General features: G+C 70.9%; 45 protein-coding genes, 1 tRNA gene and 1 pseudogene (1 of these 47 running past the window's edge). 26 read left to right on the plus strand and 21 right to left on the minus strand.

The genetic code is table 11. The features are described from left to right. Window positions 1–385 precede the first annotated feature (385 nt). Window positions 386–1,519, minus strand: a complete 1,134-nt coding sequence (locus BN1197_RS01760; RefSeq protein WP_040155691.1) for an Mrp/NBP35 family ATP-binding protein — start codon at window positions 1,517–1,519, stop codon at window positions 386–388. Here BN1197_RS01760 and BN1197_RS16980 point away from each other — a divergent pair. After that, window positions 1,518–2,951, plus strand: a complete 1,434-nt coding sequence (locus BN1197_RS16980; protein ID WP_245851787.1) for a purple acid phosphatase family protein — start codon at window positions 1,518–1,520, stop codon at window positions 2,949–2,951. The genes BN1197_RS01760 and BN1197_RS16980 overlap by 2 nt on opposite strands. A gap of 16 nt (window positions 2,952–2,967) precedes the next feature. Here the strand turns inward: BN1197_RS16980 and BN1197_RS01770 are convergent, their stop codons facing one another. The 3 genes from BN1197_RS01770 to BN1197_RS01780 form a co-directional block, all read right to left on the minus strand. Then, window positions 2,968–3,636: a DUF1003 domain-containing protein gene (locus BN1197_RS01770; RefSeq protein ID WP_082043535.1), complete on the minus strand. Its 669-nt coding sequence runs from the start codon at window positions 3,634–3,636 to the stop codon at window positions 2,968–2,970. Then, a complete protein-coding gene (locus tag BN1197_RS01775) occupies window positions 3,629–4,912 on the minus strand; it encodes a magnesium transporter MgtE N-terminal domain-containing protein (protein WP_040155695.1) in 1,284 nt (427 codons plus the stop codon). Before BN1197_RS01775 ends, BN1197_RS01770 begins: the two co-directional genes overlap by 8 nt. A gap of 78 nt (window positions 4,913–4,990) precedes the next feature. Then, window positions 4,991–5,662, minus strand: coding sequence for a DedA family protein (locus BN1197_RS01780; protein WP_040155697.1), 672 nt, complete (start codon window positions 5,660–5,662; stop codon window positions 4,991–4,993). 185 nt (window positions 5,663–5,847) lie between these two features. Between BN1197_RS01780 and BN1197_RS01785 the strand changes: the two genes are divergently transcribed. The 8 genes and pseudogenes from BN1197_RS01785 to BN1197_RS01820 all read left to right on the plus strand — a co-directional run bounded on the left by BN1197_RS01785 (window position 5,848) and on the right by BN1197_RS01820 (window position 15,420). Continuing rightward, a complete protein-coding gene (locus BN1197_RS01785; protein WP_040155698.1) occupies window positions 5,848–6,885 on the plus strand; it encodes a zinc-dependent alcohol dehydrogenase family protein in 1,038 nt (345 codons plus the stop codon). 175 nt (window positions 6,886–7,060) lie between these two features. After that, the gene (locus BN1197_RS01790) at window positions 7,061–8,170 is read left to right on the plus strand and encodes an HpcH/HpaI aldolase/citrate lyase family protein (RefSeq protein WP_040155885.1); all 1,110 of its coding nucleotides are present in this window, start codon (window positions 7,061–7,063) and stop codon (window positions 8,168–8,170) included. Further along, window positions 8,167–9,051: an HpcH/HpaI aldolase/citrate lyase family protein gene (locus BN1197_RS01795; RefSeq protein WP_040155700.1), complete on the plus strand. Its 885-nt coding sequence runs from the start codon at window positions 8,167–8,169 to the stop codon at window positions 9,049–9,051. Before BN1197_RS01790 ends, BN1197_RS01795 begins: the two co-directional genes overlap by 4 nt. Window positions 9,052–9,280: 229 nt before the next feature. Then, window positions 9,281–11,365 (plus strand): annotated as a pseudogene (locus BN1197_RS01800) (phosphocholine-specific phospholipase C); the annotation flags it as partial. Between the two features lie 239 nt (window positions 11,366–11,604). Beyond that, entirely contained in the window at window positions 11,605–12,396 is a 792-nt protein-coding gene (locus BN1197_RS01805; RefSeq protein ID WP_082043536.1) for a L,D-transpeptidase family protein, read from the plus strand. 88 nt (window positions 12,397–12,484) lie between these two features. Beyond that, a complete protein-coding gene (locus BN1197_RS01810; RefSeq protein WP_082043537.1) occupies window positions 12,485–13,411 on the plus strand; it encodes a ketopantoate reductase family protein in 927 nt (308 codons plus the stop codon). A 127-nt stretch (window positions 13,412–13,538) separates the two neighbouring features. Beyond that, window positions 13,539–14,732, plus strand: a complete 1,194-nt coding sequence (locus BN1197_RS01815) for an acyl-CoA dehydrogenase family protein (protein ID WP_040155704.1) — start codon at window positions 13,539–13,541, stop codon at window positions 14,730–14,732. Between the two features lie 70 nt (window positions 14,733–14,802). Beyond that, on the plus strand, window positions 14,803–15,420 hold the full coding sequence (locus BN1197_RS01820) for a YflT domain-containing protein (RefSeq protein WP_245851788.1): 618 nt from the start codon (window positions 14,803–14,805) through the stop codon (window positions 15,418–15,420). Between the two features lie 115 nt (window positions 15,421–15,535). On the opposite strand, the gene BN1197_RS01825 is transcribed toward BN1197_RS01820, so the two are convergent. Next, entirely contained in the window at window positions 15,536–17,050 is a 1,515-nt protein-coding gene (locus BN1197_RS01825; protein ID WP_040155705.1) for an aminopeptidase P family protein, read from the minus strand. 157 nt (window positions 17,051–17,207) lie between these two features. Here BN1197_RS01825 and BN1197_RS01830 point away from each other — a divergent pair, with 157 nt between their 5' ends. Further along, window positions 17,208–18,812: a threonine/serine exporter family protein gene (locus BN1197_RS01830; protein WP_176489691.1), complete on the plus strand. Its 1,605-nt coding sequence runs from the start codon at window positions 17,208–17,210 to the stop codon at window positions 18,810–18,812. Window positions 18,813–18,888: 76 nt separating this feature from the next. On the opposite strand, the gene lpdA is transcribed toward BN1197_RS01830, so the two are convergent. Next, entirely contained in the window at window positions 18,889–20,283 is a 1,395-nt protein-coding gene (lpdA, locus tag BN1197_RS01835) for a dihydrolipoyl dehydrogenase (protein WP_040155707.1), read from the minus strand. 250 nt (window positions 20,284–20,533) lie between these two features. Here lpdA and BN1197_RS01840 point away from each other — a divergent pair, with 250 nt between their 5' ends. Both BN1197_RS01840 and BN1197_RS01845 read left to right on the plus strand, forming a co-directional pair. Further along, window positions 20,534–21,610 carry a MaoC family dehydratase gene (locus BN1197_RS01840; RefSeq protein ID WP_245851789.1) on the plus strand — a complete coding sequence of 359 codons (1,077 nt, stop codon included), beginning with the start codon at window positions 20,534–20,536 and terminating at the stop codon, window positions 21,608–21,610. Between the two features lie 96 nt (window positions 21,611–21,706). After that, window positions 21,707–22,552 (plus strand): PHP domain-containing protein, encoded by an 846-nt coding sequence (locus BN1197_RS01845; RefSeq protein ID WP_040155708.1) that lies wholly within the window; start codon window positions 21,707–21,709, stop codon window positions 22,550–22,552. Window positions 22,553–22,997: 445 nt separating this feature from the next. Here BN1197_RS01845 and BN1197_RS01850 read toward each other — a convergent pair whose 3' ends face one another. From BN1197_RS01850 to BN1197_RS01875, 6 genes are all read right to left on the minus strand, one after another. After that, window positions 22,998–24,599 carry a DEAD/DEAH box helicase gene (locus tag BN1197_RS01850; RefSeq protein WP_082043541.1) on the minus strand — a complete coding sequence of 534 codons (1,602 nt, stop codon included), beginning with the start codon at window positions 24,597–24,599 and terminating at the stop codon, window positions 22,998–23,000. A 296-nt stretch (window positions 24,600–24,895) separates the two neighbouring features. Further along, window positions 24,896–25,120, minus strand: coding sequence for a DUF3107 domain-containing protein (locus BN1197_RS01855; RefSeq protein ID WP_040155710.1), 225 nt, complete (start codon window positions 25,118–25,120; stop codon window positions 24,896–24,898). A 152-nt stretch (window positions 25,121–25,272) separates the two neighbouring features. Further along, window positions 25,273–25,920, minus strand: a complete 648-nt coding sequence (locus BN1197_RS01860) for a TetR/AcrR family transcriptional regulator (RefSeq protein ID WP_217991133.1) — start codon at window positions 25,918–25,920, stop codon at window positions 25,273–25,275. Window positions 25,921–26,020: 100 nt separating this feature from the next. After that, the gene (locus BN1197_RS01865) at window positions 26,021–26,893 is read right to left on the minus strand and encodes a carbohydrate ABC transporter permease (RefSeq protein ID WP_052465860.1); all 873 of its coding nucleotides are present in this window, start codon (window positions 26,891–26,893) and stop codon (window positions 26,021–26,023) included. Beyond that, complete coding sequence (locus tag BN1197_RS01870) at window positions 26,890–27,795, minus strand: carbohydrate ABC transporter permease (RefSeq protein ID WP_040155711.1); 906 nt, start codon at window positions 27,793–27,795, stop codon at window positions 26,890–26,892. Before BN1197_RS01870 ends, BN1197_RS01865 begins: the two co-directional genes overlap by 4 nt. Window positions 27,796–27,876: 81 nt before the next feature. Continuing rightward, window positions 27,877–29,190, minus strand: a complete 1,314-nt coding sequence (locus tag BN1197_RS01875; protein ID WP_040155900.1) for an ABC transporter substrate-binding protein — start codon at window positions 29,188–29,190, stop codon at window positions 27,877–27,879. Window positions 29,191–29,469: 279 nt separating this feature from the next. Here BN1197_RS01875 and BN1197_RS01880 point away from each other — a divergent pair, with 279 nt between their 5' ends. Both BN1197_RS01880 and BN1197_RS01885 read left to right on the plus strand, forming a co-directional pair. Beyond that, entirely contained in the window at window positions 29,470–33,213 is a 3,744-nt protein-coding gene (locus BN1197_RS01880; protein WP_052465861.1) for an ATP-dependent helicase, read from the plus strand. Next, complete coding sequence (locus BN1197_RS01885; protein WP_082043542.1) at window positions 33,210–36,872, plus strand: ATP-dependent helicase; 3,663 nt, start codon at window positions 33,210–33,212, stop codon at window positions 36,870–36,872. Before BN1197_RS01880 ends, BN1197_RS01885 begins: the two co-directional genes overlap by 4 nt. Here BN1197_RS01885 and BN1197_RS01890 read toward each other — a convergent pair. Next, a complete protein-coding gene (locus BN1197_RS01890) occupies window positions 36,794–38,116 on the minus strand; it encodes a phosphotransferase (protein ID WP_052465862.1) in 1,323 nt (440 codons plus the stop codon). The genes BN1197_RS01885 and BN1197_RS01890 overlap by 79 nt on opposite strands. Window positions 38,117–38,208: 92 nt before the next feature. On the opposite strand from BN1197_RS01890, the gene nudC reads away from it, so the two are divergent. Then, entirely contained in the window at window positions 38,209–39,240 is a 1,032-nt protein-coding gene (nudC, locus tag BN1197_RS01895; protein WP_052465863.1) for an NAD(+) diphosphatase, read from the plus strand. Here the strand turns inward: nudC and BN1197_RS17625 are convergent. Then, the gene (locus BN1197_RS17625; protein WP_052465864.1) at window positions 39,237–39,512 is read right to left on the minus strand and encodes a glutaredoxin domain-containing protein; all 276 of its coding nucleotides are present in this window, start codon (window positions 39,510–39,512) and stop codon (window positions 39,237–39,239) included. The genes nudC and BN1197_RS17625 overlap by 4 nt on opposite strands. 112 nt (window positions 39,513–39,624) lie before the next feature. On the opposite strand from BN1197_RS17625, the gene BN1197_RS01905 reads away from it, so the two are divergent. The 3 genes from BN1197_RS01905 to BN1197_RS01910 all read left to right on the plus strand — a co-directional run bounded on the left by BN1197_RS01905 (window position 39,625) and on the right by BN1197_RS01910 (window position 42,459). Continuing rightward, on the plus strand, window positions 39,625–41,775 hold the full coding sequence (locus BN1197_RS01905; protein ID WP_052465865.1) for an ATP-dependent DNA helicase UvrD2: 2,151 nt from the start codon (window positions 39,625–39,627) through the stop codon (window positions 41,773–41,775). Window positions 41,776–41,943: 168 nt separating this feature from the next. Beyond that, window positions 41,944–42,102, plus strand: a complete 159-nt coding sequence (locus BN1197_RS17220; protein WP_176489692.1) for a hypothetical protein — start codon at window positions 41,944–41,946, stop codon at window positions 42,100–42,102. Window positions 42,103–42,210: 108 nt separating this feature from the next. Continuing rightward, on the plus strand, window positions 42,211–42,459 hold the full coding sequence (locus BN1197_RS01910) for a WhiB family transcriptional regulator (RefSeq protein ID WP_040155716.1): 249 nt from the start codon (window positions 42,211–42,213) through the stop codon (window positions 42,457–42,459). A 68-nt stretch (window positions 42,460–42,527) separates the two neighbouring features. Here BN1197_RS01910 and BN1197_RS01915 read toward each other — a convergent pair whose 3' ends face one another. The 3 genes from BN1197_RS01915 to BN1197_RS01925 form a co-directional block, all read right to left on the minus strand. Next, window positions 42,528–43,850 carry an ABC1 kinase family protein gene (locus BN1197_RS01915; RefSeq protein WP_040155718.1) on the minus strand — a complete coding sequence of 441 codons (1,323 nt, stop codon included), beginning with the start codon at window positions 43,848–43,850 and terminating at the stop codon, window positions 42,528–42,530. Continuing rightward, window positions 43,847–44,737, minus strand: coding sequence for a hypothetical protein (locus tag BN1197_RS01920; protein WP_040155720.1), 891 nt, complete (start codon window positions 44,735–44,737; stop codon window positions 43,847–43,849). The genes BN1197_RS01915 and BN1197_RS01920 overlap by 4 nt, the downstream gene beginning before the upstream one ends. 183 nt (window positions 44,738–44,920) lie before the next feature. Further along, entirely contained in the window at window positions 44,921–45,085 is a 165-nt protein-coding gene (locus tag BN1197_RS01925; RefSeq protein ID WP_095999829.1) for a DUF5679 domain-containing protein, read from the minus strand. A gap of 159 nt (window positions 45,086–45,244) precedes the next feature. Here BN1197_RS01925 and BN1197_RS01930 point away from each other — a divergent pair, with 159 nt between their 5' ends. Continuing rightward, complete coding sequence (locus tag BN1197_RS01930; protein WP_040155721.1) at window positions 45,245–45,805, plus strand: M48 family metallopeptidase; 561 nt, start codon at window positions 45,245–45,247, stop codon at window positions 45,803–45,805. On the opposite strand, the gene BN1197_RS01935 is transcribed toward BN1197_RS01930, so the two are convergent. Both BN1197_RS01935 and BN1197_RS01940 read right to left on the minus strand, forming a co-directional pair. After that, window positions 45,786–46,736, minus strand: coding sequence for a YwiC-like family protein (locus tag BN1197_RS01935; protein WP_052465866.1), 951 nt, complete (start codon window positions 46,734–46,736; stop codon window positions 45,786–45,788). The genes BN1197_RS01930 and BN1197_RS01935 overlap by 20 nt on opposite strands. Next, a complete protein-coding gene (locus BN1197_RS01940; RefSeq protein ID WP_052465867.1) occupies window positions 46,675–48,216 on the minus strand; it encodes a zinc-dependent metalloprotease in 1,542 nt (513 codons plus the stop codon). The genes BN1197_RS01935 and BN1197_RS01940 overlap by 62 nt, the downstream gene beginning before the upstream one ends. 152 nt (window positions 48,217–48,368) lie before the next feature. On the opposite strand from BN1197_RS01940, the gene BN1197_RS01945 reads away from it, so the two are divergent. Both BN1197_RS01945 and BN1197_RS01950 read left to right on the plus strand, forming a co-directional pair. Then, complete coding sequence (locus BN1197_RS01945; protein WP_040155723.1) at window positions 48,369–48,791, plus strand: molybdenum cofactor biosynthesis protein MoaE; 423 nt, start codon at window positions 48,369–48,371, stop codon at window positions 48,789–48,791. Next, window positions 48,788–49,906, plus strand: a complete 1,119-nt coding sequence (locus BN1197_RS01950) for a YlbL family protein (RefSeq protein ID WP_141397182.1) — start codon at window positions 48,788–48,790, stop codon at window positions 49,904–49,906. The genes BN1197_RS01945 and BN1197_RS01950 overlap by 4 nt, the downstream gene beginning before the upstream one ends. Before the next feature lie 40 nt (window positions 49,907–49,946). Here BN1197_RS01950 and BN1197_RS01955 read toward each other — a convergent pair whose 3' ends face one another. Then, on the minus strand, window positions 49,947–50,507 hold the full coding sequence (locus tag BN1197_RS01955; RefSeq protein ID WP_040155725.1) for a PPA1309 family protein: 561 nt from the start codon (window positions 50,505–50,507) through the stop codon (window positions 49,947–49,949). Between the two features lie 190 nt (window positions 50,508–50,697). Between BN1197_RS01955 and BN1197_RS01960 the strand changes: the two genes are divergently transcribed. Beyond that, window positions 50,698–53,880, plus strand: coding sequence for a UPF0182 family membrane protein (locus BN1197_RS01960; protein ID WP_082043544.1), 3,183 nt, complete (start codon window positions 50,698–50,700; stop codon window positions 53,878–53,880). Window positions 53,881–54,001: 121 nt separating this feature from the next. Continuing rightward, window positions 54,002–54,078, plus strand: a tRNA-Met gene (locus tag BN1197_RS01965). A 130-nt stretch (window positions 54,079–54,208) separates the two neighbouring features. Here the strand turns inward: BN1197_RS01965 and BN1197_RS01970 are convergent. After that, window positions 54,209–55,573: an FAD-binding oxidoreductase gene (locus BN1197_RS01970; protein WP_040155727.1), complete on the minus strand. Its 1,365-nt coding sequence runs from the start codon at window positions 55,571–55,573 to the stop codon at window positions 54,209–54,211. Window positions 55,574–55,802: 229 nt separating this feature from the next. Between BN1197_RS01970 and BN1197_RS01975 the strand changes: the two genes are divergently transcribed. From BN1197_RS01975 to BN1197_RS01985, 3 genes are all read left to right on the plus strand, one after another. Further along, window positions 55,803–56,885, plus strand: a complete 1,083-nt coding sequence (locus BN1197_RS01975) for an S-(hydroxymethyl)mycothiol dehydrogenase (RefSeq protein WP_040155728.1) — start codon at window positions 55,803–55,805, stop codon at window positions 56,883–56,885. After that, window positions 56,882–57,553 (plus strand): MBL fold metallo-hydrolase, encoded by a 672-nt coding sequence (locus BN1197_RS01980; protein ID WP_082043545.1) that lies wholly within the window; start codon window positions 56,882–56,884, stop codon window positions 57,551–57,553. Before BN1197_RS01975 ends, BN1197_RS01980 begins: the two co-directional genes overlap by 4 nt. Window positions 57,554–57,663: 110 nt before the next feature. Further along, on the plus strand, window positions 57,664–57,671 hold the 5' portion of the coding sequence (locus BN1197_RS01985; protein WP_052465869.1) for a M16 family metallopeptidase. It continues 1,321 nt past the right edge of the window; 8 of the gene's 1,329 nt are visible here — the first part of the coding sequence; the start codon lies at window positions 57,664–57,666; its stop codon lies beyond the right edge, outside the window.

Here is a 57,671-nt window from a genome sequence, read left to right on the forward strand (position 1 = left end):
CTGTTCGAGCGGCTGGTGGGGCCTGGGGCCGGGTGAAACCGCCTGTTCGAGCGGTGTCGCCGGCGTGCGCGTGGGGTCGCGCACGGTCGCGGTGCCCTCGCCGTGTCGTCGGGATTCCCAACCCCCGCTCGAACAGGCCGTTTCACCGGGCCTTCACGCTCGAACAGGCGTTTTCACCTGGTTTTGACGCTCGAACAGGCGTTTTCATCCCGGCGAGTCCGGTGGAAGTGCCTGTCCGAGCGGGGATGAACCCGCGGGGTGGGGTGAAAACGCCTGTTCGAGCGGGGATGAGGCCGTGGGGTGGGGTGAAAGAGCCTGTTCGAGCGGCTGGCGCGCTTGGGGTCGGGTGAAAACGCCTGTTCGAGGGGCCTCTTCGTGGGTGCGGTCAGCGGCTCTGGGGCGTGAGGCCGAGTTTGCGACCGGCCAGCCCGCGGGCGCGGGTGGCGAGGCCCTTGGCGATGCCGCGTAGGGCGACGCCGGCGGGGCCGTCGGGGTTGGAGTTGACCACGGGCGATCCGGTGTCCGAGCCCTCGCGCAGCGAGACGTCGAGCGGAATCTGGCCGAGCAGCGGGATGTCGGTGCCCACGATGCGGCTGAGGGAGTCCGCCACCTGCTGGCCACCGCCGGAGCCGAAGATCTCCTGGCGGGTGCCGTCGGGCAACTCGAGCCACGACATGTTCTCGATGACGCCGACGATGCGCTGGTGGGTCTGAGTGGCGATCGAGCCGGCGCGCTCGGCGACCTCTGCCGCCGCCTGTTGCGGGGTGGTCACGACGATGATCTCGGCGCCCGGGATGAGCTGGGCGACCGAGATCGCGACGTCACCGGTGCCGGGCGGCAGGTCGAGGAGCAGGACGTCGAGGTCGCCCCAGAAGACGTCGGCGAGGAACTGCTGCAGCGCGCGGTGCAGCATCGGGCCACGCCACACGACGGGCTGGTTGCCGGGGACGAACATGCCGACCGAGATGACCTTCACGCCGTTGGACTCCGGCGGCATGATCATGTCGTCGACCTGCGTCGGCGGGTAGTCGACACCGATCATGCGGGGGATCGAGAAGCCGTAGATGTCGGCGTCGACGACGCCGACCCGCAGCCCGGCGTCGGCCAGCGCGACGGCGAGGTTGGCGGTGACCGACGACTTGCCGACGCCGCCCTTGCCGGAGGCGACGGCGTAGACGCGGGTGAGCGAGCCGGGCTTGGCGAACGGGATCTCGCGTTCGGCCTGGCCACCGCGCAACTGCTGCTTGAGCGCCGCGCGCTGCTCGTCGTTCATCACGCCGAGCGTGACGTCGACGTCGGTGACGCCGTCGACGGCGCGCAGCGCCTTGTCGGTGTCTCGGCTGAGGGTGTCCTTGAGCGGGCAGGCGGCGACCGTGAGCAGAATGGTCACCGCGACACGGCCGGCGTCGTCGATCGAGACGTTGTCGACCATGCCGAGCTCGGTGATGGGGCGGTGGATCTCGGGGTCCTCGACGCCGGCGAGAGCCTGGAGAAGAGTCTCCGTCGTGGGTACTGACATGCGTCCCACTCTAGGGCCGGGGTGCAGGGCCCCGATCCGTGGGGCGCGGTGGGGCACGGGAGGAGGCGGTACCTCCTGGCGCGGTCGGGAGCAACCGTTCACGTTCCCGTCACGCAGGCGCGTCATCGTGGAGGGCGGATCACGATTCTGGGAGGGACACGTGTCGCTTCGTCATCGCTCGTCCGGCGTTCTGTGCGCCGTCGTTCTCGTGCTCGGCATCGCTGCGGCCGGGCCGGGCCCCTGGTCGGCCCGGCCTGCGGCGGCCGCTCAGACCGTCAAGGCCGTGAGCCTTCAGGTGGGGGCCACCCCCGCCCGGGCGACCGTGACGTGGTTCGCCCGTTCCACGTCCGGCCAGAGAGTGGAATACGGCGTCGCAACGCCCGCCGGCCGGCTGCCCGCCGCACCCGTGCGCCGGAAGGCCGCAGCGCGTCCTGCGTCGGAACGCGGATGGTCGAGTGTGCATGCCGCGATGACGGGACTCCGCCCGGGCACGACCTACGCCTACCGCGTCGGATCACACCGTTCGGGATGGTCGTCGGTCTCGCGGTTCACCACCCCGGCGGGGGAGTACGGCACCTTTCTCGCGTTCGGCGATCCCCAGCTCACGAGATCCGGGCGCACGGTGAACGGCGCGGCCGGGTGGGCTCGCACCCTCGACACGGCGCTGCGCCGCCACCCCCGGCCGCGGTTCGTCTTCTCCCTCGGTGACCAGGTGAACGACCCGGCCGCGTCGGCCGAGTGGGACGCGTTCTTCGCGCCGCCGGCTCTGCGCGGTCAGCGGCTCGCGACGCTCATCGGCAACCACGACCAGGCCCGCCGCGCGCCGCAGTACGGGCAGCACGTCGTGGCCCCCAACCTCGTGTCCACCGGGCGTGCTCCGGGCACGGGCAACGCGTACTTCGTCGAGGGGAAGACGCTCGTCATCGCGCTCGACAGCAACGAGAAGCGCCTCGCCGTGCACCGCGACTACCTCCGCAAGGTCATCGCGGCCAACCCGCGGGTGACCTGGCGCATCGTCGGCTTCCACCACTCGCCGTTCTCCGGCTCGAGCCACGCCGACGACGCCGACGTGCGCGCCTTCCGCGCCGGCCTCACCCCGGAGTTCGGTCGCCAGGGCATCGACCTCGTTCTCGGCGGCCACGATCACAGCTATGTGCGAACGCACCTCATGAACGGCCCGCGCATCTCGCGGCGTGGGAGCGCGAACCCAACCGTTCACCGCCCGCGACGCGGGGAGACCCTCTACCTCACGTTGAACTCGAGCTCGGGCAGCAAGATGTACCCGCTGGTGAGCGGCACGCCGTGGGCCGCCAAACGCGATCAGGGTCGGCGCCCCACGTATACCGCGGTGACCACGTCGGCGACCCGGCTCACGGCCTCGACCTACCACGACCGGGGGCGGCGCGTCGACGAGGTGACGCTGACCCGCTGAGACCGGCGTCCCGTCGTCAGCCCGCAGGGCCCTCGTCGGGCGCGCGAGTGGCCTCGATCGCCCCGAGTCCCTCGCTGACCGCGTCCTCACCTGCCACCGGCAACGGGTCCTCGATCGGGGGCTGCTGGCGTTTGCCCTTCTTCTTCTTGCGGGGGCGCCGCTCGCGCTCCTCGGCGTCGTCCTCCTCGTCGGCGACGCGGCTCTCGGCCATCTCCTCGAGCAGGTCCCGCAGCTCGGAGCGCACGAAGTCACGGGTCGCCACGTCGCGCAAGGCGATGCGCAGCGCGGCCACCTCACGCGTGAGGTACTCGGTGTCGGCGAGGTTGCGTTCGTCGCGCGCCCGATCCTGTTCGAGACCGACACGGTCGCGGTCGTCCTGTCGGTTCTGCGCGAGGAGGATGAGCGGCGCCGCGTAGCTCGCCTGCAGCGACAGGATGAGCGTGAGCAGGGTGAAGTTGAGCGAGCGCGGGTCGAACTGCACGGTCTCGGGCGCCAGGGTGTTCCAGGAGAGCCACACCGCGCAGAACACGGTCATGTAGATGAGGAACTGCGGGGTGCCCATGAAGCGGGCGAACGCCTCGCTGCCGCGTCCGAACGCCTCGGGGTCCATGCGCGGGATGCGCATGCGGCGGCCGTGGGTCTCACGCGGCTGGTCGAGCCGACCTCGGGTGGGGGATTCAGCCATCGGTCACCTCGTCGAGTCGGTCTTCGCGCCAGTCCTCCGGCAGCAGGTGGTCGAGTACGTCGTCGACGGTGACGGCACCCACGAGGTGGCCGTCCTCGTCGGCCACGGGCAGGCTCACGAGGTTGTACGTCGCGAGCTCACGCGTGATCGCGGCGACGGAGTCGTCGGGGGCGAGCGGCTCGACGTCCTTGTCGATGACGGAGCCGATCGACTCGTGCGGTGGCTCGCGCAACAGACGCTGGATGTGGACGATGCCGAGGAACTTGCCGGTGGGCGTCTCGGTGGGGGCGCGGCACACGTAGACCATGGCAGCGAGTGCGGGGGAGAGCTCGGAGCGGCGCACGGTCGCGAGGGCCTCGGCGATCGTCGCCTCGGGCGGGAGGATGACCGGCTCGGTCGTCATGAGACCACCGGCGGTGTCCTCGTCGTAGGTGAGCAGTCGCCGGATGTCCTCGGCCTCCTCGGGCTCCATGAGGCGCAGGTAGCGCTCCTGGGCCTCCGGGGTGAGCTCGGAGAGAAGGTCGGCGGCGTCGTCGGGCTGCATCTCCTCGAGGACGTCGGCGGCGCGTTCGCCTTCGAGGGCGGCGAGGATCTGCACCTGGTCGTCCTCGGGCAGCTCCTCGAGGACGTCGGCGAGTTTCTCGTCGCGCAGACCGCCCGCGACTTGGAGGCGCCGAGCCGGAGGCAGGTCGCGGATCATCTCGGCGAGGTCGGCCGCCTTGAGGTCGTCGAAATTGTCGAGCCACAGGTCGGCGCGTTGGTCGGCCTCGTGCTCGCGTAGGCCGCTGACGCGATCGACGTCGACGAGCGCCGTCTCCCCGCGGCGGCGGGTGATGCGGAAGAGAGACTTCTCGCGCGGGTCGGGTTTGCGCACGAAGATCTTCTCCACCGACCACTCCCGCGCCCGCACGCGCTCGATCGCGACGTCCTCGACCGTCGCCTCGTACGGCTCCTCGTCGATCTCCCGCACGGTGACCGTGCGGTCGAGCAGCTCGGCGATGACCCGCACCTCGGTCGGGCGTTGCTCGAAGCGACGCATGTTGACCAGCCCCGTCGTGATGACCTGACCGGCCTCCATACTCGTCACCCGCGTCAGCGGGACGAAGACCCGTCGCCGCCCGGCGACCTCGACGACGAGGCCGACCGCCAGCGGCTTGCGACGGGTGGAGGAGAACGTGACGACGACGTCGCGAACGACACCGACCTGGTCGCCGAGGGGGTCGAAGACCGCGAGACCGGCGAGGCGCGCGACGAAGACCCGGGTGCTCTGGCTCACGCTCGCAGGGTACAACCCGGCACGTCAGAGGCCCTGTTCGTGACGACATGTGGGCCCGGCAGCGCCGCGGGGCGTCGGTCAGCGGCTCCCGGAGCGTGCGTCGTCGCCGCCGCGCTCGCGGTGGCGGCGCACCCGTTTGACGACGTACCACCCGAGCAGCGCCGCGACGAGCGCGAAGACCGCGTACTGGATGTAGCTCGTGTACTGCTGCACCACCGCGTACTCCTCGCCGAGGTAGTAGCCGGCGAGGATGAGGGCGGCGTTCCACACGAGGCTGCCGCCTCCGGTGAGCAGGGAGAAGCGCAGGATCGGCATGCGCTCGAGACCGGCCGGGATCGAGACGAGGCTGCGCACGCCGGGGATGACCCGGCCGACGAGCACGGCGCTCGTGCCGTGCCGCACGAAGAAGTCCTCGGCCTTGAGCATGTCCTCGACGTCGACGAGCGGCACCTTGTCGAGGAGGCGCTCGACGCGATCCCGACCGAGCACGGCACCCAGCCCGTACAGCACCCACGCCCCCACGACGGAGCCGACGGTCGCCCACACGATCGCCGCGACGAGGGAGAGCGATCCCAGGCTCGCGGTGAAGCCGGCCATCGGCAGCACGAGCTCGCTCGGCAGCGGCGGGAAGACACTTTCGAGGCCGACGAGCACTCCGACACCCGGCGCTCCGAGTGTGTCCATCACCTGCACCACCCAACCGCCGATGCCGTCCGTGGGCGGGGCGGCGGCGAGGACGAACGCGGGCATGGGCGGCTCCTGACGACGAGGGCGTGACGGGTGGCGACCGGGGCTGCGGACTGCGGTGTCACCGCGGACGACGCGCAGACGGACCGCGAAGTTCCGTGCCCGCGAGCGCGACCGTCGACGTATGGGTGCCCTCGCCTAGTGTCGGTGAGGAATCCGGCGAGCGCAGCCGGAGAGGGAGGTGCGTCGTGCGAGCCGTGTACGTCGAGGAGTTCGGAGCGCCGGCGCGGGTGGCCGACGTGGCCGTCCCGGAGCCGTCGCCGCGTGGGGTCGTCGTCGAGGTCGAGGCGACGGGCCTGTGCCGCAGCGACTGGCACGCGTGGGCCGGTCACGACGGCGGGGTGTCGCTGCCGCACGTTCCGGGACACGAGTTCGTGGGCCGCATCGCCGCGGTCGGGGACGAAGTGCGCGAGTTCGTCGTCGGCGACCGGGTGACGACACCGTTCGTCTGCGGCTGCGGTGAGTGCCGATACTGCCGGGCGGGCGACGCGCAGGTCTGCCCCGCCCAGACCCAGCCGGGCTTCACCCACGCGGGCTCGTTCGCGGAGTTCGTTCCGGTCGAGAACGCGCAGGTCAACCTCGTGCGGGTGCCCGATGACGTCGACGCCGCGGCCGTCGCGAGCCTCGGTTGCCGGTTCGCGACGAGCTTTCGCGCCCTCCGGCATCGGGCGCGCGTCGAGGCGGGGGAGTCGGTCGCCGTGTTCGGGTGTGGCGGGGTGGGGCTCTCGGCCGTGATGATCGCGGCGGCTCTCGGTGCCCGACCGATCGCCGTCGACGTCTCCGACGGAGCGCTCGCCCTCGCGCGGCGTCACGGGGCGGCGGCCGTGGTCGATGCCTCCGGGCTCACCCCGGCGCAGGTCGCGGCCCGTGTCACGGAAGCGGCCGGAGGCGACGGGGCCGACGTCGCGCTCGAGGCCCTCGGGCGACCCGCGACGGCGGAGGCGGCCGTGCGTTCCCTGCGCCCGCGCGGGCGCTACGTGCAGGTCGGGCTCTTCGCCACCGAGCCGGTGTTCCCGATCGGCGTCGTCACGGCTCGCGAACTCGACGTGCTCGGCAGCCACGGCATGGCCGCGTCGGACTACCCCGAGATGATGGCGATGGTCGCAGGCGGCCGGCTGCGCCCCCAGGATCTCGTCACCCGCACGATCGGCCTCGACGAGGTTCCGGCCGCCCTGCTCGCGATGAACGACGGCACGACTCCCGGCATGACCGTCATCCGCCCCTGATGTCTCTCGAGAGCCTGGTCGAGCCGTGCCGCACGCGGCGTGATGAGCGTCTCAGCGCCGGAAATCGCTGATCGCAGGGCCGCTGTTAGGCTCGAGATCGAGCCGATCCGCCCCTGGTCGTGCGGTCATCGGCATGGACGATCACCAACACGACGACGTGGGAGGACATCGCCACATGCGCAGCCCCAAGGACTTCTTCGCCCCCCTCGCGGTCGGGGCGCCGACCCCGCTTCGTGAGATCCCGGCCCGCCCCTCGCGGGCGATCCACTTCTTCGACCCGAGCAACGCCAAGATGGCGGCCAAGATCCCCAACATGGTCGGTCAGGTCGACGTGCTGCTCGGCAACCTCGAGGACGCGGTCAAGGCCGAGAACAAGGAGGCCGCACGCAACGGCCTCGTCGAGATCGCCAAGAGCACCGACTTCGGTGAGACCCAGTTGTGGTCGCGCCTCAACGCCCTCGACTCCCCGTGGTTCCTCGACGACGTCACGACGCTCGTGACGAACATCGGCGACAAGCTCGACGTCGTCATGATCCCCAAGGTGCAGGGCGCCGAGGACATCCACTACGTCGACCGCATCCTCGCCCAGCTCGAGGCCAAGGCCGGACTGGAGCGTCCGATCCTCGTCCACGCCATCCTCGAGACCGCGCGCGGCATGGCCAACGTCGAGGAGATCGCCGGTGCCTCGCCGCGCATGCAGGGCATCTCGCTCGGCCCAGCCGACCTCGCGGCCGACCGCCGCATGAAGACGACCCGCGTCGGCGGCGGACACCCCGGCTACCTCGTGCGCGCCGACGCGGCCAAGACCGACGACGGCTACGACATCCACGGCGAGCAGACCCCGCGGGCCACTCACCAGCAGGATCTGTGGCACTACACGATCGCGCGCATGGTCGACGCCTGCGCGATGCACGGGATCTTCCCGTACTACGGCCCGTACGGCGACATCACCGACGTCGTCGGCTGCGAGGACCAGTTCCGCAACGCGTTCCTGCTCGGTTGCGTGGGAACGTGGACCCTGCACCCCAAGCAGATCGAGATCGCGCGCCGCGTGTTCAGCCCCGACCCGGCCGAGGTCGAGCACGCCTACGAGGTCGTCACCGCGATGGGCGACGGCACCGGGGCCGTCATGGTCGACGGCAAGATGGAGGACGACGCCTCGTGCAAGCAGTGCCAGGTCGTCGTCGACCTCGCCGAGGCGCTCTCGAAGATCGATCCCGAGCTCGGTGAGCAGTACGCCACGGCCAAGCAGGCCGGCATCGCCAAGGCGGGGGGCACGTCATGACCGACACGACGACGTTCCGGCCGCGTCGCTCGGTGCTGTACATGCCGAGCTCCAACGCGCGGGCGCTCGAGAAGGCCAAGTCCATCTCGTGCGACGCGCTCATCCTCGACCTCGAGGACGCCGTCGCCCCCGACGCCAAGCCCGAGGCCCGCGAGGCGGCGTGCGCCGCGGCCGCGAGTGGAGAGTACGGGCGCCGCGAGGTGACGATCCGCATCAACGGCATCGGCACGCAGTGGCACGACGCCGACATCGAGGCCGCGTCCAAGGCGGGCCCCGACGCGATCGTCGTGCCCAAGGTGAACTCCGCGCAGGAGGTCGAGGAGCTCGTCGAGAAGATGAACCGGATGGGCGCGCCCGAGACCACGATGCTCTGGGCCATGATCGAGACGCCCATCGCCATGCTGAAGGCGCACGAGATCGCCGCGGCCTCCGAGCGACTGTCGGTCCTCGTCATGGGCACGAACGACCTCGTCAAGGAGCTCTACGCCGAGCACGTACCCGGTCGTCAGCCCCTGGTCGCGAGCCTGGAACTCGCGCTGCTCGCGGCGCGCGCGGCGGGCAAGGCGATCGTCGACGGTGTCTACAACGACGTGAAGGACCCCGACGGCTTCCTCGCCGAGTGCGAACAGGGCCGCCGGATGGGCTTCGACGGCAAGACCCTCATCCATCCCGGACAGGTCGACGGAGCCAACCAGGCGTTCCGCCCGTCGCCGTCGGCCGTCGACGACGCACGCGGCATCCTCAAGGCCTGGGAGGACGGCAAGGGCTCGGGCGTCGTCACCTACAACGGCAAGATGATCGAGAACCTGCACGTCGAATCCGCCGAACGCACCCTCACGATGCACGAGGCCATCGAGCAGCTGGAGGCCGACGCCTCCTGAGGACCGACGCCCTCGCCGGACGACGGACGCCGCGCACCTTCGGGTACGCGGCGTCCGTCGTCCCACGGCTCGCGGCTGGAACCGCGATGCCGTCGTCGGATCGTCGCCGACCGTTGGTCGGGTGGTCATGCGATGGTGACGTGGTCCTCCGCGGGGATGTCGAGGATCGACCCACGAATCCTCCCTTCCTCGAACGGAGCCCGCATGTCCACCTGTCTCTCGCCGCGCCGTCCTGCAAGGTGGCTCGGCCGCCGCCGCCCTCGCCGCCGTCGGATCCCTCCTGCCCCCGTCGGTGCACACGGCCATGGCACGCCCCGCCCCGCGAGGCGGCATCAAGGCCGTCGAGCACGTCGTCATCCTCATGCAGGAGAACCGTTCGTTCGACCACTACTTCGGCACGATCCCCGGTGTCCTCGGCTTCGGGGACCGCCGCCCGTTGCGGCTGCGCACCGGCGACGACGTGTTCCACCAGCCGCGCAAGGGTGAACCGCCGGTGCTTCCGTTCTCGCTCGAGAGGCGCGCGAGCGAGCTGCGTCGCCCCCAGAGCGACGTGCAGAACCTCGGCTCGACGCCGCACACCTACCCCGACGCCGTCAAGGCGGCCAACCGCGGCTGGTGGGACGGCTGGATCGAGCACAAGACCGAGACCTGCATGGCCCACCTCGAACGCAAGGACGTGGCCTTCCAGGTCGCTCTCGGCAACGCGTTCACCCTGTGCGACGCGGCCTACTGCTCGATGCACGGCGGCACCAACCCCAACCGCAACTACATGTGGTCGGGCACGACCGGGTTCGAGCCCGGCAAGCCCGGCGTGCGGGCCGTCCTCAACAGTGGCAACGACTACGACCACCCCGGATATGAGTGGACGACCTACCCCGAGCGTCTCGAGGCCGCGAACATCTCCTGGCAGATCTACCAGGAGTGGGACAACTACGGCGACAACGCCGTCGAGTACTTCCTGCCGTTCAAGAAGGTGGGTCACAAGATCCTCGCCCACGTGACCCCGCCCAAGGGTGTCGAGGAGTTCTTCACCACCGAGCACGTGTACGACACCATCAACAAGCTCACCGACAAGGGCGAGCAGGACCGCCTGCTGCGCGAGCTGGCCGCGGGGCGCGCGTCGCTCACGGCCGACGAACGGTCCCTGTTCGACCGGGCGATGTACCGCAGCGAGCCCGGCACGATCGTGACCCGGTTCGCCGAGGATGTGAAGCGGGGCCGCCTGCCCAAGGTCTCCTGGCTCGTGCCCCGGGCGTCGCTGTCGGAGCACCCCAGCGTCTCCAGCCCCGAGCTCGGCGCCCGCATCACCTACGAGTTCCTCGACGCCCTCGCCAGCCATCCGCGGACGTGGGACCACACGGTCTTCATCCTGCTCTTCGACGAGAACGACGGGCTCTTCGACCACGTGCCCTCGCCGGCGCCGCCGCGGAGCTACTCCGACGACTGGTACGACGCCTACCCGATGGGTCCCGGCCCGCGGACGCCGATGACGATCGTCTCGCCCTGGTCGGTGGGCGGGCGCGTCAGTTCGGAGGTCTTCGACATCACGAGCACGTTGATGTTCCTCGAGAAGGTCACGGGCGTGAAGGAGCCGAACATCAGCCGGTTCCGACGCGACGTCGTCGGAGACCTGACGAGCACCTTCGACTTCGACCGCGGCGCCTCCCGCCCCGGGGTGCCGGAGGCCAAGGTCGCGGCCGAGCCCGGCAAGCGGTGGAACCCCGACGCCCCGGACGGCCAGGCGATGCCCGCCCAGGGGCAGAAGCGCCGGCCGAGCATCCCCACGCCGTACGGTCTCGGCGCGACCGGCGCGATCCGTGGCGACTCGTTCACCGTCACGGTGTCGAACACCGGCAGCCTCGGTGCCGCCGTCACGCTCTACGACTACACGAACCTGCCGGAGGAGCCGTCGCACCACGTCGTCAAGGGCGACGTCGAGACGAAGGTGCCGCTCAAGAAGGGGGCCTACGACCTCGCACTGAGGGGGCCCGACCGGTTCGTCGTCGACATGGCCGGTACCTCCTCGGGCGCTGCGGCCGACCTCGGGATGACGCTGGTCGGACGCCGGGACGGCAGGCACGTCGACGTCGTCGTGACGAACCGCTCGAAGCGGGCCCTCGACGTCACCCTCACCGACAAGGCGTACGACAACCGGCGCAGAACCGTCCGCGTTCGCGCCCGGGGAACCGTGACGGCGCCGTGGACGCTGTCCGCGGGCTGGTACGACGTCGCCGCCGCCTGCACGCAGGACCCGAGCTGGTCGCGTCGCTTCACCGGCCGCATCTCCTCGAAGTGGTCCACGCTCACCGCCTGATCCCGCACCCGCGCACCCCGACACCCACGCGGTCCCATCCCGAATCCGGGATGGGACCGCTCGTCTCTCCGCGACTGTGCAACGACGGCGCCGCGTCGTCTCCCAGGTGTGACCGTGATCGAGCCGTCTCGTGACCTCGACCCGTTAAGTTGAACGTCAGACCTGAACGGTCGCCCGGGCCGATGGCCCGCGGGGGGAACGGCTGCCACTGCCGGGCAGCCTCGGTCACTGGGGGAAGCATGTCTCGTCGTCTCGTCGTCCCATTCGTCGCCGCGCTCGCCATCGGCGTGCCGGGTGTCGTCGTCGCGTCCCCGACCGCCTCCGCGGCGGTCGTCTCGTCGTCGACGACCGGATCGGTGACGGCAGTCGCTGCCGCCAAGCCGGGCCCGAACAAGCCGGCGCCGAAACCGACGCCCGTCAAGCCGGACCCGGCGAAGCCGGCGCCCGCGCCCATCCGGACGACCCTGCGCCAGGGGTCCCGCGGCCCGGCCGTCCTCGCCCTGCAGAAGCGGCTCGGCTCCCTCGGTTACTGGGCGGGCAAGCCGAGCGGCACGTTCGACCACACGACCGCTCAGGCCGTGATGGCGTTGCAGAAGGTCGCCGGTCTCGGGCCGGACGGGGTCGCCGGTCCGGCGACGTGGAGGGCACTCGACCGCGGCGTGCGTCCGAAGGCGCGGAGCACGAAGGGTCGAGTCGTGGAGATCGACCTGAGGCGTCAGGTGCTCATGCTCGTCGTCGGCGGCCGGGTGCAGTACGTCGTCAACACGAGCACGGGCACCGCGGCGACCCCGACCCCGCGCGGCTCGTTCCGCATCTACCGCGGGTACGCCTCGGGCTGGCGCACGGCACCGTTGGGAAAGCTCTACCGTCCCAAGTACTTCCACCGTGGATATGCCGTGCACGGTGTCCGGGACGGGTTCATTCCCGCGCGGCCGGCCTCCCACGGGTGCGCCCGCGTGAGCACGAAGGCCATGGACATGATGTGGACGAGCGCCGGACTCCGGAACGGGGACAAGGTCTGGGTGTACTGAAGGCCCTGCTCCCGGCGGAGCCTCGCGCCGGTCACGGCGCCGGGACGCGCCCGGACGATCACCGTGCGGACCCACCTACGATGCCCGTGTGACTGCAGCGATCGAGAGCGTGGCCGTCGTCGGAGCCGGTGCCATGGGGGCGATGTACGCGGCTCACCTGGCGAAGGCGGGAGTGCCCGTCGTGATGCTCGCCGGTGGTGAGCGCGCGGCTCGGTTGAACGACCTCACGGTCAACGGCGAACCGCTGCGGGCCCAGATCGTCGACCCGCGCTCGGAGCAGGCCCGGCCGGTCGACCTCGTGCTCGTCGCCGTGAAGTCGGACGCGTTGGAGACGGCCGTCGAGGACATGCGGCCCGTCGTCGGGCCGCGCACGACGATCCTGTCGGTCCTCAACGGCCTCGCCAGCGAGGAACACCTCGGTGAGGCATTCGACGCCGAGCAGGTGCTGCTGTGCATCGCGCTCGCGATGGACGCGATGCGAGACGGGAGCCGGGTGAGCTACCGCCAGGCAGGCCGGCTCGTCGTCGGCCCGGCGGTCGTGGGCACGCAGACGGATCGGCTAGGTGCGGTCCAGGCCGTGCTCGACCGCGCCGGCCTGGCCTGGGAGACCCCGGCGGACATGCGACGCGCGATGTGGTGGAAGTTCATGGTGAACGTCGGCATCAACCAGGCCTCCGCCCTCACCCGAGCTCCCTACGGCGCGTTCGTCCCCGACGGCCCGCGCCGCGACCTCATGCTCGCGCTCATGGACGAGGTCGTCGCGGTCGGTCGCGCCGAAGGGGTGGACCTCGGTGCCGCGGACCTGGCGCGCTGGGACGCCGTGCTCTCGGCCCAGCCGGTCGACGGGTGGACGTCGATGCTCCAGGACGTCGCCGCCGGGCGCCCCACCGAGGTCGACATCTTCGCCGGTCACGTCGTGGAGCTCGGACGTCGCCACGGCATCCCCACGCCGCACAACCTCACCGCGCTGTGGACTCTGCGTGGGCTCGCCGAGACGCAGACGTCTGCTCGGTGACCTCTCGAACCTCCCGCGGTGACACCCTCACCGCGTGGGCGGCGTCACAGGGGCGGCTGGGTGCCGCCGGGCTGGTCAGGGGCATACTTTGCGGGAGAACCGGCCGATGATGACCGAAAGGCAGCCCATGTCCCGCCTGCAGAAGACCGAGGGCCTCACCGAGGAGCAGACCGAGCTCGTCTCGCTCGTGCGTCAGTTCGTCGACGAGCAGATCATCCCCGTCGCGACCGAGCTCGAGCACAAGGACGAGTACCCCACCGAGATCGTCGAGGCGATGAAGGAGATGGGGATCTTCGGGCTGATGATTCCCGAGGAGTACGGAGGCCTCGGTGAATCGCTGCTCACCTACGCGTTGTGCGTGGAGGAGATCGCCCGCGGGTGGATGAGTGTCTCGGGAATCATCAACACGCATTTCATCGTGGCGTACATGCTGCTGCAGCACGGCACCGAGGAGCAGAAGCAGAAGTACCTTCCGCGCATGGCCACCGGCGAGGTGCGCGGTGCGTTCTCGATGTCGGAGCCGGGGTGTGGCTCGGACGTGTCGGGAATCCGATCCAAGGCCGTCAAGAACGGTGACGAGTGGACGATCGACGCCCAGAAGATGTGGCTGACCAACGGCGGAAGCTCCACGCTCGTCGCGGTCCTCGTCAAGACCGACACCGGTGCGGATTCGGTGTACAAGAACATGTCGACGTTCCTCGTGGAGAAGGAGCCCGGATTCGGCAACGTCGGCGAGGGCATCACGATCCCCGGCAAGATCGAGAAGATGGGTTACAAGGGCGTCGACACCACCGAGCTCGTGCTCGACGGGTATCGCACCACCGACGCCGAGCTGCTCGGCGGCGAGCCCGGCAAGGGTTTCTACCAGATGATGGACGGCGTCGAGGTCGGCCGCGTCAACGTGGCCGCCCGGGCGTGCGGCGTCTCACGTCGCGCCTTCGAGCTCGCCATCGACTACGCCCAGCAGCGCGAGACGTTCGGCAAGAAGATCGCCGACCACCAGGCCATCATGTTCCGCCTCGCCGACATGGCCACCAAGGCCGAGGCCTGCCACCAGATGATGGTGCGCGCCGCCCGCCTCAAGGATTCCGGAAAGCGCAACGATGTCGAGGCCGGAATGGCCAAGTACCTCGCCGCCGAATACTGCGCCGACATCGTCGAGCAGTCATTCCGTATCCACGGCGGATACGGCTACTCGAAGGAATACGAGATCGAGCGTCTCTACCGTGAGGCGCCCATGCTGCTCATCGGTGAGGGCACCGCGGAGATCCAGAAGATGATCATCGGCCGAGCTCTGCTCAAGGACTACGCCGCACGTTGATCCACGCCGTTCTTCGATGCGCCGGATTCGCCCTCGGGCGGATCCGGCGCATTTGTGATGGGATGGTGTCATGACGACGCAGCCTGGAATGCCCGGACGGATGTCGGCGAGCGCCCTGCAGCTGAACAACCCGCGCAGCCTCGCCGTGTACGACACCTACGACGACGCGCAGCGCGCCGTCGACTACCTCTCCGACCACGGGTTCGCCGTCCAGAACGTCATGATCGTCGGCACCGATCTCAAGCAGGTCGAGCGGGTGACGGGCCGCATGACGTGGGGCAAGGCGATCGGCACCGGCGCGCTGAGCGGCATGTGGATGGGTCTCATGGTCGGGCTCATCATGTCGTTCTTCGTCCAGGGCAGCACGTGGCCGACGATCCTGTCGGCGGTCGTCGCGGGCGCGGTCTTCTTCGCGATCTGGGCCGCGATCGGATACGCGTTCACGCAGGGCAAGCGCGACTTCACCTCGATCAGCCAGGTGATCGCCACCCGCTACGAGATCCTCGTGGAGAGCTCCACCTTCGGTCAGGCCAACGGCATCCTCCGGGGTCCCGCCACCCGCGACGAGGGAACTCCAGCGCCGGACGAGCGGGCGCACGAGCCCCGCGAGCCGTACCGTCCCGACGCCCCGCAGCACCCCGGTGCCTCCGACCCGGTCGTCGACCGCGAGCCTCGCCACGACGGCTGAGCGCTCCCCACGCACCACTCGAGAAGGAAGACGGGATGGTCGCGATTCGGGGGTGATCACCCCGTCCTCGCTGCCATCCCATCTGCCACGACGCGCCGGCGCGCGCCGGAACCGGTCAGCCGGCGTCGCCGAGGATCCGCGCCATCCACGCCTCGACGTCGTCGGCGGTGCTCGGCACCATCGCCGAGAGGTTCTCGCAGCCGTCGTCGGTGATGAGGATGTCGTCCTCGATGCGCACGCCGATGCCGCGGAACTCCGCCGGGGCGAGCTCGTCGTCGGCCTTGAAGTACAGGCCGGGTTCGACGGTGAGCACCATGCCGGGACGCAGCTCGGCGTCCATGTAATCCTCGCGCAGCGCCATCGCGCAGTCGTGGACGTCCATGCCCAGGTGGTGGCTCGTGCCGTGGACCATCCAGCGGCGGTGGTACTGGCCCGTGTCGGCATCGAGCGTGGTGTCGACGTCGACGCCCTCGGGCAGCAGGCCCCAGTCGAACAGGTGCTGGGCGATGACCCGGATGGCGGCCGCGTGCACGTCCTTGAACCGGTTGCCGGGCCTGCACGCCGCGATCCCGGCCTGCTGAGCTTCGTGGACGGCGTCGTAGATGCGGCGCTGGGCGTCCGAGAACCGGCCGGAGATCGGCAGGGTGCGGGTGACGTCGGCGGTGAACAGAGAGTCGACCTCGACCCCGGCGTCGAGCAGCAACAGGTCACCGTCGCGCAGGTCACCGGTGTTGCGGATCCAGTGCAGGGTGTTGGCGTGGTTGCCCGCCGCGCAGATCGAGTCGTAGCCGACCCCGTTGCCGTGGTGGCGCGCGTGCAGGCCGAAGATGCCCTCGACCCAGCGCTCGCCGCGACCGCGCCGCTTCGCCTCGGGGAGGTCGGCGATCACGGCGTCGAAGGCGCGCGCCGTGCCCTCGCAGGCCAGGCGCATCTGGTCGGCCTCCCACTCGTCCTTGACGAGGCGCATCGTCGAGCAGTGCCGGGCGAGTTCGGCGTCGGCCTCGGCGACGGCGGTCTGTTGCTCCTCGGTGGCGACGAGACCGGCCTCGCTGCGCACCTGGTCGACGGTGGCGGCGACCTCGGCGTCGGCATCGCGGACGACCCGCAGCGACACGGCGCCGGCGTCCTTGGCCAGGGCGTCGGCGAGCTGCTCGACGTGCCGGGTCTCGATCCCCAACTCGGCGGCCATCGACTCCAGCGTCGGCCGCGATCCGACCCAGAACTCGCCGTAGCGGGAGTCGGCGAAGAACTCCTCGGAGTCACGCGGGGCGAGGGGGCGGAAGTAGAGGATCGGCTCGTGACCCCCCTCCGGCCGCGGCTCGAGAACGAGCACGGCGTCGGGCTCCCGGTCGGCACCGAGCCCGGTGAAGTAGGAGAACGCCGTGTGCGGGCGGAACACGTAGTCGGTGTCGTTGCTGCGCACCTTCAGCCCGCCGGCGGGCAGCACGAGCCGCTCACCGGGAAACGCCTCCGACAGTGCCTCGCGCCGCGCCGGCGTCCATTCGGCGACCTCGGCGAGGTCGGGCAGCCTCTCGTCACGGGGCGCCCAACCGCGGGCGATGAACTCCCGGAACTCCTTGTTCTTGGGCCGGTTGCGGTGGTCGGAGGACATCGGCTGCTTCTCACTCACCCGGCCATCGTGTCACGAGGAACGCCCCCGGCCCGGCGGACCCCGCGAACCCGCCCGCCGAGCCGGCACCGGGTGCGACGAGACCGGTCGAAGGCCAGGTCGGCAGCGGATGCGGACGGGTTTGCCCGCCCCTGCCGCCATGGCTCACAGTGAGGGTGTGACCGAGCAGTTCCCCACCGCCTCCTCGCTTGGCAACCTCGACAAGGCCCAGGTGAACCCGGAGCTTGCGGGGATCTCGAGCGACCCCGCCTCGGGCGTCTTCAACACCGTCGACGTCGGCCTCATGGAGTCGGCCGTGAGCGAGGCCGCCACGGGGGGCAACAAGCCACCGCAACGGGCTCGGCTCTCCATTCTGCGCAAGGCCAAGAACGCCGTTCGCGCGGCCGAGGCCCCGACGTGGGGTCTCGACCTGCGTGAGATCAACGACGGGGTGGAGAAGGCGCGCTCGCGTGCCGTCATCGACCTCGCGATGCGCATCGCGGAGTCGACCCTCTCCACCGGTGCCTCCGCCGCAGACGTCACCGCGAACGTCCTGGCGGTCACCCACGCCTACGGGCTGAGGTCGGTCCACGTCGACGTCACCTTCACCTCGATCGCCGTGACCCACCACCGCGGCGCGTTCGAGGACCCGGTGACGATGATCCGCATCGTCAAGGTGCGTGTTCCCGACTACGAACGGCTCGCCGCCACCCACGCCCTCATCTCCGAGATCACCGACGAGGGGCTCGCCCTCGAGGACGCACAGCAGCGCTTCGTGGAGATCATGAAGCGCCCGCACCTCTACCGGCGCGGCGTCATCACCGCCTCGTTCGTCCTCCTCGGCGGGGGAGTCGCGACGCTCATCGGCGGTCAGCCCCTCGAGATCCTCATGGCGATGCTGCTCTCCGGCATCGTGGACCGGGCCCTGCTGTGGACGGGACGTCGCCGGCTCGCCGCGTTCTTCGGCCAGATGGTCGGCGGCGCGATCCCGACGGTGGCCGCCATGTCGATCGTCGCCGCCCGCGGCCACGTGCCGTTCCTCATGGACTCGGTCAGGCCCTCGGTCCTCGTCGCGACCGGCATCGTCGTGCTGCTCGCCGGGCTGTCGGTCGTCGGCGCCGCCCAGGACGCCATCGACGGCTACTACGTCACCGCCGCCGCCCGATCGTTCGAGGTCTTCGTGCTCACCCTCGGCATCCTCGTCGGCGTGCTCACCGTCATCACCGTGGCGTCGTGGCTCGACGTGCCCTCCTACCTCATCCCGAAATCCGACCTCGCGTTGTCGCCGGTCGTGCAGCTCATCGCGGTGACGCTCATCGCGATCTCCTTCGCCGTCGGGTGCTACGCCGGGCCACGCACGATCATCGTCTCGACCATCATGGGCGTCATCGGCTGGCTCGTATACGGAACCCTGATCCGCGTCGGGATCGGCAACGTCCCCGCCACCGCGCTCGCCTGCGTCGTCGTCGGCTTCGTCTCCCAGCCCAGCTCGTGGGCGTTCAAGGTGCCGGCCCTCGCCATCAGCACGGCGGGCATCGTCGCGTTCCTGCCCGGCGGCATGGTCTACCGCGGCCTGTACTACGTGGTCGAACCCGCCCCGATCATCACTCCGCAGACCGACGGGGTCTCGCTGCTGTGGACCGCCGGCGCGACCGGGCTCGCGATCGCCGGCGGGGTGAGCCTCGGCTCCTACTTCGGCCGGCAGGTGCGTCGCGACCGCCGCGGCGGCCAGTCCCGCGCCAAGGACCGCGCCCTGAGACGCAGCAGCGCGCCGGCGGAATAGTCCGCCCACGCAGCCGCAGCACGCGAACGGCCCGGCCCCCGAAGGGAGTCGGGCCGTTCGCGTCGGAGTGTCGAACTCAGAAGTTGATCATGTGGCCGGAGATGCCGTGGACGGCCTCCTTGACGGCCTCGCCGAGGGTGGGGTGCGCGAACACGACGCGCGAGACCTCGTCGGCGGTGAGATCCCACTGCTTGGCCACGTTGAGGGCCGGCAGCAGTTCGGTGGTGTCGGGGCCGATCATGTGGGCGCCGAGGATCTCGTTGTACTCGGCGTCGGCGACGACCTTGACGAACCCGACGGCGTCGCCGAGGCCCTGCGCCTTGCCGTTGGCGGTGAACGGGAACGTCGCCGTCTTGACGTCGTAACCCTTGTCCTTGGCCTGCGCCTCGCTATAACCCATCGAGCCGATCTGCGGGTGGCAGTAGGTGGCGCGCGGGATGAAGTCGTAGTCGATCGGCATCGTCTCGGCGCCCGCGATGGTCTCGGCGGCGACGATGCCCATGGCCTCGGCCACGTGCGCGAGCATGAGCTTGGCCGTGACGTCGCCGATGGCGTAGACGTGCTCGACGTTGGTGCGCATGAACTCGTCGACGGCGATCGCGCCGCGCTCGGTGAGCTCGACACCGAGGTTCTCCAGGCCGTAGCCCTCGGTGCGGGGCTGGAAGCCGAACGCGCACAGCATGCGGTCGGCCTCGAGCACCTGCGAGTCGCCGCCGCCCGCGGGGGAGACCGTGACCTTGACCCCGGAGCCTGTGTCCTCCACCGACTCCACCTTGGTGCCGGTCATGACCTTGACGCCGAGCTTCTTGTACTGCTTGAGCAGCTCCTTGGAGACGTCGACGTCCTCGGTGGGCACCATGCGGTCGACGAACTCGACGATCGTGACGTCGACGCCGAAGTTGGCCATGACGTAGGCGAACTCGACACCGATGGCGCCGGAGCCGCCGATGATGATCGAGCCGGGCAGGTTCTCGTCGAGGATCTGCTCTTCATAGCTGACGACGTTCTCGCTGAGCTCGATGCCCATCGTCTTGACCACGGCGCCGGTGGCGATGATGAGGTCGTCGTAGGTGACCTCGGTGGTGCCCTTGTCGCCCTCGACGGTGATGGTGTTGCCCTTCTGCAGGGTGCCCCAGCCGTCGATCTCGGTGATCTTGTTCTTCTTCATGAGGAAGTGCACGCCCTTGACGATGCCGGCGCTGACCTGACGGCTGCGCTTGTGCGTCGGGCCGTACGACATCGTGGCGTCGCCCTCGATGCCGTACTTCTTCTTGTCGTGGTTCAGGGTGTGCGCGATCTCGGCGTTCTTGAGGAGCGCCTTGCTCGGGATGCACCCGACGTTGAGGCAGACACCGCCCCAGTACTGCTTCTCGATGACGGCAACGGACTTGCCGAGTTGCGCGGCGCGGATGGCGGCGACATACCCACCGGGACCAGCACCGAGGACGACGACGTCGTAGTGATCAGCCATGGGTGTCAGCCTAGCGGGCGCGGGGGCCGTGCGCCCGGGTGGCGAAGGGGACGGTAGAGGTGAAGGAATGCCGGTCCCAAGGCGCCGGCCACCGGTCGTTTCCGTCGCCTGCCGCCGCTGTTCGTCGCCGCGGGTTCGCACCGGTGAGGCGAGGGACACAACGCGCCGGGCGGCGACGGCGGGGGCGTGAATGGCACGATCGAGCTGCATCCCAGCAGTTCCGACGAGCAGACCCGAGCGAGGAGCCACCGTGACCCGGACGACGGCCAAGAACATGAGCGGCAACTTCTACGAGGACTTCGAGATCGGGCAGGAGATCGTGCACGCCACCCCGCGCACGGTCACCGACGGCGACGTCGCGCTGTACACGGCCCTCTACGGAACCCGGTTCGCGGCCACGAGCGCCGAGACCTTCGCCCGCGACCTCGGCTACCCGCGGATGCCGGTCGACTCCCTGCTCGCGTTCCACCTCGTGTTCGGCAAGTCCGTGCCCGACATCTCGCTCAACGCCGTGGCCAACCTCGGCTACGCGGGCGGGCGCTTCGGCGTTCCGCTCTACCCCGGTGACACCGTGACCACCACCTCGGAGGTCATCGGCCTCAAGCCCAACTCCTCGGGCAGGAACGGCAACGTCTACGTGCGCTCGGTCGGCACCAACCAGCACGGCGAGATGGTGTGCGAGTACGTGCGGTGGGTCATGGTCAACCGCCGCACTCGCACCGACGACATCGGCGAGGCGCAGATCCCCGACCTGCCCGGCGCAGTCGCGGCGTCCGACCTCCTCGTGCCGGTCGAGGACGTGCGCTACGACGAGCGGATGCGGCAGCTCGCCGGCAGCGAGTTCGTCTGGGGCGACCACGAGGTCGGGGAGAAGATCGACCACGTCGACGGCATGACCATCGAGGAGGCCGAGCACATGCTCGCCACCCGCCTCTACCAGAACACCGCGAAGGTCCACTTCAACCAGTACGCGCAGAACGACTCCAAGATCGGGCGGCGACTGATCTACGGCGGCCACGTCATCAGCCTCGCGCGATCGCTCTCGTTCAACGGGCTCGCCAACGCGTGGACGATCGCCGCCATCAACGCCGGCGCCCACGCCAACCCGACCTTCGCGGGCGACACGATCCACGCGTGGTCGGAGGTGCTCGAACGCATGGAGATCCCCGGTCGCACCGACGTCGGGGCGCTGCGGCTGCGCACGGTGGCGACGAAGAACCTGCCGTGCGCGGAGTTCCCGTACCGGCAGACTGAGGGCGACAAGGCCGGTGCCTACCTGCCCGACGTCGTCCTCGACCTCGACTACACCGTGCTCATCCCGCGCTGAGTCACGCGGCTCACGCCCGCTGCCCCTCGGGTCGCGCTGGGGTCGCGTCGGGGTCGCGCTCGTCGGTGCCCACCCGGCGATCCGTAGGCTGGGGGGATGATCGTCGACCTCCACGCCCACACGCTCGCCTCCGACGGCACCGACACCCCGGCGCAGCTCGTCGAGGAGGCCGACGCCGCCGGGATCGACGTCGTCGCGATCACCGATCACGACACGACGGCCGGCTGGGACGAGGCCATCGACGCCGCGACCCGTCTCGGTGTCGGACTGCTGCCGGGGATCGAGATCTCGTGCTCGTGGCGGGGCATCAGCGTGCACCTGCTCGGCTACCTGCACGATCCGCGTCATCCCGAGCTGCTCGCCGAACTCGACGCGGCCCGCGAGAGTCGCGACCCCCGGGCCCGCCGCATCGTCGACCGGCTCGCGGTGGACATGCCGATCACGTGGGAGGACGTCAGCGCACAGGTGGTCGAGGGCGCGACGATCGGGCGTCCGCACATCGCCGACGCTCTCGTCGAGAACGGCGTCGTGCCCGACCGCACCGCGGCGTTCGACCGTTACCTCTACACCGGGTCGCCTTACTACGCGACGCACTACGCGCCCGACCCCGTCGAGGCGACCCGGCTCGTGCGCGCCGCCGGGGGAGTGCCGGTCATGGCTCACCCCTTCGCCGAGCGCCGCGGCCGGATCGTGCCCGACGAGGTCATCGCCGACATGGCCGACGCCGGACTCTTCGCCCTCGAGGGCGACCACCCCGATCACGACGACGCCCAGCGCGACAAGGCGCACGGACTCGCCCGTGACCTGGGGCTGCACGTCACCGGCTCCAGCGACTACCACGGCGACGGCAAACCCCAACGCCTCGGCGCCCGCGCCACCGACCCCGCCGTGCTCGACGCGATGCTCGCCGAGCCGACACATCGGGGGATCGTCCGTCCCTGAGCGCCGCTGCGACGGCCACCGAGGACCGATGACGACCGGTGACGATCGGCGGTAGATGAGTGGTTGCCACGAAACGCGGCGAGCCCCGCGCCGGGAGGAGGCGCAGGGCTCGCGGGGTGCGTCACCCGAGGGAGGAGTCGGCGCACCGGAGGGCGAACTACCGCCCGAAGGGGTGGGCTGCAGGTCACCAGGTCATGTGTCGGAGGACGGGATCGCAGCGGTTCCCAAGTGCACCGTGCGGTGCCCGCTACAGCGAATCCGATTCCCCCGACGTGTCGGCAGACACCCCCAAGTGGTCTGCGACGACGTCAATCTAGGACGCCACATGAACGGCTGTCCAAGTCATCCAGCATGCGGGACCGGACGCCGAAAGGCGCCGGTACGCACGAGGGCCGGGGCGGCAGCGCGTGCCGAGCCCCGGCCCTGTTCATAGGGAGTGCGGACCTCAGTCTCCCGACGGGGTGGCCTTGCCGCCGCGGGTGCGACGACGACGGCGACTGCGCGCCGGGCGCTCGTCGGTCTTCTGGTGAGCGTCCTTGCGTGGGGCATCGTCCCGGCCGCGCCCGCGTCCCCGGCGCGAACCGCGGCCGGCGGCGGCCCCGGTCTCCCCGAGGTCCTCGAGACGCTCGGCCGCCAGGCCCGCGCGTGTGCGCTCCGAGCGGGGCAGCCGGCCCGTCGCCTTGGGGTCGATGTCGAGGTCGGTGAAGAGGTGCTCCGAAGAGGAGTACGTCTCGACGGGCTCGGGAACACCGAGGCCGAGGGCCTTGTCGATGAGGCCCCAGCGCGGCATGTCATCCCAGTCGACGAGGGTGACGGCGACACCCTTGTTGCCCGCGCGACCGGTGCGGCCGGTGCGGTGCAGGTAGGTCTTCTCGTCCTCGGGGCACTGGTAGTTGATGACGTGCGTGACGTTCTCGACGTCGATGCCGCGGGCCGCGACGTCGGTGGCGACGAGCACGTCGACCTTGCCGTTGCGGAACGCCCGCAGCGCCTGCTCGCGAGCGCCCTGGCCCAGGTCGCCGTGGATGCTCGCGGCCGCGAAGCCGCGGTCGGTGAGCTCGTCGGCGACCTTCGCGGCGGTGCGCTTGGTGCGGCTGAAGATGATCGTCAGCCCGCGGCCCTTGGCCTGGAGGATGCGGGCGAGCATCTCGACCTTGTCCATCGCGTGTGCGCGGTAGATGAACTGGTCGATCGCGGCCACGGTCTGGCCCTCGTCGTCGTTGCTGATCGCCCGGATGTGGGTGGGGCGGCTCATGTAGCGGCGGGCGAGGGTGACGACGGCGCCGGGCATCGTCGCCGAGAACAGCATGGTCTGGCGCGAGGCCGGGGTCTGGGCGAGGAGCTTCTCGACGTCGGGGAGGAACCCGAGGTCGAGCATCTCGTCGGCCTCGTCGAGCACGACGGTGCGCACCGAGTGCAGGTTGAGGTGGCCCTGCTTCATCAGGTCGATGAGACGGCCCGGGGTGCCGACGACGACCTCGACACCCGTCTTGAGCGCCTCGATCTGCGGCTCGAACGCGCGGCCGCCGTAGATCGTCGTCACCCGGATGCCGCGGCGCTTCGCCGCGCGGGTGAGGTCGCCCGCCACCTGCGTCGCGAGCTCGCGAGTCGGGGCGACGACGAGGGCCTGCGGGCGGCCGGGGTGGGCGAGGTCCTCGAACCCCTCGTCACCCGGGGCGACGACGCGGTTGAGCAGGGGGACACCGAAGCCGAGGGTCTTGCCGGTGCCCGTCTTGGCCTGGCCGATGATGTCGTGGCCGCCGAGGGCCACCGGCAGCGTCATCGCCTGGATCGGGAACGGGCTGACGATGCCCCCGTCTGCCAGCGCGGCGACGATGTCGGGATGGATGTCGAAGTCGGCGAACGTCGTGGGCGCGTCGGCCACGGACTCGTCGGTCTCGTCGACCGTGACGACGTCTTCGGCGAGCTGCGCCACGGCTTGTTCGCCGGTGGTCTCGCCGGTCGTGGCGGCCGCGCTGGTCACGGCGGCGCCCGTCGCGTCGTCGGCGCTGCTCTGGGTGGATCCGGTCAGGGTGAGATCGGTCATGGATGTCCTTCGATCGTCCCGGGCGCGGCAGGCGCGCGGGGTGTGGCGGGCCGATCGGAGGTCATTCAGAGCGCCTCATCGGGCGCTACGGCGAGATGTTTCGCCGGGGATGTTCGCAGAGTCGTGCCGACCGGGCACCGTGGTTGTCGCCACCATTCTACTCCCGCGCTACTTCCATACCGGCGGGCGGCCGGATGCAACCGGCGTGGCGCCGGTGCGAGGCGACGGCCGGGAGCCCCACGACACACCTCGGCCCGGTCGCGTCGACGCGACCGGGCCGAGGAGGGAGCGTCTGGTCAGAGCATGCCGAAACCGACGCCGCCCTTGCGGGGCGAGCCGATCTCGACGTAGGCGAGGGCGCCGCTCGGAACGAGCACGATGCTGCCCTTGCTGTCGACCAGGCGCAGCGGCCCGGAGCTCTGGAAGGCCGACGTCACCGCGGTCTCGATCTCCTCGGGCGACTGGTCGGAGTCGAGGGTGATCTCGCGGCTCGTGTTCTGGACACCGATCTTGACCTCCACGAGGTCTCCTTTCGGGCTGCGGCGGCGCAGGCCCTCTCGGCCTGCGACGTCTTGCTGGCGGGAGCGTCGACGACGCGACGATCCGGTTCTCGACCAGGGTAACGACCGGCGGGTCGGCGTTCTTCCCCCGTCGAGGGCCGAGGCGGCGCGGGTCAGCGTGGCTGTTTCACGTCCTCGAGGACGGGGAAGGTGCGGATGCCTCTCCACACGACCTCGGCGAGGATGCGTGCGGCCTCCTCCTGCGGGATCTCTGCGCCCTGGGCCAGCCAGACGCGAGCCGCCGTCTGCGCCATGCCGACGACGCCGGTCGCGACGAGCCGGGCCTCGGCCTCCCGAAGTCCCGCCTGGTCCATGACGACCGCGGCGATGGCCTCCGAGGTCGAGGACTCGACGTGGCGGACTCGCTCGGCCACCTGCGCCTCCTGACGCAGGTCCGACTCGAACACGAGCCGGTAGGCGCCTCCATGACGGGCGACGTAGTCGAGGTAGGCGCCCATCGTCGCCACCACCCGCTGCTCGTTGTCGGTGGTGGAGCCGAGCGCCTCTCGCACCCCGTCGATGAGTTGCTCGCATGCGGAGTCGAGCAGCGCGAGGTAGAGCTCCAGCTTTCCAGGAAAGTGCTGGTACAGCACGGGTTTGGAGACGCCGGCGCGATCCGCGATCTCATCCATGCCCGCGGCGTGGTAGCCCGACTCGACGAACACCGAGAGCGCGGCCTCGATGAGTTGGGCTCGACGCGCCTCGCGCGGCAGGCGCGTTCCACGGGGGACGCTGGGGGTGTCACCGGAGCTCGTCACCACGAAAACCGGCTCCTTCCGTCTGAGTCTGCTCGCACGGGTCGGTCCACGCCGAGACCGGCATCCTAGCCGCGGCCACGTGCTCAAACAGGCGCATCGGCGGTCAGCCCTTGACCGAACCGGCCATGAGACCACCCACGAAGTACTTGCCGAGCAGGACGTACACGAGCAACGTGGGGAACGACGCAACGAGCGCGCCCGCCATCGAGACTCCGTAGTTCTGCAGCATGGCGCCGTTGGCGAGATTGTTGAGAGCCATGGTCACGGGACCGTTCTGGCTGCTCGTGAAGAACACCGCGAAGAGGAAGTCGTTCCAGGCCGAGGTGAACTGCCAGATGAGGACGACGACGAAGCTCGGAACCGAGATCGGTAGGACGACCGAGAAATACGTGCGCAGCATGCCGGCCCCGTCGACGCGGGCAGCCTCCATGAGTTCGACGGGCACCGTCTCGTAGTAGTTGCGGAAGATGAGTGTCGTGATCGGGATTCCGTACACGACGTGCAGCACGATGAGGCTCGTGATGCCGCTCGGCACCTGCAGATTGAGCATGAGCTGCAGCAGCGGGATCATCACGGCCTGGTAGGGGATGAACATCCCGAAGAGGATGAGCGTGAATACGACATCGGCCCCGGGAAAACGCCAGCGGGAGAGCACGAACCCGTTCATCGAGCCGAGCAGCGAGGACAGGATCGCGGCCGGAATCACCATCTGCAGGCTCCGCCACAGAGCAGGGGAGAGCGCGGTCCAGGCCTCGCGCCAGTTGTCGAGGGTCCACGTGCGCGGCAGCAGCCACGTGCGCGAGGGGTCCGCGTCGCCGACACCCTTGAAGCTCGTGACGACCAGCACGTATACCGGGATGAGGACGACGACGAGCGAGACGAACAGCGCCAGATGACGCAGAACTCCGGCGGTGCTCGGTCGGCGCCCGGCGGGGCGGGGCGCGGCCGGGATCGTCGACTCGACCGGGGCGCTCATCGCGACCTCCTCGCGCGGGCCTCGTGAACGAGATAGGGGACGACGAGCACCGCCACGATGACCAGAAGGATCGCGCCCACGGCCGCGGAGTTGGCGAAGTCGTAGGTCGTCTTGTAGTTGAACATGTCGATGGCCGGCACCACCGTCGAGTACGCCGACTGATTGGCGATCGACATGATGAGGTCGAACGACTTCAGAGACATGTGGCCGATGATGATGAGCGCCGAGAGGGCGATCGGCGAGAGCTGCGGAAAGAGGACGTGGCGGTAGAGCTGCCATTCGCTCGCCCCGTCGATGCGCGCTGCCTCCCGCAACTCCTCGGGGATCCCGCGAAAGCCTGCGAGGAACAACGCCATGACGTAGCCCGACAGTTGCCAGATCGCCGGGAGCGCGATGGCGACGATGCCGAACGTGATGTGCGTCCACCAGGGATTCTGGAGGAACGGAAGCCCGATCATCTGGAAGAGGCGGTTGAGTCCCGAGGCCTGCGCGCCCTGGTTGGCGTTGAGCAGCCACTTCCACACCACGCCCGAGGCGACGAACGACACGGCCATGGGAAAGAGGAACACCGATCGGAACAGGCCCTCACCCCGCGTGGGGCGCTCCATCAACCAGGCCCAGCAGAACCCGATGAGCATGGTGCCCGCGAGGAACACGACGGTGAACAGCAGCAGGTTGGTCAACGAGTGCCGGAACGACTCCTGCGCGAAGAGATCCACGTAGTTGTCGAACCCGACGAACGAGACCGGGCGACGCCCGGTGACCTTGGCCGCGTTGTGCGCGTCCGACATCGACTGCTGGACGTTGATTCCGATGAAGCCGTAGACGAAGACCGCGATGAGAACGATCGACGGTGAGATGAGCAACAGTGGTGGCCCCCACTGTCCGAGCTTGGCCTTCATGCCTGCCTTTCCGGTCACGGGTCACGAGTCACGGCCGGGCGGGTCGAGAAGAACCCGCCCGGCCGCAGAGGTCTCGTGCCCTCAGCCCTTGAGCGGTTGGGTGGCGGTGACGAGCTCCTTCTGGAAGGTCGGCAGGTCGGAGGCGCCTTGGGTGAACTTGACGACGGCCTTGTTGATGTTCGTCGACACGGCCACGGGAGCCGCGGCACCGTGGGCGAGAGAGCTCACGATCGTGTCCGACTTGAACGACTCCATGGCCTTCTGCTGGTACTCGGAGAACTCGCCGGGCGCCACATCCGTGCGAGCGGGAATGGAGCCCTTGACCTTGTTGAACGCGGTCTGGCCCTCCTTGCTCGAGATGGTCTGCAACCAGTTCTTCGTGCCACCGGGGTGCTTGGCACCCACCGGCAGGGTGAAGGAATCGGCGAGGAAGTCGAAGACCTTGTCGTTGCCCGGTGCGGGAGCCCAGATCCAGTCGGTCCCCTCCTTCTTCTTCTGTGCCTCGAACGCGGCGACGGCCCAGTCGCCCATGACGTTGTAGGCCGCCTGGCCGTCGACGACCTTCTGCATCGCGGGCTCCCAGTCGAGGCCGTCGCGGTCGGTGTTGGACATCGCGACGATCTTCTGGAAGTGGGTCAGGGCAGTGGTGACGTCCTGGCCGGCCCAGTCGGTCTTGCCGTCCCACAGCCCGTTGTACTTCTCGGGTCCGAGGTCGGCGATGAGGATGGTCTCGAGCAACTGGGTCTGGGTCCAGTCCATGCCCAGGGCGATGGGCGTCTTGCCCTTGGCCTTGACCTTCTCCATGTCGGCGATCCACGCGTCGACGTCCTTCGGAGTCCGAGCCGGATCGATTCCCGCCTCCTGGAGCACCTTGGGGTTGGCCCACAGCACGTTGGCCCGGTGGATGTTGCTCGGCACCGAGTAGATCTTGCCGTCGACCGTGAGCCGGTCGAGGAGGCTCTGGGGGAACGCGTCCTTGAGGGCGAACTCGTCGTACAGCGCGCTCACGTCCTGGATCTGCGCGGCATCGATGTAGTCCGTGAGCTCTGCGCCGGCGTGGGCCTGGAACGTGTCCGGCGGGTTGCCCGCCTGCAGGTCGGCCTGGAGCTTCTGCTTGGCCTGCGAGCCCGCACCACCGGCCAGGGCTGCGTTGACGAACTTCGTGTCGGAGTGCTGCTGCTGGAAGACCTTCTGAAGGGCCTCGAGACCGGCCTTCTCGCTGCCCTGCGCCCACCACGTGACGACCTGAACCTCGCTCGCGTCGCCGGCGCCCACATCGCTGCCCGCTCCGCTCGACCCGCTCTCCGGCTGGGCGCCACCACCTCCGCCACCCGCACACGCGGCGAGCAGCACGCTCGCACCGACGATTCCGATGGCAGTCCTCGTACGTCTCATGACACCCTCCAGCTCGTGATCGACTCGCCGCGTGCGAGCCATCAGGGAGGCCGCGACGCTGCGTACCCACCAGTAAACGCCGAGACGGAGCGATCCGGGGGCACGTTGTCGACAGAGGCCTCGTCGTCGTGTCGCCGACGTGTCGCCGTCGCGCCGTCGAGATGACGATCGGGCGTGATCCCCGCCACTCGCGAGGTGCCGTTCTTGCCTCGGAGCAGGTCAGCGGCGTCGAGGGGCGGCCGATGAAGGGTTGTCGGTGGGCTCTGTTGGAATGCCGTCATGCCGATTCCTCCACCCGCCGCTGCGGCCGCCGACGTCGCTGCCTCGCCCCCGCCGCGCTCCGACGCGCGCTCCGGGGTTCGCCGGCTCGTGCGAGGAGACGCGGCGCGGGTCGTCGCGGCCGCTCGCCTCGACGACTCTCAGCGCGCCGCCGTCGAGGCCCGCGGTGAGCTCGTCCGCGTCCTCGGCGCGCCGGGAACGGGCAAGACCACCGTCGCGGTGCACGCCGTGCTCGACCGTGTGGCGGGTGAGGAGGTACGTCCGCACGAAGCCCTGGTCCTTGCGCCCACCCGGGTCGCCGCGGCGCGCCTACGGCACTCCCTGACCGCCGAACTCGAGGCCACCACGGCGTCGCCCCTCGTGTGCAGCGTGCAGGCGTTCGCCTACGGGCTGCTGCGACGCGATGCCGCCGAACGGGGAGAGCCCGTGCCTCGGTTGCTGAGCGGCCCCGAGCAGGATGTGGTCCTGCGGGAGCTCCTCGCCGGGCACGAGAGCGGGTTCGGGCGTCGTCCGCTGTGGCCCGCCGAGCTCTCCGAGGCCACTCGCACACGCGGTTTCCGCGCCGAGCTGCGAGATCTGCTGATGAGGGCCGTCGAGTACGGCCTCGACGCCGCGGGCCTCGCGCGGCTGGCCGAACAGGAGGGCAACGCCGCCTGGGCGGCGGCCGCCCGCGTGCTCGCCGAATACGACGAGGTGACCGCCCTGTCGACGCCCGGCGGGTACGACCCGGCGTGGATCCTCACGGCAGCGGCCGACCTGATCGAGGACGACCCCGAGACGGCGGCGCGGGTGCACGAGGAGGTGCGCCTCGTCGTCGTCGACGACGCGCAGGAACTCACCGCCCCCGCGGCGCGACTGCTGCGGTTGTTGCGTTCACCCGGCACGGAGGTGGTCCTCATCGGAGATCCCGACGCCGCCACCCAGACCTTCCGCGGTGCCGACCCGCGACTCATGCTGACCGACCCGGCCACCATCACGCGCACGCTGCACCGGTCCTGGCGACTGACGGTGCGGGTCGCCACCGCCGCCGCGCGCCTCGCCGACCGCATCGGCGCGGTCGGGTCCGTCACGCACCGGCTGCGGCGAGGAGGCACGACGACGGCGAACGAGGAGCGGCCTGTCGCATCGCAGACCCCGAAGCGCTCGCAGCATGGAACGCCACCGTCGCAGCCCGCACAGCGATCCGAGGTGTCGGTGGCCGGCGAGAGCGGATCCGACGGCGTCCGCGGGCAGACCCATCAACCGACGCTGTTCGACCTTCTCGACGGCATCGAGGGCATCGACGGTGATGTCGATGGAACAGGCGCGGTTGCGCACACGAGTTCGGAACAGGTGCAGGGCGATGAGACCGCTGCCCGCAGCGGCCGCACCGGCGACTCCTCGACCGGATCGGCCGCCGACGACCCACCAGCAGCGCCTGTCGAAGCTCGGACGCCGGGCGCGACGACCGGATCCGAGGCGTCGGAGGGTGAGGTCGAGACAGCGGTTCTGGCCACGGCCACGGCCGAAGCCAGGTTCATCGCGGCGCGCCTGCGGCACGCTCACCTCGTCGAAGGAATGCCCTACTCGCGCATGGCGGTCATCGTGCGGGGTGCAGGGCGCAGCGCGACGATGCGGCGCGTTCTCGCCGGCGACGGCATCCCGGTCGACGTGCCCGGTGCGCGGGTCCCCCTGCGCGAGGAGCAGGCCGTGCGGCCGTTCCTGCGCCTGTTCGAGGAGGCGCTCATCCTCGCCTTGGGTGGCCCGACGACGCTCGATGCGGAGACGGTCCTCGACCTACTCTCCTCGCCCCTCGGAACCACCGACTCCCTCGCCGTACGACGCCTCCAGCGCGCTCTGCGACGGGCGGACGCGCGAGCGGTGAACGGCGGCTCGTCCGGCTCGGTGTCGTCATCCACGGTGGGGGAGGCAGAGGTGGGCGCGCCTGCGTCCGCCGACGCCGAGAAGCCGGACGCACCCGACACCGACGCGCGTCGCAACACCGACGACCTGCTCGTCGCCGCGGTGCTGGGCGACTCGGTGCTCGACGACCTCGAGGAGGGGGCACCGGTCTCGGGACTGCGGCGGATCCGCGACGTGCTCGCCGCCGGCGTCGCCGCGGCGGGTCGCGCCGACGGCTCGTGGGAGACGGGCGTGACGGCCGAGACGGTGCTGTGGGCCATGTGGCAGGCATCCGGGCTCGCCGAGCCGTGGCGTCACGCCGCCCTCGCGGGCAGCCGGCGTGCCGATCGCGACCTCGACGCGGTGGTCGCCCTCACCGACGCCGCCGCGCGCTACGTCGACCGCTTGCCCCAGCGCGGCCCCGACGGATTCCTCGAGCACGTCCGCGGTCAGGACGTCGCCGGCGACACCCTCGTCGCCCGCGCTCCCGGTGACGAGTGCGTCACGCTCACCACCCCGGCGGGCGCCGCCGGCCTCGAGTGGGATCTCGTCGTCGTCGCCGGACTCCAGGAGGGGGTGTGGCCCGACCTGCGCCTCCGCGGATCGGTGCTGGGCTCGGCCACGCTCGTCGACACGCTCACCGGGCGCGGTGCGTCGCCCCAGGCCGCCCGCGCGGCCGTACGCGCCGACGAGACGAGGCTCCTGCTCGTGGCCGTCACCCGCACGTGCCGCTCGCTGCTGCTCACCGCGGTGCGCAACGACGACGAGAGCCCCTCGCCGTTCCTCGATCTCCTCGACCCCGTCGACGATGCTCGGCCCTACGCCGCGCCCCCGCCACCCATGACCACGGCCGACCTCGTCGCCTCCCTGCGTCGGCGCCTCGGCACCGGGGCCCTGGCTGCCCTCGAGACGTCAGGCCTTCACGACGGCCCCGACGCGCGGGCAGGGGACCCCACGATGCTCATGGCCGCACGTCCGGCGGACCGCCTCACCGCGGCCCTCCTCGAACGTCTCGGCCGGGTGGGGGTCGCGGGAGCCGACCCGAACGACTGGTGGGGGTTGCGCGGGGTCAGCGACGACCGCCCCCGCCGCGGTGAGAGCGACCGGCTCGTCGTGTCGCCCTCGAAGATCGAGGCCTTCGCTCGCTGCGAGCTGCGGTGGCTGCTCGCCGGCTCGGGTGGTCAGGCCGGCGGCGGCACTGTCGCCTCCTCCCTGGGCACCCTCGTGCACGACATCGCTGCCACGGTCGACAACGGCGACCACACGGCCCTCATGGCCGAACTCGAACGGCGCTGGCCGGAGCTGGATCTCCCGCCGGGCTGGATCTCTCGGCAGAAGTACGAGCAGGCCACGTCGATGATCGACCGGCTCCACCGGCAGCACACGACCGCGCTCGCCAACGGATGGGAGGTCGTCGGCACCGAGATCGACGTCGAGGTGCGTCTCGGGCGCGCCGTCGTCCGCGGACGGGTCGACCGGCTCGAACGCGACGCACAGGGCCGGTTGCGCGTCGTCGACCTCAAGACCGGCTCGAGCAAGCCGGGAACGGCCGAGTTGCCGACCCACCCGCAGCTCGGCGCCTACCAGGTGGCCGTCGAAGAGGGCGCCTTCGGCGAGCTCGGCTCCCGATCCGCCGGGGCAGCCCTCATGCAGATCGGCAAGGGAGGTGGGTCCCGCGGTGCACTACAGGAACAAGGCCCCCTCGCCGAGTCCGACGACCCGGAGTGGGCCGCCACCCTGCTCGCCGACACCGCCGAGGGAATGGCCGGTTCGACGTTCCGCGCCAACGCCGGCACGTGGTGCCGCGTGTGCGAATCGCGCTTCAGTTGCCCGATCCAACCCGAGGGGGAGACGCTGCGGTGACCGCCCCAGGACCACACCCCGAAGCCTCCCGACCCCGGCACTCCGCGGCCGACGTCGCGACAGCGCTGGGCCTTCCCACCCCCACGCCCGAGCAACAGGCCGTCATCGAGGCCCCACTCACCTCGATGCTCGTCGTCGCCGGCGCAGGTTCGGGCAAGACCGAGACGATGTCGGGCCGGGTGGTGTGGCTCGTCGCCAACGGGCTCGTCGCTCCCGAGCGCATCCTGGGCCTCACCTTCACCCGCAAGGCCGCCGGAGAGCTCGCCGAACGCATCGGTGGGCGGCTGCGACGCCTCGCGACGACTGGCCTGTGGCAGGCGGGCACGTCCACCGACACACAGCTGGCTGTGGGCGAGACCATCGAGCCCGACTCGTTGCCCACCGTGGCCACGTACCACTCCTACGCGGGTGGCATCGTGCGCGAACACGGCCTTCGGCTGGGTATCGAGCCCGACGCGAGGCTGCTCACCGAGGCGGCCGCCTGGCAGTACGCGCACGAGGTCGTCGTGCGTTACGACGGGCCGATGGAGTCGGTCGACAACGCAGAGTCCACGGTCACCGCTGCCGTGCGCGACCTCGCCGGGCAGCTCGCCGAGCACCTGTGCACCGTCGACGACCTGCGTGGATATCTCGGTGATCTCGAACGGCACGTCGCCCACCTGCCGCAGGGCAGCAGCCGCGCGAAGGGCGTCCCGGCACCGGTGAAGAGCATGCTCGAGCACGTCCGCGCGCAGGGCCAGATCCTGCCGTTGCTCGAGGCGTACGCGCGCACCAAGGCCGTGAGCGAGTCCCTCGACTTCGCCGATCAGATGGCGCTCGCCGCGACCCTCGCCGAGCTCGACCCGGGTGTCGCACGCGCCGAGCGCGATCGCTACTCCGTGATTCTGCTCGACGAGTTCCAGGACACGAGCGAGGCCCAGATGCGGCTCCTGCACGCGCTGTTCGCCGATCCTGGCGCCGGTACGACGCGGCCGGTCATGGCGGTCGGCGACCCGCACCAGTCGATCTACGGCTGGCGCGGCGCGAGTGCGACGACCCTCGCGGCGTTCCCCCGCCGGTTCACCGTGCCGGCCTCCTCGGTCTCGGCCGGTGACACCTCGATCGTGAGTGACACGGCCGAGGGCACGCAGTCCCTCGACGACGCGGGTGTGCTCGTACCGGCGGTGCTGCCGCTGTCGACGAGCTGGCGCAACGACGTCGCGATCCTCGCGGCCGCCAACACGACCGCTGCGCCGCTGTCGGCGGCGAGCCCGGTGCCGGTACGTGAACTGCGGCCGTCTCCGCTCGCGGGCGAGGGCACCCTCGAGGCGGCTCGGCTGCCCACGGCGGCCGAGGAGGCCGCCCACGTCGCCGATTGGATCGCGGAGCACTGGTGGCGACCCGGCTCCGGACGACGCCACTCCGGCATCACCGCAGCCGTACTCTGCCGCCGCCGTGCGCAGTTCGCCGCGATCGCCGACGCCCTCGGCGCCCGCGGCATCCCCGTCGAGGTCGTCGGTCTCGGCGGCCTGCTCACGCGGGCGGAGGTGAGCGACCTCGTCTCACTGCTGCGGGTCGTCCACGACCCCTCGCGCGGCGACGCACTCATGCGGCTCCTCATCGGGCCGTACGTGCGGCTGGGCGCAGCGGACCTCGACGCGCTGGGTGCCTGGTCGCGCCAGATGCGACGGCACGGCGGCCACGATGCCGCCCCCGCCTCTTCAGACCATGCCCGGCAGGAGGACCCGGCGGAGCGGAGCGAGGTCGACCTCGACGACGAGGGCCCCAGCCTCGTGGAGGCGGTCGACACCCTCCCACCTCCCGACTGGGTCGGTGGCCAGGGGCAGACCCTCTCTCCCGCGGCCCGCAGCCGGCTGCACCGACTGGCACGCACGATCGCCACCGTGCGCGCCGCGGTCGGACACCCGTTGCCCGAGCTCGTCGTGCTCGCCGAGCGCAGCCTCGGCCTCGACGTGGAGGTCGCCGCGGCGCTCGACACCCTGCCCGAGACCGCCCGTCGTCATCTCGACGCGTTCGCCGACGCGGCCGCCGGCTTCGCCCACGGGGCCGACCGGCCGACGCTCGGAGGATTCCTCGACTGGCTCGATGCAGCCCGCGACGAGGAGCGGGGGCTGGACTCGCCCGCCTCCCACGTCGCCGAGGGCGCCGTCCAGGTCCTCACCGTGCACGCGGCCAAGGGGCTCGAATGGGACGTCGTCGCGGTTCCCGGGCTCGTCGAGGCCGCGTTTCCCTCCCACCGTTCGTACGCGGCGCCCAAGGCTGGCGGCCTGCCCACCCCGTCGTCCAAGGGATGGCTCACCGGCCTCGGCTCGATTCCCTACGACCTCCGAGGCGACCGCGACGGGCTGCCGCGCCTGCCCTGGCAGGGCGTCGACGACCTCACCGAGCTCGCGAAGGCCATCGGGGAGTTCTCCGCGGAGGGTGGCCGGCATGCTCTCGAGGAGGAGCGGCGCCTCGCCTACGTCGCCTTCACCCGCGCCCGGCACCGCCTGCTGCTGTCGGCCAGTGTGTGGCTCGACGGCGAGAAACCGCGCGTGACCTCGCGATTCCTCACCGAGTTGCTCGAGGTGCCCGGGTTGGTGCGCTCCCGCGTCTGGGCAGCCGAGCCCGAGCCCGACGCCACCAACCCCGCCCTGCTGGAGACGCCCGCCGCACGGTGGCCGGTGGTGCGGGACGACCCGCGGGATGCGGCCGAACGCGTGTCGGCGGCCTGGGTGGAGGAGGCTGCGCGCGACCGTCGACGCCGCCTCGAAGACCCGAGAACCGAGGCGCCCGACGGCACGCCCTCGCGCGACCTGCTGGCCGAGCTCGCCGACGAGCTCGGGATCGACCTCGAGACCGATCTCGATGGCCGCGACGCCGAGGAACTCGCCGAACTGTCCCACCTCGTCGAGATCCTGATCGCGGAACGTTCGGCGCCTCGAGTCGACGAGAACGTCGCACGGCTGCCCGGGCACCTTTCCACCTCCGCCCTCGTCGACCTGCGCACCGACCGGCAGGGCTACGCCGAGCGGCTGCGACGCCCCATGCCGGCACCACCCGCGACCGCCGCCAGGCTCGGCACGGCGTTCCACTCCTGGATCGAACAGCACTACCGCAGCGCCAGCCTCGTCGACGACCTCGATCTCGAGGGCTACGCCGACGAGCCCGAGGAGATCCCGGACCTCGAGAAGGCGAGAGAGCTGTTCCTCGCGAGTCCGTGGGCGTCGGCCACACCACTGGCGGTGGAGGTGTCCCTCGAGACGGTCGTCGCAGGCCTACCCGTCCGCGGGCGCATCGACGCCGTCTTCCCGCGCGCCGACGGCGGGGTGACGATCGTCGACTGGAAGACCGGCTCTCCGCCTTCGCCGCAGCGTCTCGCCGAACGCAGCGTGCAACTCGCGGTCTACCGCCTCGCCTACTCCCGGTGGAGTGGGCTGCCACTGGAGCAGATCGACGCCGCGTTCTACTACGCCGCCACCGGGGCCACCCTCCGCCCGGACCTGCCGGGTGAGGACGAGCTCGTCGCCCTGCTCGCCGACCTCACGGCCGCGCCGCGGTCGACGGATGTGTCCGACGCCCGGTCGGGTGCCGCTCGCGATCAGCGGTCGGAGCGGGCCGGACCCCGGTCGGGCTCGCCGAGCTCCTCGAACTCCTCGAACTCGACCACCCGGCCATGACCGTGCGCAGGCGTCCCCGCGCGCGTGGCACCCCTGCCCTTCGCGGGGTGGGCCCCGTCGGACGCGGCCACGGAGTCGACCGGGTGCTCGGTCTCGACGGTCTGCGACTCGCGGTCGTGGGTTTCGTCGTTCGGGTCGCTCGGGCGAGCCTCGACAGGCTGGAGCGTCGCGCTCTCGGATTCTCGCTCGGCGAGCGGGGTCGACCCCGTTCGCCGGGCCGTCGGGGAGGTGGAGGAGTACCAGTCCTCGTCGGCGGGCTCGTCCTCGAAGACCACCGGCAGCGCTCCACGGGCCTCTTCGTGAGCCCCGGAGATCGGGCCGTCCTCCGCGATGACCTGAACGAGCCGGTGCATCGTGCGGACGACGTGCGACACCGCGGCCTCGTCGCCGCGGTTATGAGCGGCGAGCAGCCGCGAGAGCACCCGCAGTTCACCGAGCAGCCGGGCCCGCTCCCGCAGGTGGGGGTCCACCGGCTCGCGCCGGTACTGGGCGTAGGCGCCGAAGACGGTGTCGACGGCCTCGGGCGGCGCAGAACGGGCGAGCGAGGCGAGGTCCTCGGCCGGATCCCCGATCTTGGCGCCCTCCCAGCTCACGAGGGCCGACACCCGTCCGGAGCTCGTGTCCTCGGTGGGGAAGTCGGCGAGCAGATGGGCGTTGGACAGGTAGCCGTGGACCGGCACCGTCGCGAAGCGCCACCACGACACGTCGTCGAGAGTGCGTTCCCACCGGGTGAGCAGCTCGGCGGGAACCAGGCCCGTGCGGGCCCCGCGATCGACGTCGCTCACGTGCCGGTGGCGGCACTCCTCGGCGTCGTACACGGGAACGCCTGTCTCGTCCAGCGCGTCGACCGGCACGTCGTGCAGGGCCGCGATCGCCGCCCCGATGCCCGTCGCGATACCCGGGCCCGCGGGCAGCAGCGCGAAGTCGACGATCCGCCCGTGCAGGTAGGGGTACACCATCGCCCTGCGGCCGTCACCGAGAGCCGCCACACCTGCGGGCGCGGGCACGTCGAACGGCAGCCGATCGGCGACCTCCTCGATGAACGGGATCGACGCGTCCTGCAACGCCGCCGACACCGGATCGCCCGGAACCCGCACCACCCAGGCGCGTTCCTGATCGTCGATGACGAACCCCACGTGAAACCGGTCGCCGACGTTCTCGGCCACGACGTGGATACCGATCGGCACGAGACCGGGAACGGCGGCGTCGGCGAGCGCAGCGAGGTGGAGGGGGGTGATCTTCACCCGCCCACGGTAGCCCGCGTGGTGGGGCCGGGATCGCCGACTCACCCGGTGCGCCGGATGCGGCCTGAGCGTCTCGGACTACCGTGAACGCCATGAGCTCCGAGCCCGCCGACGACCCGTCGCTGCACCGTCTCGCCGGTGCGGTGGCCGGGGCCGCCGCACCGCGCAACCGGCACTCCGAACAACGCCCCTCGCTCGACCTGCGGGCGGTCCTCGCCGAGCCGTCGACCCGGGTCCTCGAGGTCGTCGGCGATCGCTGCGCCGTCGTCGACGACGAGTCCGGAAACCCGCGGCTGCAGTGGCGATCGGCGACACCGGAGGACGCCGAGGCCGAGGTCGTCGTGTTCCTCGACCGCGACGACGACGGTGCGGCCGAGTTCGCCGTCGCCCTCCCGGCCGACGAGACACGCACCCGGTCCGGTGACGCCGCCTCCGACATCGCAGGTCGAAGCGCCACCGACCCGCGCGTCACGTGGCAGACCCTGCGAGAGGTCGGGCCGTGGCTCGACGCCGAGGACGTCGCCGAGTTCATGACCGCGCAGGGCATGATCATCTGGCATCGCACGCACGGGTTCTGCTCGCGCTGCGGAGCGCCCACGGTGCCCGCGTCGGCGGGGTGGGTGCGGCGCTGCACCAGGGAGGATCGCGAGCTCTATCCGCGTACGGACCCGGCCGTGATCATGGGCATCCGCGACGCGGACGATCGCCTGCTGCTCGCGCGCTCACCGCAGTGGCCGGACGGCCGTCGCTCGGTTCTCGCCGGATTCGTCGAACCGGGCGAGAGCGCCGAGGCCGCGGTGCGCCGCGAGGTCGCCGAGGAGGTGGGGGTCGAGGTCGGTCGCGTCGCGTACGCGGGCAGCCAGCCGTGGCCGTTCCCCGCGTCCCTCATGCTCGGGTTCGCCGGCTGGGCGACGCATACCGACGTCACCCTGGACACGGGCGAGATCGCCGAGGCGGAGTGGTTCACACGCGAGGAGTTGACCGAGGGCGTGGACGACGGCCGCCTCATGCTGCCGGGAACCCTGTCGATCGCGCGCCGGCTCATCGAGTCCTGGTACGGCGGGCCGCTCGTCGTGCCTGGGGTCGACGAACGCGGCGGCCCGGCCTGGCACCGCCCGTCCTAGCGGGCGATGCGCAGCAGGACGTCGTCGAGGCCCGGGTTGGTGGCCGTCGTGCCGTCGGGAAAGACGACGGTCGGCACGACACGGTTGCCGCCGTTGATCTTCTCGACGGCCGCGGCCGCCGCCGACGCGTCGGGACTCTGCTCCACGTCGACGAGTTCGAAGGGAACGCCCTCGTCCTCGAGCGACCGTCGCAAGAGCGAGCAGTACGGGCACCACGACGTCGCGTAGACGGTCACCGCGCCGGGCGGGGGAACGAGAGGATGTGCAGCCAACGCCGGCCTCCGCGGGAGTCGATGGATGTCTGCCGCGCCGGCAGACGCCCCGATCCTAGTCCGCCGGCTCCCCGTGACCGGTTGTCGGTGGCCTCTGTCAGGATCGACGGTGATGATCCCCGCACCGCCCTCGAACTCCTCGCCGGCACGTCCCGCCCCTCTCGTGACGCCCGACGACATCCTCGACGCGCTCGATCCCGATCAGCGGGAGGTGGCGAGCAGCCCGTTGGGGGCGATGTGCGTGCTCGCCGGGGCGGGATCGGGCAAGACGCGGGCCATCACCCACCGCATCGCCTACGGTGTCACCTCCGGTGCCTACCGCCCTTCGCAGGTGCTCGCGGTGACGTTCACCGCGCGGGCGGCCGCAGAGATGCGCACGCGTCTTCGTGCCCTCGGGGTCGCCGGGGTCCAGGCCCGCACGTTCCACTCCGCCGCCCTGCGGCAACTGCACTACTTCTGGCCGCGTGCCGTGGGGGGAGCGGCTCCCGAGATCGTCGCCCACAAGGGCGCGATCGTCGCCGAGGCCGCCTCTCGTCTGCGCATCTCCACCGACAAGGCGGTCGTGCGTGACCTCTCGGCCGAGATCGAATGGGCCAAGGTCGGCATGCTCACCGACGAGACGTATCCGGCCGCCGCGATCCGGGCCGGCCGCGAGGCCGCCGGTGTCGACCCGCAGACGATGGGTCGTCTGCTCGCGCAGTACGAGGCGACCAAGACCGGGCGCGGGGTCATCGACTTCGAGGACGTGCTGCTGCTCATGGTCGGCATCCTCGAGGAGTCCGACGAGATCGCTCGCGAGGTTCGTGGCCAGTACCGGCACTTCGTCGTCGACGAGTACCAGGACGTCAACGCCGTGCAGCAGCGACTGCTCGACCTGTGGGTGGGGGAGCGCAAGGACGTCTGCGTCGTCGGTGACCCGGCCCAGACCATCTACAGCTTCACCGGCGCCTCGCCCGCCCACCTCACGAACTTCTCCATGCGGCACCCCGGCGCCCGAATCGTGCATCTCGACCGCAACTACCGCAGCTCACCTCAGATCGTCGACCTCGCCAACCGGGTCCTGCGACGCGCGGGTGGGCCGGCCCGGCGCCTCGTCGCGCAGGGACAGGCGGGGCCGAGCCCGACCCTGACGACGTACGCCGACGACCCCGCGGAGGCGGCGGGCGTCGCCAAGGCCGTCGCCGCCCTCGTCGAGGCGGGTACGCCGGCCGCCGAGATCGCGGTGCTCTACCGCACCAACGCCCAGTCGGAGGTGATCGAGGACGCGCTGGCCGAGGCGGGCGTCCCCTACCTCGTCCGCGGCGGCGAACGCTTCTTCTCCCGGCCCGAGGTCAAGCGGGCCGTGCTGCTGCTGCGCGGCGCGGTCCGCAGCGACGATCCCGAGGTCTCGCTGCCCAACGCGGTCGGTGACGTCCTCTCGAGCCTGGGCTGGTCGCCCGAGCCACCGGCGGGTCGAGGGGCGGTGCGCGAGCAGTGGGAATCGCTCGACGCCCTGGTCCAGCTCGCGGTCGACCTCGTCACCACGGCACCGGGCGCCCGCATGCGAGAACTCGTCGCCGACCTCGACGAACGCGCTGCGGCCCAGCACGCCCCGACCGTGCAGGGCGTCACGCTGGCGTCCCTGCATGCCGCGAAGGGTCTGGAATGGGACGTCGTGTTCCTCGTCGGCGCCTCCGAGGGCCTCATCCCGATCGCCATGGCCGAGGGTGTCGAGGCCGTCGAGGAGGAGCGGCGCCTGTTGTACGTCGGCCTCACCCGCGCCCGGCGTGAGCTGCGGCTGTCGTGGGCGCAGTCCCGGTCCGCGGGTGGACGCGCGAACCGCCGCCCGTCCCGGTTCCTCGAGGCCGCCGGGGAGGTCCTCGGCGACGGCGCGCGGGCCGCACGCGGCGGGCGGGGAGCATCACCGGCCACCTCGAGCCGACGCCGGCCGCGCACCGGCGCCCGTCGGGTCACCTGCGCGGGGTGCGGCACCGAACTCGTCTCGGCGTCCGATCGCACCCGTGGCCGGTGCGCCGACTGCCCGCCCACGTACGACGCCGATCTCTTCGAACGCCTGCGCGCGTGGCGTCTCGAGGTCGCGACCGAAGCCAAGGTGCCCGCGTACGCGGTGTTCACCGACGCCACCCTCGAGGCCATCGCCGAGCACCGCCCGGCCGATCGCGCCGCGTTGTCGCAGATCCGGGGCGTCGGAGCCCGCAAACTCGATCTCTACGGCGCAGCGGTTCTCGCGGTTCTCACCGGCGAGGAGTCCTCCCCGGCGTGATCGCGGGAGGCTCGAATCGGAGTTGACCGAATCCGGGAATTAATTCCGTTGCGAGCCCGAGACGCCTTTGTTTACGCTGGTCGTGTCGCTACGGCGGCTCGCCTCGATCATCGATCAGGGCGGAATGGCAGCAGCACGAGCTACGAGCGCAGAGGGGAGGGGTTGACCATGACGATTCACATCACCGCAGAGGCCTTCGGATCCACCACGTCCGTCGGCGTCGAGCACACCGGTCCGTTCGGCTTTCCGGCCGATACCAACGCCGGTCACGTCCTCGGCAGCCCCTATGGCCCCGTTCGTCCGCGCCTCGTCGCACGCACGCGCTGAGCGCACTCCATTTCGTTCCCTGTTCCCCCGAAGCCGTACCCGTTCGCACCGGACGAGGTGAGCGCTTCGCCGGGACCCACCGGTCCCGACGATCCATCGAGGTATCCGATGCCCGCCGACCGCGCACTGCCGTGTCGCATCCACGACGCCGAGCTCTGGTTCGCCGACGCTCCCAGCGATGTCGAACGCGCCAAGGAGCTGTGTCTCGACTGCCCTCTGCTGCAGGAATGCCTGCAGGAGGCCCTCGAGCGCAGCGAGCCGTGGGGCGTGTGGGGTGGCCAGCTCCTCGTCGCCGGCCAAGTCGTCGCACGCAAGCGTCCACGTGGCCGTCCGCGCAAGACCGAGGTCGCGGCCTGACCCCACGTGCCGAGGCCAGGACGTTCCTCGCCGCCCCTTCCCCCATCGGGCGGGGGCGGCGAGGCGTCTCAGACGGTCTCGGAGAACTCGGCTCCGGGGAGCCCGCGAGCGAGGACGGACCGGACCGGCACCACGCCCGCGAGCTGGCACAACACACCGACGCCGCCGGCCCACACCCGCTGGATCATCATGTACTCCGGCGGCAGGTTGAGCCGCAGGCTCGTGCGAAAGTCGACCGAGCGCGGATCCCGCAGCCGTTCGGCGTGACTGCGCAACCAAGCGCGGGTCGGCCGGAACTCGTCGACGCGGACGGCGTCGAGGAACGGGTCGATGACATCGAGCAACTCCTCGGCGTCGATGTCGATGTGGGCGCGCACGAACCCCTCCTCCCGCAGCCCGTCGAGAACGGCCTGCGCGTCCTCCTCGAGGGCGCGGGTCAGCAGTTCGCCGATGGCCGTCGGCAACCCGTCGGGCAGTCGGTCGGTCGCGCCGAAGTCCATGACCCCGAGGCGCCCGTCGGGCAGGAGGCGGAAGTTGCCCGGATGCGGGTCGGCGTGCAACAGCCGAGCGCGCTCGGGGCCGGCCACGTGGAACTCGAGGTAGCGCGTGGCGGCGTGGGAGCGCTGCTCCTCGGTGCCCTCGGCGATGATGCGCGACAACGGCAGGCCGTCGAGCCATTCGGTGACCAGCAGGGTCGGGCCGTGGTGGACGACGGCCGGAACGAGGATGTGCGGGTCGCCGGCGAAGGCCTCGGAGTACGTCTTCTGGCTCGCGGCCTCGCGTTCGTAGTCGAGTTCCTCCGCGACCCGGCCGACGAACTCCTCGAGTAGCGGCTGCAGATCCAGGCCGGGCACCCACCCGGCGGACATGCGGGTGACGCGGGCCAGGCGCCGGAAGTCGCCGACGAGCGCGGGGCCGGCGCCGGGGTACTGCACCTTGACGGCCACCTCGCGACCGTCCTTCCAGACGGCCCGGTGCACCTGGCCGATGGACGCCGACGCCGCGGGGGCGTCGTCGAGGTCACGGAACTTCGTGGCCCACCGCGGCCCGAGGTTCTCGGCGAGGATGCGATGCACCGTGGCCACGGGCATCGGTGGCGCCGAATCCTGCAACCGGGTCAGCGCCGCGCGATACGGGCCCGCGAGGTCCTCCGGCATCGCGGCCTCGAAGATCGACATCGCCTGCCCGACCTTCATGGCGCCGCCCTTGAGCTCTCCGAGGACGGCGAAGAGCTGCTCGGCGGCCCGGTTCTGCAGGTCGAGGGCGATGTCCTCGGCCGGGACGCCGGTGAGGCGGCGCCCGGCGCCGAGAGCGGCGCGCCCGGCGACGCCCAGGGGCAGGGTCGCCAGCCTCGCGGTGCGGGTGATGCCGCGGCGGGGAGGTTCGCTCACCCCTCCATTGTGGGGGCCGCGCCTCGATCCGCGAACCCCGCCCGCGATCCGTGGCGGTGGCACCGCGGATGCCGGGCCCAGGTGCGCCGGGTGAGTCGCGGCGGCGCCACCGCCATCTCCACCGACACCGAGGGGTCCTCGGTGCGGCCACGCTCGACCGGCCCTGTGCCCGCGGCGTCGAGGTGCTCGACGATGCGCGAGCAGGCGAGCGAGGCCGCAAGTGCGGTGATCGGTGACCGGCGACGGGGTTCGGAGAACCGCTGCGCCTGGGCGAGGACGAGCGCCCACGCCGGATCGTGGTCGGCTCGCGTGAGGTCGAGGCAGAGCAGACACGGTCCCTCGTCGGAGACGAACGGGCCGACGGTGACGGTACTGCCGCGCACGAGCACCGGCAGGCAGTCGACGCCGTCGTGTCGAGCGTCGACGGGCGAGAGGGCACCTGAGGTGACTCGGACGACGAGGTCGATGTGCTCGCCGGTCAGCGACCTGCGGCCGGCCCGATGGGCGAGGTCGATCTCGTCGAGCACCTCGGGGCCGTGGCGAACGATCGCCCCGACGTCACGCAGCAGGCCCGCGAGGAGATCCGTCGTCGGGCCCTGGCCGTCGATCGCGATCGTCGCATCGAGCGGGGGCGGGTCGGCGCGGGCGTCGACCACGAAGCCGCGACGGGAGAGGGCCCGTACGAGGCCGACGAAACGGTCGCCGGCGCCCGTGCCGCGGCCGTGCAGAGCCTCCAACGGCTGTGAACCGTCCAACGCCTCGAGAGAGCGGATCTCCTGCGCCGACAGACCGGAGAGCACGACGGCCTCGTGAGGGTCGAGCCCGAGCTGGATCTCTCCTGGCCCGCGGTGCAGGAGGGGAGTGGCGGGGCTGAGCGTGGGGTACACCGGGACTCCTCATGACGGGCGACGACACCGACGACGATCACCGCGTGGACGGCGGGAGAACCAGTCTCGACCGCCGACCACGACCCACGGCCTCGCTCGTCCACAGTCACCCCATGAGCCCCGAGACACGGCGACGGGGTGGCCGCGCCCCCCGCGCGTGCCACCCCGTCGTCGACCGGTGCGTCAGGCCTTGCCGAGAATGCGGTTGAGCTTGGTGTTGCACTCCGGGCAGGTGCCCTTGGCCATGCGGCGGCCGTTGGACTCGACGACGTTGCCCTCCGTCTCGCGCTTCTCCTTGCACTTGACGCAGTAGAACTCGCCCTTGTAGGTCTCGCCGGTGTCGGTCATGTCAGTGGGTCTCCTTGTCGTACTGGGCTGCCGGTGCAGCCACGGACCAGTTGCCCACCCTAGGTCAGTGGCGCGGCGCTGCCGGTATTTCCCTCTCGTGGCGCGGCGTGCGGCGCCCCTGCGGGGGAGTTGTCAGAGGCCACCGCTACGGTGCGATCCATGCCGAGCCGCCTGCGCCGTGAGCCCCGTCCCGACACCCTCGCGGTCGACGGCGAGACCGTGTCGATCCGCCGCAGTGCGCGCCGGCGCCGCACCGTGAGTGCGAGATTCGAGGAGGGCCGCATCGTCGCGCTCGTACCCGAGGCGTTGCCGGCCGCGGAGGAACGCCGACTCGTCGAGCAACTCACACGCCGCCTGCGCAGTCGGGAGACGCGCACCGGCGACGCCGAGCTCGAAACGCGGGCGAGGACACTGTCGGCGCGCTACCTCGGCGGTCGCGCCGAGCCGTCGTCGGTGCGATGGAGCGGGCGCCAGCAGCGGCGTTGGGGGTCGTGCACGCCCTCGACAGGTGAGATCCGCATCTCGGAGTCGGCACGGGCGCTGCCCGAGGAGGTCCTCGATTACGTGCTGCTGCACGAACTCGCTCACCTCATCGAGCCGGGCCACGGGCCGCGGTTCTGGGCCGAGCTCGCCGGTTATCCGAGGCTCGAACGGGCGCGCGGGTTTCTCGACGGAGTCTCCTTCGCCCAGGACCGGGGGCTCACCACGCCAACAGGATGAGCGCGAGTGCCACCGAGAGTGCGATCTCCCCCAGACCGACCTTCATGGGACGGATGCGCCGCCCGGCGAGCACCGCGGCCCGCGCGGTCGTCACCGCGAAGAACGCGACGAGCAGCCCTTGCGTGAGCTGCGGCGGGCGCAGTTCGGCCGGCAGCAGCGAGGGCACGACCGCCCACAGCACGGTGGCTGCGGCGTGGTACGCGATCGAGGCCCGACGGTAGGCGCGCGAGCCGCGTTCACGGATGAGGGTCTTGACGTAGAGGCTGGTGCCGACGAAGTACAGCGCGAGGGCGAGTGTCGACCCCACGAGCGGCGCGTCGGAGACGGCGGCACCCAGCGCGTTCCCCGTCTCCCCGAGGCGACCGGCGCTCGCGGCGACGAGGGTCATGAGACTCGCGGCGAGGATCGTCACGACGTCGTTGCCCAGGGCCCGGTCCCGGCGCCGGGAGGAGTACCACAGACTCACCGCCGCGAAGGGGGCGAACACCGGGGCCCACCAGGCGAGTTCGGGGCGAAGCGCGAGCAGCGCGAGACCGGCGACCAGGCTCACCCCCGCGTAGACCAGCACCGGGGTGAGGTAGACCTCCTTGCGTCCCGAGCGCAACCACAGACCGGCGGCCGCGAAGCCGAGGTATCCGACGATCCAGCAGACCGTCAGCGGCACGTGGGCGAGGGACCATCCCGACCGAATCGCGCCGACGAGCAGGGGGACCGTGAGCATCGCCCATGCGCCGTGCTGCTTGGGGATCCACGCCGCCCGGGCCTTGTTCGGCCGCGAGCGCCGGGCGCGAGGGGTGCGGGCAGGAGCCCGCCGAGGTTCGGCCCGCACGCCGACCGGATCGAGGGCGGGACCTGCGGAGGAGAGGCTCTCAGCGTTCGCCATCGGAGTCGCGCCGTTCGTCGTGCTCGCCGTCGCCACCGGGGTGGGCATCGGGGTCCTTCTGCTGCGTCTGTGACGGCCACGGCCCGGCGTCCGAAGGGCCTTCCTCGGCCGCCGCGTCCCCACGCTGCCGGGCGTCCTCACCGGCGAGAATCGCCTCCAGGGCCGCGTCGAGGTCGTCGGTGAGCTCGGTGCGCTCGCTGCCGACCGTGCGTTGGACGAAGCCCAGCGGGTCGTCGAGGTCCTCGGCCCCGGGGGCGACGTCCGGGTGGGCCCAGGCCGCGTCACGGGTCTGGGCGTCGGAGGCGCTCTCGAGGGCCGCCCAGAGGTTGGCCGCGTCGCGCAGCCGGCGCGGCCGCAGTTCCAGGCCGACGAGCTGGCCGAAGAGTTGCTCGGAGACGCCACCCGTGGCGCGGCGGCGACGCACCGCCTCACCCAGGGCGGCCGCCTGGGGCAGATGGCCCGACGTTGCCTTGTCGCTCACGTGGTCGACCCAGCCCTCGACGAGCGCGAGGAGGGTCTCGAGCCGGGTGAGCGCCGCCTTCTGCGCGGGGCTGGGATCGTTCGTGAACAACGAATCGCCGATGGCCTCCTGCATCGCCTTGGGGTCGGTCGGGTCGATGCCGGCGACCTTGGCCTCGATGGCCTCGGTGTCGATGCGGATGTCGCGGGCGTAGGCCTGCACCGCGGTGACGAGCTGGGGGCCGAGCCATCCGGCGCCGTGGAAGAGCCGCACCCGGGCCGTCTCGCGCACGGCGAGGTACAGCTCGATCTGCGCGGCGTCGATCTCGAGGCCCTCCGCGAACTCCGCGATGTTGGCGGGAAGGACGACGACCGCGCCGTCCTCGACGAGCGGAAGACCGACCTCGGTGCCGGTGAGCACCTCACCGGCGAGCAGGCCGACGGCACGACCGATCTGCGCGCCGAACATCGAGCTGCTCATGCGCGCGAGCATCGGCTCCATCTGTCCGAGCATCCCGGAGATGTCCATGCCTGCGGGCAGCTGCGGCATGCCGGGCATGCCCTCGGGCAGGCCGTGCTCGCCGAGCTGATCGAGCTGACTCTTGAGCGCGGAGGTGATCGCGGCCGTGACGCCCTGCGCGACGGGGGAGACCAGCCGCCCCCACATCGGCATCGTGCCGGCCACCCACTCCGCGCGGCTCCACGCCTTGACGCCGCCGGAGGGCGCCTCGAAGGAGGTGACCTCGTCGAGCCACAGGCCCGCGACGTGGCCGGCCTCCTCGATCGCTCGTCGCTGCTTGTCGCTCACGACGGCGTCGCCCTCGGCCGAGACCGTCTTGCGCGCGACGTCGGCACAGAGGTCGAGGTCGACCCCGTCACCGGTGGACGGGCCGGAGAACATGGCCTGCAACTGGCCGGCGATCATCGCCATCTGCGAGGGATCGATCCGATCGAGGCCCATCGACTTCAGCGCCTCGGCCATGGCCGGGTCCCCGCCGCCGAGCAGTTGTTCGAACAGCTTGGCGAAGTCGGGCTGTTCGGGCTCGTTCGGGTGGGACGGGTTGGACATCAGGACTCCTTCACGCCTGAGACACTGTCTACTCCCACATAACCACGCACGGCGTCGCGACGTTCCCGGGGATCCGGCCGATGGACGTATTCGTCTCCTCGGTCTCCTCGTGACCGTGGCGCCCGCTCACCCCACGAGCCTCGAGGAGAGCCATGCCCGACACCCCCCTGGTCGCCGTGAGCGACAGCCCGTTGTCGGTCGACGAGGTGCTTGGCGCCGTCGCCCACCCACGGGTCGGCGGGGTCGTCACGTTCCTCGGTGTCGTGCGAGATCACGACGGCGGCAAGGGTGTCGGGGGTCTGGAGTACTCGGCCCACCCGAGCGCCGTCGAGAAACTGCGTGAGCTCGTCGACGCCACCTTGCGGCGCGACGGGGTCGTCACCGCCGCCGCGGTGCATCGCTCCGGGAGCCTGCGGGTCGGGGACCTCGCGGTCGTCCTCGCGGTCGGCGCCGAACACCGGGGTCAGGCCTTCGACGCCTGCCGTGCCCTCATCGACGACCTCAAGGCCCAGGTGCCCATCTGGAAGCACCAGCTCTTCGCCGACGGCTCCGACGAGTGGGTGGGCACTCCGTGAGGTGGCGCCGCTCCGGCGCGACGAGTTCTCTCGAGACCTCTGACGCGCCGTCGGCAGCCGTGCGCCGGCGGCGTCCCCTGTTCGGCCGCCCGTTGTCGGCGCTGCTGCTGCTCCTTGTCGTGCTGGGGCTCGTCGGGCAACTCGTCACCCTGCCCTTCGTCGTGCTGCGACCGGGCCCTGCGGTCGACATCATCGGGCGTCCGGAGGACGGCGCGCCGGTCGTCACGGTCGAGGGCGCCAAGTCCTATCCCACGTCGGGAGCGCTGTACTTCACCACGGTCGCCCAGTACGGCGGCCCGGGACGCCGGCCGACCGCCTGGAACGTGCTCGGGGCCCTCGTCGACCCCGACGCCGAACTCCTGCGGGAGTCGGTGGTCTACCCGCCCCAGGTCTCCGAGCAGGCGGTGCGCGAGCAGAACACCGCGGCGATGACCGACTCCCAGGACGAGGCGGTCGCCGTGGCCCTGAGCAAGCTCGGCCGTCCGGTCACCGAGCGGGCGGAGGTGGCCGAGGTCCTGCCCGACAGCCCCGCCACCGGCGCCTTGCGGAAGGGCGACGTCATCACCCGTGTGGACGACAAGGCCGTGGGCCACGCCTCCGAGATCACCCAGCGCATCCAGAAGAGCGCTGGTGACGTGACGCTGACCGTGAAGCGCGGCGGCTCGACCCAGACGGTCCCGCTCACCCCCGTGGTCCGCAACGGGCGCCGGGTCGTGGGCGTGCTCATCCAGCCGAAGTTCTCCTTCGGGGTCGACGTCAAGATCCACGTCGGAGACGTCGGGGGTCCCTCGGCCGGCATGATGTTCGCCCTCGGGGTCTACGACACGCTCACCCCGGGCGCGCTCACCGGCGGGCAGAAGATCGCCGGCACCGGAACCCTCGTCTCCACCGGCGCGGTCGGCCCGATCGGGGGCATCGCCCAGAAGATGGTCGGCGCGAAAGAGGCCGGGGCGGGGTTCTTCCTCGCTCCCCGGGGCAACTGCAACGAGGTCGTCGGTCACGTGCCCGACGGCCTGGTCGTCACGCCCGTCGAGACCTTCGACCAGGCGCTCTCCGCGGTCGAGAAGGCCGCGGCCGGGCAGGGGGCGAGCCTGCCGTCGTGTCCCGGGCAGTGAGGCGGGCACTCGCCTCGGCCGCGAGTCGCCGCGTCGAGCCTCAGTCCTCGAGGGTGGCGGCCAGGGCGTCGAGCAGGCCGGGTGCGATCTCCTCACCGCTCGCGACCTTGTCGTCGCTGTCGTGCGCTCGCTGCCGGACGAGGCAGACCCGGTCGCCGTCGCGTGACACCGCGGCGAGGATGCGGATGTCGGCCCGGCCGGGGTGTTCGAGCAACGCCTTCGTCGCCTCGGCGGGGTCCTCGGGCAGGCCCTCCTCGGCGCCGGGGGGAAGGACGATCCGTTCGATCGCCACCGCCACGCCGTCGACCTGCGGCGGCCACGCGAGCTGGGCCAGCAGCTCCTCCACGTCGGAGTGGGCCGGCAGGTCGTCCTGCTCGATGGTCACGTAGGCCGAACCGGGCTCGGGTGCCTCGGTGGCGCCCTGCTCCGCGGGCGCGTCGTCGAGCCGCCGGGCGAGGTCGGGTTCGGCCTCGGCGAAATCGGCCGCGTCGACGAGGGCGAAGAGACGCAGCGGCTGGTCCCAGCCGGAGGCCGCGACGTACTTCTCCGCCTCCAGGGCGCACTCGAGCAGGGGCGGGTGGACGGGCACGATCTCGGTCACGCGGCCATCGTGCCAAACCGCGGGCCACCCCGGCACGCGGGCGTCGGCGGGCCGCTGACGACGCGTCGTCGTGCGCGCCACGTTCGGGCCCCCTCAGCACTCCTCGGTCGGTTGTCGGCGGGCCTGGGTACCGTGGAGCAGTACACCCGACGAGACGGCACGACCAGACGGCAGGACAGGTGGATACGGCGTGAGTGACCAGACCCCCCGGGATGACTCCTCGGGCGGCGACGAGAACGCGGGCCGCGGGTTCGGCGGGCCCGGCGGTTTCGGTGGCTTCGGCGGTCTGCGCGGGCACGGCGTGCCCGGCGGTCCCGGCGGTCCCGGCAATGGCGCGGGCGGCGGAGGCGGCGCAGGCGGCAGCCACGTGCGTACGGCCGGCCCGGGTGGCGCGCGGCGGCCCAGCAGGTTCGGCCTGACGGTCGCCATCGTCCTCGTCGTCCTCGGCGTGCTCGCGGCGCTGTCGAGCTTCTGGACCGACGTGCTGTGGTTCTCCGCCACCGGGTTCTCCGGGGTGTTGTGGACCCGCCTCGCTGCGCAGGTCGGGGCCTTCGTCGTCGCCTCCCTCGTGGTCGGTGCACTCGTCGCCTCCGCCCTCGTCATCGCCTACCGCACCCGGCCGATCTACCCGCCGTCCACGGCGCAGCAGGAGGCCCTCGACCGGTACCGCGAGGTCATCGACCCGCTGCGCAGGATCGGGCTCGTGGTCGCGCCCCTCGTGCTGGGTGCGTTCGCCGGTCTCGCCGCCGCGAGCCAGTGGCAGACCCTGCTGCTCTGGCTCAACGCGCAGTCGTTCGGTCAGCAGGATCCGACGTTCGGTCTCGATGTCGGCTTCTTCGTCTTCACGCTGCCGTGGCTGCAGTTCCTCGTCTCGTTCGGCACGATGGCCCTCGTCCTCACGCTCGTCACGGCCACCGTCACCCACTACGTCTACGGCGGCCTGCAGCTCTCGGGCAGCGGGCCCCGCACGACCAAGGCCGCGCGGGTGCATCTCTCGCTGCTCGCCGCCGCGCTCGTGCTGCTGCGGGCCGTCTCGTACTGGCTCGAGCGGTACGAGCTCTCGACCAAGCGCGGCAGCCTCATCACCGGTCTGCAGTACACCGACCAGAACGCGGTCCTGCCCACCAAGGCCATCCTCGCGATCGCGGCGCTCATCTGCGCCGGGCTGTTCATCGCGACGATCTGGAGCCACTCCTGGCGCCTGCCGATGATCGCGGTCGCCATGCTCGTCATCACCTCGGTGGTCGTCGGCAGCCTCTACCCGCTCGCCGTGCAGAACCTGCGGGTCGGGCCGTCGGAGCAGTACTTCGAGGCGGAGTTCATCCGCAAGAACATCGAGGCCACCCGGCGGGCGTACGGCATCGACGGCATCGAGAAACAGCAGTACAACGCCCAGACCAAGGCGTCCTCGGGGCAGTTGCGCGCCGACGCGGCCACGGTCCCGGGCATTCGCCTGCTCGACCCGACCATCGTCTCGCGCACCTTCACCCAGACTCAGGGCCTGCGGCGGTACTACGGGTTCCCCGACGTGCTCGACGTCGACCGCTACCGCATCTCCGGCCAGCCGCGCGACACCGTGATCGCCGCCCGCGAACTCGACCTCAACGGGGTGCCGCAGCGCAACTGGGTCAACGACCACACGGTCTACACCCACGGCTACGGCGTGGTCGCCGCCTACGGCAACAAGCAGACGAGCGACGGCGAGCCCAGCTACTACGTCCGCGACATCCCGCCCAAGGGGGAGTTGGGTGAGTTCGAGCCCCGCATCTACTTCGGCGAGCGTTCGACGGAGTACTCGATCGTCGGCAAGGAAGGCGGTCGCCCCGACCGCGAGCTCGACTTCCAGTCGGCCCAGGGCGAGCAGAAGAACACCTACGCCGGTGGCGGCGGGGTGCGCATGGACAACTTCCTCAAGCGGGTGGCCTACGCCATCAAGTACCGCGAGTACCGCATCATGCTGTCGGAGCAGGTCGGCGACTACTCGACGATGCTCGACCACCGCACTCCTCGCGAGCGCGTCGAGCGGGTCGCGCCGTGGCTGACGCTCGACGGCAACGCCTACCCCGCGGTCGTCGACGGCCGCGTGCAGTGGATCCTCGACGGGTACACGACGTCGGCCAACTACCCGTATTCGCAGAAGCAGTCCCTCGAGACGGCGACGACCGACGCGGTGACGACCCGCGCGCAGAGCGTCGAGGCGGTGCGTGCCGGCGAGATCAACTACATCCGCAACTCGGTCAAGGCCACGGTCGACGCCTACTCGGGTGAGGTGAAGCTCTACGCCTGGGACGAGTCCGACCCGATGCTCAAGGCGTGGGGCCAGGCGTTCTCGGGCACGCTGCGGCCGATGAGCGAGATCAGCGCGCAGCTCATGTCGCACGTGCGCTACCCGGAGGACCTGTTCAAGGTTCAGCGCGACATCATCACGAGGTACCACATCACCGATCCGGGCGGCTTCTACACCGGTGGTGAGTACTGGAAGGTGCCGGAGGACCCGACGTCCGGCGACCCCAAGCAGGCGGGCCTGCCCGATCAGCCGCCGTACTACCTCTCGATCGCGATGCCCGGTCAGGAGAACCCGGCGTTCTCGTTGACGACGTCGTTCTCGCCGGTGGGTACCGACCGGCCGTACCTCACGGGCTTCCTCGCGATCGACTCCGACGCGGGCTCTGAGGCCGGCAAGCGACGCCCCGGCTACGGCACGATGAGGCTGCTCGACCTGCCGAGTTCGACGAACGTGCCGGGCCCGACGCAGGTGCAGAACCGGATCGACTCCTCGAACGACAAGTCCGACCGGTTCGATCTGACCCTCAGCCAGTTCCTCAACCTCAACAGCCAGGGCGGCTCTCGGGTGCACAAGGGCAACCTGCTCACCCTGCCGGTGGGTGGCGGATTGCTCTACGTCCAGCCGGAGTACGTCAGCGGTACCGCCGGGTCGACGTACCCGCGCCTGCAGGCCGTCGTCGTCTCGTTCGGCAACGACATCGCCTGGGCCGCCACACTCGACCAGGCCCTCGACGCCCTGTTCAAGGGCGACTCGGGTGCGCAGGCGGGTGACAGTGGCGTGGCGCCCACGCCTCAGACGCCGGGGGCCACCCCGAGCCCGGGTGCGACGCCCACACCGTCACCGTCCGGCTCCGCGCAACCGCAGGAGCTCAAGACGGCGCTGGCCGAGGTGCAGAAGCAGTACGAGGCCGGCCGCGAGGCCATGAAGAAGGGTGACTGGGCGGCCTACGGCGAGGCGCAGAAGAAGCTCGACACCGCGATCAAGCGGGCTATCGAGCTGCAGCCCCAGGGCGGGTCGGTGAGCGTGAGTCCCTCCTCGCCTCCCGCCACCCCGGCCCCGACGGCCTCGGGCACTCCGACGGGCTGAGATGGCGACGGGCGGGCCTCGTCGTCGCACGGCGCAGGCCCGCCCGACGCGGTTCCCGACCGCGTACTCCGGTGCCCGATTTGGACGAGTGAGCACGGTGGCGTAAGGTGGTGTTCACCGACGCGGGGTGGAGCAGTTCGGTAGCTCGCCGGGCTCATAACCCGGAGGTCGCAGGTTCAAATCCTGCCCCCGCTACCACTCGAAGAGCCGCGGTCCTCAGGGACCGCGGCTCTTTGCTTTGTCCGGACGACAGGCGCCTAGGTCAAACCCCTGGACCTCTGGCTCACGCCGCCGGCCATTCAAGGGGCACTCGCTCTCTTCACCGGCCTCAGAACATCGCGCCCGGGTTGAGGATGCCGTCGGGGTCGAGGGCGTCCTTGATGCGCCGGTTGAGCGCGAGGGCGTCGGGGCCGAGGTAGTCGCCGAGCCACGGCTTCTTGAGTCGCCCGACGCCGTGCTCGCCGGTGATCGTGCCGCCGAGGCCGATGGCGAGGGTCATGACCTCGCCGTACGCCTGGGCGGCGCGTTCGGCCTGGTCGGGATCGGTGGGGTCGACGACGATGAGCGGGTGGGTGTTGCCGTCGCCCGCGTGGGCGATGACCGCGATCTCGACGTCACGTTCCCGAGCGATGTCGGCGATTCCCTGCACGAGTGCGCCGAGCAGTGGGATCGGCACGCCGACGTCCTCCAGCAGCAGCGATCCGCGCTTCTCGACGGCGGGGATCGCCATGCGCCGCGCGGCGACGAACGCCTCACCCTCGTCGGGATCATCGGTGACGAACACCTCGAGGGCATGGTGGCCTCCGCAGATCTCCCGCACGGCCTCGAGTTCGGTGGCGGCCTGGCCGCACGGCTCGTCGGACTGCACGACGAGCAGCGCCGCGGCCTCACGGTCCAGGCCCATGTGGGTGACGTCCTCGACGGCGTTGATCGAGGCCGAGTCCATGAACTCGATCGTCGACGGGCGCATGCCGGCCGTGATGTCGCAGACGGTGTTGGTCGTGTCGTCCAGGCTCGGGAACATCGCGACGAGGGTCGAGGCGGGCCGCGGAGCGGGCAGGAGTCGCAGCACGATGCGGGTGACGATGCCGAGCGTTCCTTCGCTGCCGACGAACAGCTTGGTCATCGACAACCCCGCCGAGTCCTTGAGGCGGGGGCCACCGAGTTCCACCGCCGTACCGTCGGCGAGGACGACAGTCATGCCGAGGACGTAGTCCATCGTCACGCCGTACTTCACGCAGCACAGGCCGCCGGCGTTCGTCGCGACGTTGCCGCCGATCGAGCAGATCTCGTACGACGACGGATCCGGTGGGTACCAGAGGCCGTGTTCGGCGACCGCGGCCTTGACCTCGGCGTTGAGCAGGCCCGGCTCGACGACGCACGTGCGGGTGGCGGGATCGACCTCGATGGCTCGCATGCGCTCGGTCGACAGCACGATGCCGCCGTCGACCGCCGAGGCACCGCCGGAGAGGCCCGAACCGGCCCCACGGGTGACGACCGGCACGCGATGCTCCGCGGCGATGCGCACCACCGTCTGCACGTCCTCGGTGGAGGAGACCCGCACGACCGCGAGCGGCGTTCCCGCACCGGGGTCGTTCGCGCGGTCCCAGCGGTATCCGGCCATGCGATCGGGGTCGGTGAGGACCATGTCGGGTCCCAGCACATCGAGCAGGTGCTGCGCGGCATCGGTCATCGACACTCTCCCTCGAGGCAGGCCTCCGCTCACCCTCGCCGGGGCATCGGGGCCGTGTCAACGGGCCGCGCCGATCCGCAGCCCCGGCGGCGTCTCGGTCCCTGTCCCAGCCCGCCGCGGTGCGTCCCCGGCATGGCCCGAACGGCGATCCGGCGCCCGGTGTCGTCACTTCCTGCGGACTGATTGAATGGGGCACGAACGGCCGAACCCCACCGATGAAAGGGCGGCTATGCCGAGCACTGTCAAGGGAGTGATCGCCCGCAGCAAGGGCGCCCCCGTCGAACTCGTCGACGTCGTGGTCCCCGACCCCGGCCCGGGCGAGGCCGTCGTCGCGATCCAGGCCTGCGGCGTCTGCCACACCGACCTGCATTACCGCGAGGGCGGCATCAACGACGACTTTCCGTTCCTCCTCGGCCACGAGGCGGCCGGGGTCGTGGAGTCCGTGGGCGAGGGGGTCACCGAGATCGAGCCCGGTGACTTCGTCGTGCTCAACTGGCGTGCCGTGTGCGGCGCCTGCCGGGCGTGCCTCAAGGGGCAGCCGTGGTACTGCTTCGACACCCACAACGCGGCCCAGAAGATGACGCTGGAGGACGGCACCGAACTCACCCCGGCCCTCGGCATCGGCGCGTTCGTGGAGAAGACGCTCGTCGCCGCCGGCCAGTGCACCAAGGTCGACGAGGCCGACGCGGCCGCGGTCGGGCTGCTCGGATGCGGCGTCATGGCCGGATTCGGCGCGGCGGTCAACACGGGCGCGGTGCAGCGCGGCGAATCGATCGCCGTGTTCGGTTGTGGCGGCGTGGGCGACGCGGCGATCGCGGGTGCGGTCGTCGCCGGGGCCACGACGATCATCGCCGTCGACGTCGACCCCACCAAGCTCGAGTGGGCCCGCGAGTTCGGCGCGACCCACACCGTCGACGCCACGAAGGAGGACCCGGTCGAGAAGATCCGCGAGTACACCGGCGGCTTCGGGGCCGATGTCGTCGTCGAGGCCATCGGACGCCCCGAGACCTACGAGCAGGCGTTCTACGCCCGCGATCTCGCGGGTCGGGTCGTGCTCGTCGGTGTCCCGACCCCCGACCTCGAGGTCACGCTGCCGATGATCGAGATCTTCGGCCGCGGCGGCGCGCTCAAGAGCAGCTGGTACGGCGACTGCCTGCCCGGGCGCGACTTCCCGATGCTCGTCTCGCTGTACAAACAGGGCCGGTTCGACCTGGACAGGTTCGTCACCGAGCGCATCGCGCTCGACGATGTGGAGGAGGCATTCGCCAAGATGTCGGATGGAACCGTGCTGCGATCGGTGGTGGAGCTGTGAGCGCCTCGGAGATCGTGACCACGCCCGGCTCGGTCGAGGGCATCCGCGTCGAGCGGGTCATCACCCGCGGCGTGTTCGCCCTCGACGGGGGTGAATGGGAGGTCGACAACAACATCTGGCTCGTCGGCAACGACGACGAGGTTCTGGTCATCGACGCGGCCCACGAGGCCGAGCCCGTCATCGAGGCGATCGACGGCCGCACGGTGCGTGCCATCGTCCTCACCCACGGCCACAACGACCACATCAACGCGAGCGGCGAGCTCGCGAAGGCCACGGGTGCGCCGCGCTGGATCCACCCCGACGACCGCATGCTGTGGGACGCGGAGTTCGGTGACACCCCGCCGGACGGTGACCTGGCCGACGGCCAGATCATCGAGGTCGGCGGCCTGCCCCTCACCGTGCTGCACACGCCCGGCCACTCCCCGGGCGGCGTGTGCCTCCACAGCCCCGACCTCGCGGTGCTCTTCAGCGGCGACACGCTGTTCCACGGCGGCCCCGGGGCGACCGGCCGCTCGTTCAGCGACTTCGACACGATCGTCGCCTCGATCACCGACCGTCTGCTCACGCTGCCGGGGGAGACCCTCGTGCTCACCGGCCACGGCGACTCCACGACGATCGGCGAGGAGGCTCCCGACCGCCAGAAGTGGATCGACGAACACGACGACTGACCCGTCGACCGACCCGTCGACCGACACGACGACTGACACGACGACCGTGCGGCCCCGCCGGTTCGGCGGGGGTGTCGGCGCACCTCGGCGCGGCCCCGTAGGCTGGGGTGATGCCCCT

Source organism: Mobilicoccus massiliensis, assembly GCF_000826525.2.
GTDB classification, from domain to species: Bacteria; Actinomycetota; Actinomycetes; order Actinomycetales; family Dermatophilaceae; genus Mobilicoccus; species Mobilicoccus massiliensis.

Coding starts and splice junctions, on each gene's coding strand:
- BN1197_RS16980 (WP_245851787.1), top strand. CDS start 1,518: ATGCGTCCCACTCTAGGGCCGGGGTGCAGGGCCCCGATCCGTGGGGCG.
- BN1197_RS01760 (WP_040155691.1), bottom strand. CDS start 1,519: ATGTCAGTACCCACGACGGAGACTCTTCTCCAGGCTCTCGCCGGCGTC.
- BN1197_RS01770 (WP_082043535.1), bottom strand. CDS start 3,636: ATGGCTGAATCCCCCACCCGAGGTCGGCTCGACCAGCCGCGTGAGACC.
- BN1197_RS01780 (WP_040155697.1), bottom strand. CDS start 5,662: ATGCCCGCGTTCGTCCTCGCCGCCGCCCCGCCCACGGACGGCATCGGC.
- BN1197_RS01790 (WP_040155885.1), top strand. CDS start 7,061: ATGCGCAGCCCCAAGGACTTCTTCGCCCCCCTCGCGGTCGGGGCGCCG.
- BN1197_RS01795 (WP_040155700.1), top strand. CDS start 8,167: ATGACCGACACGACGACGTTCCGGCCGCGTCGCTCGGTGCTGTACATG.
- BN1197_RS01805 (WP_082043536.1), top strand. CDS start 11,605: ATGTCTCGTCGTCTCGTCGTCCCATTCGTCGCCGCGCTCGCCATCGGC.
- BN1197_RS01815 (WP_040155704.1), top strand. CDS start 13,539: ATGTCCCGCCTGCAGAAGACCGAGGGCCTCACCGAGGAGCAGACCGAG.
- BN1197_RS01820 (WP_245851788.1), top strand. CDS start 14,803: ATGACGACGCAGCCTGGAATGCCCGGACGGATGTCGGCGAGCGCCCTG.
- lpdA (WP_040155707.1), bottom strand. CDS start 20,283: ATGGCTGATCACTACGACGTCGTCGTCCTCGGTGCTGGTCCCGGTGGG.
- BN1197_RS01845 (WP_040155708.1), top strand. CDS start 21,707: ATGATCGTCGACCTCCACGCCCACACGCTCGCCTCCGACGGCACCGAC.
- BN1197_RS01850 (WP_082043541.1), bottom strand. CDS start 24,599: ATGACCGATCTCACCCTGACCGGATCCACCCAGAGCAGCGCCGACGAC.
- BN1197_RS01865 (WP_052465860.1), bottom strand. CDS start 26,893: ATGAGCGCCCCGGTCGAGTCGACGATCCCGGCCGCGCCCCGCCCCGCC.
- BN1197_RS01870 (WP_040155711.1), bottom strand. CDS start 27,795: ATGAAGGCCAAGCTCGGACAGTGGGGGCCACCACTGTTGCTCATCTCA.
- BN1197_RS01875 (WP_040155900.1), bottom strand. CDS start 29,190: ATGAGACGTACGAGGACTGCCATCGGAATCGTCGGTGCGAGCGTGCTG.
- BN1197_RS01880 (WP_052465861.1), top strand. CDS start 29,470: ATGCCGATTCCTCCACCCGCCGCTGCGGCCGCCGACGTCGCTGCCTCG.
- nudC (WP_052465863.1), top strand. CDS start 38,209: ATGAGCTCCGAGCCCGCCGACGACCCGTCGCTGCACCGTCTCGCCGGT.
- BN1197_RS01905 (WP_052465865.1), top strand. CDS start 39,625: ATGATCCCCGCACCGCCCTCGAACTCCTCGCCGGCACGTCCCGCCCCT.
- BN1197_RS17220 (WP_176489692.1), top strand. CDS start 41,944: ATGACGATTCACATCACCGCAGAGGCCTTCGGATCCACCACGTCCGTC.
- BN1197_RS01910 (WP_040155716.1), top strand. CDS start 42,211: ATGCCCGCCGACCGCGCACTGCCGTGTCGCATCCACGACGCCGAGCTC.
- BN1197_RS01925 (WP_095999829.1), bottom strand. CDS start 45,085: ATGACCGACACCGGCGAGACCTACAAGGGCGAGTTCTACTGCGTCAAG.
- BN1197_RS01930 (WP_040155721.1), top strand. CDS start 45,245: ATGCCGAGCCGCCTGCGCCGTGAGCCCCGTCCCGACACCCTCGCGGTC.
- BN1197_RS01935 (WP_052465866.1), bottom strand. CDS start 46,736: ATGCCCACCCCGGTGGCGACGGCGAGCACGACGAACGGCGCGACTCCG.
- BN1197_RS01940 (WP_052465867.1), bottom strand. CDS start 48,216: ATGTCCAACCCGTCCCACCCGAACGAGCCCGAACAGCCCGACTTCGCC.
- BN1197_RS01945 (WP_040155723.1), top strand. CDS start 48,369: ATGCCCGACACCCCCCTGGTCGCCGTGAGCGACAGCCCGTTGTCGGTC.
- BN1197_RS01970 (WP_040155727.1), bottom strand. CDS start 55,573: ATGACCGATGCCGCGCAGCACCTGCTCGATGTGCTGGGACCCGACATG.
- BN1197_RS01975 (WP_040155728.1), top strand. CDS start 55,803: ATGCCGAGCACTGTCAAGGGAGTGATCGCCCGCAGCAAGGGCGCCCCC.